We start from the raw sequence: 54282 nt of genomic DNA, 5'->3' as shown, positions 1-54282 counted from the left end.
GGTCAAGGCGATGGCCGTGGATCCGCGCATGGTGCGCACCTGGGACAACCAGCTGGCGGGCTACGTCAGCGCTGGTTTTCGGGTGACCAAGTTGGCCAACATCGGGCAGCAGGGCGTGCAACTGCTCCAGAAGCTGGTCAGCGTGGCCATCATGTTCTGGGGCGCTCAGATGGTGATCGACGGATCGATGTCGGTCGGTCAGCTGATTGCCTTCACCATGCTCTCTGGCCAGGTGTCCACGCCGATCGTGCGCCTCGCGCAGCTGTGGCAGGACTTCCAGCAGGTCGGTATCTCGATGGAGCGCATGGGCGACATCCTCAATACGCGGACCGAAGCGGGCGGGAGCCGCATGGCCCTGCCAACGATCCGCGGGCGGGTTACCTTCGAAAACCTCAGCTTTCGCTATCGCCCCGATACCGCCGAAGTACTTGCCGGAATCAACCTCGACATCCAGCCTGGCGAAGTGGTCGGCATCGTCGGTCGCTCCGGGTCCGGCAAGAGTACCCTGACCAAGCTGGTACAGCGGCTCTATGTGCCTGAACGTGGTCGAGTACTGGTGGACGGTACCGACTTGGCGTTGGCCGATCCCGCATGGCTACGGCGCCAGCTGGGTGTGGTGCTGCAAGAGAATTTCCTCTTCAACCGCAGTGTTCGCGAAAACATCGCGCTGATCGACCCAGGCATGCCGTTGGAGCGAGTGATCCGTGCAGCCGAGCTGGCAGGTGCCCACGAGTTCATCGTTGAGCTCCCGCAGGGTTACGACACCGTCGTCGGAGAACACGGCGCCAGCCTGTCCGGCGGACAGCGTCAGCGCATCGCGATCGCCCGCGCACTGGTGGCCGACCCGCGCATCCTGATTTTCGACGAGGCGACAAGCGCGCTCGACTATGAGTCGGAGCGTGCCGTGATGGCCAACATGCGCTCGATCTGCCAGGACCGCACGGTATTGATCATCGCCCATCGCCTGTCCACCGTGCGGCATGCCAATCGTATCGTCGTCGTCGACAAAGGGCGCATCGTGGAAACCGGGACGCCCGATGAATTGCTGAAGCGTCCCGACGGGCACTTCACGCACCTTTCCCGACTGCAGCAGGGCTGACGCCATGACCGGCAAATGGAGCGCCATCGGCGACATGCTTCGACGTTATGGACAGGTCTTTCGTGCGGCCTGGGCCGAACGTCGTGCACTGGAACCCATTCAGCGCACGCGCGAGGAATTGGCGTTCCTTCCGGCACATCTCGAGCTGGCCGAAACGCCACTGTCACCGGCGCCGCGCGTCAGCTTGTGGATCATCATGTCGCTGTTCTGTATCGCCTTGCTGTGGGCTTGCTTCGGCAAGCTGGATGTCGTCGCTGTTGCTCCTGGAAAGACGATAACCAGCAGCCGCACCAAGATCGTACAGCCGGCTGAAACCGCCGTTGTACGGCGCATCCTTGTGCATGATGGTCAAGAAGTGAAGCAGGGCGATCTGCTCATTGAACTGGATGCCACCTCCACCACAGCCGATAGCCGTAAGGCCGTGGAGGCATTGCTCAGCGCGCGGCTTGCGGCCGCCCGGTCCGCGGCGCTGGTCCAAGCCATCGACACCGCAACACCGCCAGTCATGTCCCCGGATAGGGACTTGCCTGCCGATCGTTTCGAGGCCACCCAACGTCTCGCGTTTAGTGAGTACGCCGCCTTCGCTGCCAAGAAGCAAAGTCTGCAAGCCATGGTGCAGCAGAAGCAGGCTGAACTTCGCACGGTCGAATCGGCCATCGCTCCGCTGGAGCAATACCTGGAGATATCGCGCACTCGCGTCATGGATTACGAAAAGTTGCTCGACAAGAACTACGTGCCGCGTCAGGAATACCTGCTACGTAAGCAGGAGCGCATCAACGCCGAGCGAGATCTGGCAGGGCAGAGTAGTCGTCGGGCCGAGTTGCAGTCGGCTATCGTCGGTGCGAGAGAGGAACTGACCGTCACCGTGACCGATACCCGCCGTCAGTTGCTGGACGAACTGCGCCAGGCGCGCGAGCAGATTCTGCAATTCGAACCGGAAGTAGTGCGCACCACCCAGCGTAATGCACTCATGGAGCTACGAGCTCCTGTATCTGGAACGGTGCAGCAGTTGGCCGTGCACACCGTGGGAGGTGTGGTTACGCCGGCACAGCCGTTGCTATCTGTTGTGCCCGAGAACGACCAGATGGAAGTGGAGGCCACCGTACTCAACCAGGACATCGGCTTTGTACGTCCTGGGCAGCGGGCCACGATCAAGATCGAAAGCTTTCCGTACACGCGCTACGGCTATGTCGAAGGTGTCGTAGTGAGTGTTTCACATGACGCCATCCAGGACGAGGAGCTCGGGCTGGTTTATCAGGCACATGTGCGGATGAAGGCTGCGACACTACAGATCGATGGCATTGAGGTGCACCTGACCTCGGGCATGGCATTGGCGGCGGAGATCAAGACGGGGAAGCGCCGGGTTATTGATTACATCATTGATCCACTGCGAAGGGCGACTGGGGAGGCGATGCGGGAGCGTTGATCTGGTGACTCGCGTGGAGCTGGAACTGGGACGCATAGTCATAATTTTTGCCGACAGTTATCACATGTAAGGAAGGGCTCAATGGCGAGCGACGTTTTTTATCGACTTTGTGTGGAAAGATTAGCTCACCATCGCAGGCGAGCCAGTCGTCTAGCGCACGCGACTTCATCACCGAGTTTTCCGAAGTCTACGACACTGTGGTCCGCGAGCATGGCGCCATCCCTTTCCGGTGGGCAGAGGCAGCGCGTTGCCGTCGCCCCGTCGCTGGTCGACGATCCGCACATTTTTATCTTCGACGAAGCTATCAGCGCGGTCAGGAACAGACTTTAGAGATCGGTCGTGGCCGAGCATTGGCACTCATGCCGATCTTGGCGCCTACCATTATTGCTGAATTGGAGAATGAGTATGCGGGACAAGTTAGTGCCAGTGGTGCTCATGGGATCGATGCTGTTTGGCTGCTCGCACGGAGAGTCCGTTCCTTTTCAACGAACCCTGTCCTCAACTGACGAGGTTCAAGGCACCTTCGAAGTCACCGAAGAGACGTTCTACTCCGTGTCGTTGGAAGCCAAGGTGATCGGTCTAACCGAACAGAACCACGCTAACCGGCAACGGGCGTGGAGCTATCTGTCAAACGATGCAGCCACTGAGGCATTGGTGGCTGAGGTAACACTCGCACCGGAGTTGGATCCAGATAGAAGGATAGTGAGCGTAAGAGTAGTTAATCCAAAGTTTTCGTCGTGGAGCGATGAAGTGCTGTACATGGAACTGGTACGTGCGCGCTTGGTTAAAGGGACTTACCTAGTCCGGGTTTCGTTCTCCGGAAGGTCACTTCACCAACCGAGCTTTGTGCCGGGCGTCGTTGTTCAACGGACCTTCTCAGGGAAATAGGGAGTCTCAGTATGCCGACCATCACGGTAAATATCTCCAACCGTGGAACCTCATTGCGGGAAGGAGGCACTTCTTCAGTTGGGCACATGTGGTATCAGCTTACCGACAGCGCAGGAAACACAAGCAGCTACGGCTTTGCCCCAATTGATCACGGCGACCCCTTCGGGCCCGGCAAGGTATACACAAACGATAGCGAGAACTACGAGAGCACGGCCTACTCGCGCGAGATAGAGATATCCGATGCCCAGTATGCAATGCTCAAGGCGTTCGGTGAAAATCCGAACGCGTTTGGTTTCGATACAGAGTACAACGGACTTAATAATAGCTGCATTGATTTTACTTGGAAGGCACTTTTTGTTGCTGGCCTCAATCCTAACAACTTCGAAGGCGACATCTGGCCAACGCACAACATCGACGACCTTCAGGACATCGTCGTTCCAGAACATCCTGGTTACTGGTGGGAGCCACTGATACAAAGATTGCGCGACTACTTAGACGGTCTCCCGGACGGCACATATCGAGTCATCCGCTATGACCCTCTAGCGCTGGACCTCAATGGTGACGGCTTGGTCAGCACAAATGCGGAGGAAAACTGGAACGGCACGCTGTTCGACCACGACGGGGATGGTATACGCACTGCGACTGGCTGGGTGGGAAGCGACGACGGCTTACTGGTACGAGACATTAACGGCGATGGGCTGATCAACAGCGGCGCGGAACTTTTTGGCGACCAGACTGCTTTGGCTGCAGGTGGACGGGCAAGTGATGGTTTTGCTGCTCTAGGGGATCTAGACGAAAATCACGATAATGTTGTGGATTACCGGGACACGGCCTTTACCTCACTGAGGGTTTGGCGTGACATTAATGGCAACGGCGTCAGTGAGGCATCCGAACTGTTGACGCTCGATCAACTAGGCATCGTCAGTTTGGGCACGGCCCACACGAACCAAAGTAGCTCGGTGGTTGGTGGCGATATCGTGGCGAGCGGCACCTTCACTCGAGTCGACGAGGATGGCGCGGTAACGACTGGCGTGATGAATGACTTCAATTTCGACAACGACAACATGGCTAGCGAGTACGTTGCCCCGGTCGAGATTCCTGACGAGTTGAAGAATCTTCCCACTCTGCAGGGTATCGGTTCCCTACGCAGCCTGCGGGAAGCGAGCGTGGGATCCCCCTCCCTGTCAGAGGCACTTTCGGTTTTTGCCGGTGCCAACTCACGTGACACTCAGCGCGCTGCGTTGGCGACAGTCTTATACGAGTGGGCACATACCAGTCCATCATTCGACGACCAGACCATATTTCTATATGCCGGCGGTGCTGTTGAAGATGCCAGTTCTGAAAATATCGTCCGTCTGCGCCCTGGAGAGGCTGCTGTCTGGCCGGCACCCACGGAGCTGGACTCGGCCAACACGCGTATGGTCCGCGTAGTCGAAGCCATTGCTGGTGCAGGCCACATTACTGACATCTGGTGGGGCAGCAGCTCAATAGCGCAATATCAGAAAATTTATGACGCGTTCTTTGAGGCTGCTTACCGTGATCTGGCCATGCAGACGCGTCTCGCCAGCTACCTCGGCAAAGTGTCAATCGCTTGGTCCCCTACCCAGCAAGCAGTGGTATATGACTATTCGGAGCTTGTAGCCCAGTTGCAGGATGTTCGCGCGACTCGTCCGGTCGACGCCTTGCTGGATTTGGCCGAGTTGGTCAAGTTCAACGCACAAGATCTGGCCGACACTGGCTGGACCGATGGCTTCGATTTGTTACGCCAATGGGCAAGGGACGCGGCATCGGATCCGGACCTATATGGAAAGCTTCGCGGAATGGGGGTGACCCTCAGCACACTGGACGGCAGCACGCTCGTTTCCGCACCAAGTACCTCAAAGGATGACATCCTCCTTGGCCTTGATCAGACAACCGGTGTCGAATCGCTACGTGGCGGTGCGGGCAACGACGTTGTCGTTGCCGGAGCCGGCAATGACTCGGTGTATGGTGAAGACGATGATGACTTGCTGCTCGGCGGCGCCGGCGGTGATTATTTGGATGGTGGCAGCGGGCAAGATGCCCTATACGGGGGCGACGACGGCGACCAGCTTCGCGGCGGGGAAGGTAACGATACGTTGGGTGGTGGCGCGGGCGATGACTCGCTCAGCGGTGGTGCCGGTGACGACCGACTTAGCGGAGGGCGTGGAGATGATTATCTCTCTGGTGATGACGGCAGCGACACCTATATCTTCGGGCGTGGCCATGGTCATGACCGCATCAACAATTACGACATCAGCACTTTGCGCAAGGACGTACTTGAGTTGGCGCCGGGCGTGGCGCCGAATGACATCAAGATGTGGCGAAGCGGTAATTATCTATGTATATCGATCGTTGGCACCGATGATCGCGTCGATATTCAAGAGTATTTCCGTGACGACGCCACTAGTCCGTATCGCCTGGATGAATTGCATTTCGCAGACGGTACGGTTTGGACCATCGCAGATGTCAAACTACGCGTACTGAATGCGACTGAGGGCGACGATGACATCTATGGCTACGAAAGTGACGATGTCATCTCGGGTGGTGCGAGCAATGATTGGCTGTCCGGCCGCGGCGGCAACGACACGCTGTCGGGTGGTGATGGCGCCGATACGCTCAACGGCGACGACGGCAATGACATGTTAGTCGGAGACGATGGAAACGACGCGCTCTCTGGTGGTGCCGGCGATGACATATTGGAAGGCGGCGCGCAGGATGATCGCCTGGCCGGCGACAATGGCGACGATCTCCTTGTGGGCGGTACGGGCAACGACTACCTGGTGGGCGGCGCCGGCGACGACACCTACGTATTCGCGAGGGGCGACGGCCACGACACCATCTACAACAACGATTCCGATGCAGGCCGCATCGACAGCCTCGAGTTCGCGGCGGGGATCGGGACGGCAGACGTGGTCGCCACCCGCATCGGGGACGATCTGTCGCTCCAGATCAGTGGCAGCGACGATCGCGTCTACGTGCAGCAGTATTTCCGCGACGACGCGGCAGGCGCCTTCCGTCTGGATGAGATTCGCTTCGCCGATGGCACCGTGTGGGATGTCGACGCCGTGAAGGCCCTTGTCCAAGTGGGCACTGACGGTAACGACACCCTCGTGGGCTACGTCGGGAACGACACGCTTTCGGGTGGATTGGGTGACGACAGTATCGTCGGAGGCGATGGCGACGATGCACTCACCGGCGGTGCCGGCGCCGATTTCCTCGACGGTGGCAATGGCGTCGATACGCTTGCCGGCGACGACGGCAACGATACGTTGTCAGGCGGAGCGGGCGACGACCATCTGCTAGGCGGTGGCGGCCTCGACGCCTTGTACGGCGGCGACGGCAACGACGTAATCGATGGCGGCGCCGACCGTGACTGGCTTTCCGGCGAGGCCGGCGACGACCAGCTCTCCGGCGGCGATGGCGACGACGAGATCCGCGGCGGCGACGGCGCCGACACCCTGGCCGGCGGGACCGGCGACGATCTCCTGTATGGCGGTGCAGGCGAGGATCGCTACGTGTTCGCCCGTGGCGACGGAAAGGACCGGATCTCGGACCTGCAGGGGCTGAACACCCTGGCCCTGGATGGGTTGCCGGTCACCGATGTATGCATGCGTCGCGACGGCACCACTTTGGTCATTCGTTTCGCGAGCAGCTCCGGCGACGAGGTTCGCTTCGAGCAGTTCTTCGATGGAGCGACGGGGCTGGCGACGGCGTCGCTGGCCATCGATACGGGATCGCTGTGGTCGCTTTCCCCGCAGGACATCGACGCACAGGTAATGCTGGGCACGGCGGTCGACGACACCATTTTCGGCAACGTACTGGGCAATACCATCGATGGCCTGGGCGGACAGGACATCGTCCGCGCGGGTGAGGGCGACGATATCGTTGATGGCGGAGACGGCAGCGACCAGCTCTATGGCGAAGGCGGCAACGACCAGCTCTTTGGCGGCGCAGGCGATGACCTGCTCGACGGCGGCGATGGCGTGGACGCGCTTTCCGGCGGCATCGGCAACGACGACCTCGCCGGCGGCGCGGGAGCGGATACCCTGGACGGCGGCGACGGCGCCGATCACCTGTCGGGCGGCACGGACAACGACGTGCTGCGCGGCGGCGCCGACGGCGACGTGCTCGACGGCGGCACGGGCCAGGACCAGATGTACGGCGGCGGCGGTGACGACGTCTATCTCGTGGACGATGCCGGCGACACGGTGACCGAGGTGGCAGGCGAGGGCCAGGACACGATCCGCAGCACAGTGAGCTACACCCTGTCGGCCAACGTCGAGCGACTGGAGCTGGCGGGGGTGGCTTCGGTCGATGGCACCGGCAATACGCTCGACAACGAGCTGGTCGGCAATAGTGGCGCCAACCACCTCGAAGGCTTGGACGGCGACGACGTGCTGCAGGGCAACGACGGCGACGACACGCTGGTCGGCGGCGCCGGCAACGACCTGCTGGATGGCGGGCGCGGCATCGACCAGTCGATCGGCGGCGCCGGCGACGATACCTACGCGGTCGATGCGGAGGGCGACGTCATCGTCGAGCTGATCGGCGAGGGCTTCGACGTTGTCAACGCGTCCAGCAGCTACACGCTCTCGGAGAACATCGAAAAGCTCGTCCTGGTGGAAGGAAGCGGCGCTTGGCGTGGCACGGGCAACAGTGGCGACAACACCATTCTAGGCAACACCGCCTCCAATCGCCTGGACGGTGGAGCGGGAGCCGACGTGCTGGCCGGCGGCCTGGGCGACGACACCTACGTGGTCGACAACGTGGGCGACCAGGTCGTGGAAGCCGCCGGAGAAGGCGTGGACACGGTCGAGTCGAGCATCGACTACGTGCTGGGCGCCACGCTGGAAAATCTCACCCTGCTTGGCACGGCCAACCTCGACGGCACGGGTAACGACCAGGACAACGTGCTGGTCGGCAACGCCGGCAACAACCGCCTGGAGGGCGGGCAGGGGGCTGACTCGCTCTACGGCGGGCTGGGCGACGACTACTTCATCGAGGAGTCGAGCGGCGACTGGGTCTACGAGAACGCCGACGAGGGTCTGGATACGGTCGAACGCCGTTACGAGACCAACCTCGTGCTCAAGGACAACGTCGAGAACCTGATCCTGGCCGATGGCGTCGCGACCGGTAACGGCAACGACCTGGACAATCTGATCGCCGGCAACAGCGGCGACAACACGCTTGGAGGCTGGGACGGCGACGATACGCTACAGGGCCTGGACGGCAATGATGCGCTGTTCGGCGGCACCGGCAGCGACACGCTGATCGGCGGCGCCGGTGACGATTATCTCGATGGCGGAACCGGCGTGGATCATCTTGAAGGCGGCGCCGGCAACGACAACTACATCGTCGACGATGGAAGCGACGTCGTCATCGAGGGCGCAAACGGTGGCACCGACCAAGTGCAGGCGTCTGCCTCGTACGCGCTTTCGGCCAACGTCGAGAACCTGTTCCTGACCGGTAGCGCGGACATCGACGGCACCGGCAACGACTTGGACAACTACATCGCCGGGAACGGCGGAGCCAACAGGATCGATGGTGGTGGCGGCAACGACACGATAGTTGCCGGTGGTGGCGACGACCTGCTGATTGGCGGAACCGGCGATGACAAGTACGTCTTCGACGTCAGCTCGGGCAGCGATGTCATCGACAACTCCGATGGTGGCTTTGACGGTGTGTTTTTCACCGGCGGCATCACCCGCGAACGCCTCTCGTTCGACCGCGACGGCGACGATCTGTTGATCTTTGTGGATGCCGGGACGACGCCTGCGGTGCGCGTGACTAATCATTTCCTTGGTGGCGATGCTGCCATCGACTACGTGCAGCCGGATGGCGGTTACTACCTCACCACGGCCGAAATCAACCAGATCGTGGCCGGTGGCAGCACCGGCGGGCAGTACGACCAGGTAATTGAGGGCACCGCGGCCGGCGAGCAGTTGGTGGGCAGCGCCGGCAAGGACCTGATCAAGGGGCTTGCCGGTGATGATCAGTTGTTCGGTTTGGCTGGGGACGACACGCTGCAGGGCGGCGATGGTGACGACTATCTGGCTGGAGGAAACGGCAGCGGCACCGGCTCCGGTGCAGACCGCCTAGAGGGCGGCGCTGGCAAGGACACGCTCAGCGGCGAGGACGGTAACGACACCCTGATCGGCGGCACCGGCGATGACAGCTACGTCTACGGCGGCGGACAGGACACCATCGACAACACCGGCGGCGGCTACGACGGCATTTTCTTCAACGACGGCATTACCACGTCACAGCTGGGCTTCAGCCGCGACGGCGACGATCTGGTGATCACGGTGGATGGCGATGCCAACCGTACGGTGCGCGTCACCAACCACTTCGTGGGTGGGGATGCCGCCATCGACTTCGTGCAACCGGCGAGCGGCTCGATGCTCGACACCGCGGCGATCAACGCTCTGGTCGGGGGCGGTAGTGGCGATCCGGGCACGCCGACCGAGCCAGGGAACGATGGTGACTACACCAACATCGTCGACGGCACAGCTGCGGGAGAGCAATTGCTCGGTACCAACGGCCGCGATCTCATCCACGGCCTCGGCGGTGACGATACGATCTTCGGCTTCGGTGGTGACGACAAGTTCGACGGCGGAGATGGCAACGATTATCTGTCCGGTGGGAACGGCTCGTTCAGCGGCTCAGGCGATGACATCCTTATCGGAGGGGCTGGCAGCGACACCCTCGTCGGTGAGGACGGCGACGATCTCCTCCTCGGTGGCACCGGCGACGATCAGTACATCTGGCAGGCCGGATCAGGCAGCGATGTCATTGACAACACCGGTGGCGGCACGGATTGGCTGTTTTTCAATGGCGTCGACCGCAGCCGGTTGAGCTTCCACCAGAGTGGGGATGACCTGATCATCCTGGTGGATGGTGACTTGGCCCAGCAGGTGCGCGTCCAGAACCACTTCCTGGGCGGGGACCTGTCCATCAGTTACGTGCAGCCAAGCGGCGGCTACGCCATTCCGGCCTCGGACTTCGCCGGCCTATTGACCCCGCTTCCAACTGGATTTGCACCCAACAGCGTTTCCGCGATGTCTCTCATGGCGAACGAATCGATCACACCGATGGATACGTTGAGCGCCCAGGGCGGGGCCGATTCTCGATCTTCTCTGCTTTCTCGCTCTAGAGGGGGGCTCCAGCCACTATCTAGCCGAACGGCTCGGAGATTCGGTCCCGATATGGTCGACGAGCTGCTGGATCGAGGTTCGGTCCCTGGGGAGAGGGCCTTCGGGCATGCCTCCGGCATAGGGCGTGAGGCGCAGCAGTTGATCGAAGCGATGTCCCGCTTCCATCCCATTTCTGCGGAGACGGCAGCGCTCCATCAGGACGCAAACTGGCCTGATGAGATGCTGATCGCAAGCTCGGCCCATCACTTCAGGGAGCAACCAAAGGTTGCCATGCTCTAGGTGGCAGCCGCTGTAAAGGAACTAGTCTTGCCAGCAAAGGAAACCCCGCTATATGCGGGGTTTCCTTTGGTCCTGCCTGGGTGCTTTGTCTGCAGGGCAAAGCGAAATCGAGCAGGGAGCCTCGGGGCCTCCCTCGTCACCACGAACACTTCAAGGAAGCCTCATGATGAGGCAGGTACGAGGCCCGCCACCGGCGCTTTGGCTAGCGATTAGGGTTCGTTATCGGGGGTAGGTAGGGGCCGCTTTCGAAACAGACATCAGCTCTGTCAGAACGTGCCTCTCCTCAACTCGGCAGCTCGGACTTTCCCAGGCCTGGCACGCAAGGGAGTTAGGCGCCGCCACTGACCTGATATGACTGCGACTCAAACGTCGCGCGAAGCCAAGTCAGCGCCTCATCAAGATCCAAGTTGGAGCTCGCATAGCTTTGCCGCAGCAGGTGCGGTGAAAGCAATCCGTCCCATTTTTGGCGGACGAGATTGCCTGCTTTCGCGAGCAAATCGTCCACCGTTGCGGCGGGAGCCGAAGCGATGTCGCGCAGAAAGTTTTCGATCTCTTCGAGGCTACGGCCTGCACGCTGGATCTCGACCCCCAGCCGGCCTGTGGATGCCTGAACGCCGCGCGACATCAGTACGCAAGCGATGGCCTCGTTGGCCGCGTCGCCCAGCCAAGTTAATAGGATCGCTTGGCTTCCCTGATCTAGCAGCAAACGATCGGCCAACGCCAGCGTAGCGAACGCCTCGCGGCCGTCCCTCAAGAAGCGTTGTGCCGTTGAATCCAGGAAGGGCAGCGAGTCGTGTGCAACGTAAATATCACGTATGCGCTGCCGAACCCGGGTATGCACACGCCCTCCGCCTCCATTGAACAGCGGAGGAGCGCCGCCTTTGGCGGGCGCGACATGGATCGTCTTGTGCTCTTCGTCGATGGCTTCGATGAGCCAAGTGCGCCCTCCGAACAGAATGCGCTGGCCAGGTGTCATCATCTGCGAGACAGGTAGCGTTCCCAACGCCTTGCCGCTGGAGACTATGCGGAACTCCTCGTCGCTGGAGAATGCCGCGTAGAAGGAGTAGTGATTGACGATCTTGTCGCCGATACGGCCGTGGAGCAGCAGACCTGAGTGATCCTGAGTCAAGATTTCCGCCTGGCCCAGGGTGCGCAGCAGTTCGGCAAAGGCTTCTTTGGATACCCGCTCGAACGGACCGGGTGGGGCGCAAAGAAGGCGAAACGCCTGAGCCGCCTGCAGGCCGCCATATTGCGCGATGGAAGACAGAAGCTGCTGCACGAGCGTGGAGTAGTGTGCTCCGTTGACGGCAGGTGGCTCAAACCAGTTTTCCAGCAAAAGCGAGATGACGGCCGCAGTCTGCGCTGTATCCAGTCGAAGCCGCGCTTCCAGGCTAGCTGTCTCGTCCAAGGCGTCCTCGATGACATAGCCACGCAGGATGGCAGGCTCCCCCTCCCGTCGGCCGGAACGTCCTAGCCGCTGTCGGAGACTTGCAACGGACGGTGGTGTGCCGATTTGCACCACGCTTTTGACTGCACCAATGTCGATGCCCAGCTCTAAGGTGCTTGTGCAAACGGCAGTCGCCGCGTGCTCACGCTGTTTGAGTGCCGCCTCGGTTTCGTAGCGGATTTCCTTGGACAGATTGCCGTGATGTGGCCAGAACTCGTTAGCGACTTGGGCTTGCTCACACAATCCATTCAGAAGATGCGTGTATCGCTCAACCTCTCGACGGCTGTTCGGGAAAACGAGATTGTTGGAGCCGCGCAAGGTTCTGAACATGTGCTGGGCAATGGCCAGCGGTGCTCGCTCCGTTTCCGGATTGTTCTTGCGCCCCGCCCCGTCCGGGGCTGCGGGCTCTTCAAACCCTTTGACTAAGATGAGCAACTGCCCCTCGGTCGATGCCGCATCGACCATTGCCGTGAAGCCGTCGGGCCTGAGGAACTTGGACGCCAACCCCATGTCGCCCAGCGTGGCGGAGAGGCCAATGCGAGGCACCGTGCGTCCCAGTACGACCTCGATGCGGTGCATGAGCGCCTGCAGTTGCTTCCCCCGCTCAGTGCCGATGAACGCGTGAAGCTCATCAATGACGAAGAAGGTTATGTGCTTGAATAAACCAGCAATGCTGGTGCCTCGGTTGCACAGCGTGGCCTCGAGAGATTCCGGCGTGATCAAGAGCACGCCAGTCGGCTTTTGCACGAACTTTCGCTTGGAAGTCGAGGTGATATCGCCGTGCCATGGCCAGACGGGCACGTCCAAAGTCTCGCAGAGGCGATCCAAGCGTCCAAACTGGTCGTTGATCAGCGCTTTCAGCGGGCTGATGTAGACGATCAAGCCCTCGCCTTCCCGGCCAAGCAGATGGGTCAGGGCAGGGAGAAATGCGGCCTCAGTTTTTCCCGAAGCCGTGCTGGCAGCCACGATGACATCCTGATTGCCTGGCAGGATCAACGGAATGGCCTGTTCTTGCACGTCGCGCAGCGCACCCCAGCCCTCGGCCCACAAGTAGCGTTGTATCCGAGGGTCTAGTTGCAGGAAGGCCAGGGAGGCTGACATCAGAGTTTGAAGGATGCCAGCTCGTCTTCCGGATCCACGGCTACATCACTCCTGCCCCCTTCATCTGCTTCCACCCGGACCTCGCCGATCAGGTTCTTCCACTCGGTGCCGGGGTTTTGTTCCAAGATGGCCAATAGATTGATGAAGGACGTGATCGTGGTGCGCGGCGTGCGGAAGAAGCTGTCACCTATGCGGTTAGCGCAGTGCTCCATGAAGCTCGCGATAGCCGGATCAGGGAGCAGATACCGGGCGGCGTCCCCAGCGGCGTATACATGGCGGATTTTCCCCAGAAGCAGGTAGAAATCTTCTGCCGTCAAGCTCGAAAGACGCAGCACGGGACCCGAGAAGTCGACCAGCTCATTGGTCGCGAAAGCGTTCTGTGCAAGCCGACTTTGGAGTGCGGAGTAGCTATAAATTCCACGGCGCGGATCCATCAGGAACTCCGGCGTACCGCCCAACACGAATCCGAGGCCGACGGCGGTGCCCTGCAAGGAGTCGTTGAGCATGCGCAGGATCTGCTCGTAGTTGGAGCTGCGTGCTTGCGAATTGGCAAGCTTGTACAGATTGACCATTTCATCCAGACACACGAACAGTCCCGCGTATCCAGCTAAGCGCACGAACCTGGCCATGAGTTTCAGCTGATCGTAAATCGATGCGTCATCGACGATCGTACGCACGCCCAGTGCAGCACGTGCGTCGGTCCGGGTCGCAAACTCACCGCGCAACCAGCGGACGGCATCTGATTTCAGCTTTTCGTTTCCTTCCTCGACGCCACGGCAGTAGGCAGCGATGACATCAGCGAAGTCATAGCCGTTAACCAGCTCGGACAGCTGTTCCAGCCTCGATCGGATGACCTGCTCGGTGGGCAGGTTCTGTGCTTTGGCTTCGGACTTGGCCGTAGCGATGAACTTCTCGACTACGCCGGGTAAGGCGCCCCCGTCGGGTTTGGTTCGCGTGGCCAAGTTGCGCATGAGCTCGGCATAGAGCGATCTCGCCTGTCCACCGGACGCGTGGAGGCGTCGATCGGGGTTGAGATCGGCGTTGGCCACGACGAGCTTGCGCTCCATGGCAATGGCACGGATCAGATTGAGAAAGAAGGTCTTGCCTGCTCCATATTCGCCGATGACGAAGCGGAACGATGAGCCCCCGTCGGCAACGCGGTCGATGTCCGCGACCAGCGCCTCGATCTCCCGACCCCGGGCCACTTGGATCAGGTGTTGGCCCGCGCGGGGCACGACGCCGGCACGCAGGGACTGGATAACAGCGTCGCGGTCCTTGGGGCGAATGGCAGCATTCATGCTTCGATCTTCTCGAGTAGTTGGGTATTCACTGAAATCGGGTCGTCGCCTTCGAAAAGCGGCTCGTCGAACGCCTCAAAAGCCGCTTCGTTGATCTGTTCCATCGCACCGTCGAGCATCAGGTCCAAGTCGGCGGCAGCGTCCTCCAGCTCGGTACGTGTCCATTCCGGCCGCGACAGCAGCAGGCGCAGCAGGGCGGAATGATCCTCATCCAGCCCCAGCGGCGAATTGGCCTCGTCTTCGAGCTCCGGTTCCAGAGCGGGTGCCGCCGGCGCCGGCGTACTGTCGTCTTCCTCGGCGAAGATCGTCGACAGCAGCGCCGAGACTCGTACCGTGTCTTCTTGCAACGCCGCGATACGCTCGACATCCAGGCGGAAGCCCTGCTTCTCGGCCTGGGTCGTAGACGCAGGCGCGCCGCCGGAACCCGCCGCGTGGATGTCGCTGAAGACCCGTTTGGATTCGACGCCGAGAGCCTTATAGACCTTTTCCAAGAACTTCACTTCATCGGGCGAGACAACGCCGTCGGCGTGAACCAGCGCAACCAAGAAGCCAGCGAGCGTCTCACGCGCAGTCGTCGGCAACGGCTCCAACTTTCTTTTGAGCGCCGACAAATTCATTGGCGAGGCCGTTAACCATTGGAGATGTGCATGCAGCCTGCGCCGCTCGGCGAGAGTGAGGTGCACCCATCCTTCGATTTCACCCCGAAGATGGGTGACTTCCAATTCATCAAACTGTCCATCGGACTGTGCCACTGCCGAGGCCAACTGCAGCGTCAAGGCCGCCATCTGGTACTCGGCACGCGACCCCACATCCGCGTCACAGAGCGGCTGAGCGAACAACACGACGGTGTCTTGTTCGGTCGGCGCTTTGGCGCCGCCGAGGACATGCGGCTCCATTCCAATCTCGATGCCTTCAAGCGCCCGCGCCAAAGCTCGCACGCGATCGCGATTTAGCACTTGGGTGGTGCTTCCCAACGCGGTGATGAGTTCCTTTAGCGGAAGCGACAGTTGGCCTTCGCTCATTCGTGCTGTCAATGCGTGCAATTTCGCTTGGACGGGCGCGGGCCACAGAGTGGCGGGTAACAGTAAAAGCCCTTCCAATGCCCCAGCTGCTCCCGGATCCTTTCCGACAAGGCGGCTGTAAGAGCTAAGTTCATCCGTGCATTGATTCGCAACTTCCATCAGTTTTTTGATGGGTGCAGTCAACGCAGTGACATCCGGAACATCACCGAACGTCATCGAGATCTTGGCATCGCTCAGCGCCGTTGAAGCGGCTCGGTAGACAAATTTTAGCTTCGTGCGATTTTTCGGAAGGAGCAGTCCGGGGCCGAAGATTTCGCCATAGCGTTGAGTGAACAGCCCTCCGAACTCGTCGGGGCAACGCGTGGCTGCGGTACGCAGATAGCACTCGGGATTCAAACGGATCCACGCCAGCGCAAGGTGCGCAGGAAGCGGTGCGCGATCAAAAGCTGCTTGGCCCAGGGCCAGTCGAAGATATGGCGGCAGCTCATAGGACTTCGGGAAGTCTGGGACGGGGTGCTTGTAGAGATCTCCAGGCCTCCCATCCAACTCGATCCAATTCAAAAGCTCGCTGGCGTAGCGATTGAACGATCCCGATTTCTGGCCATAGATCGCAAGTAGCCGTCGGAGCTCCGCGATCATGGCTGGCCAGTCATTTCGCGCGGCGGGATCGTCGCGTGAGTCCAAGATGAAGCGACGTTCGAGTCCGTAGAAGAACAAGAATACGTACCCGATGTCGCAGTCGGGGTCCGAGCGACCGTCCGACAACCAGTTCAGGTAGGCGCGCCGTTCTTCCGGGGAAGCATCGGCGTAGCTGGGCCAATAGCCCATCTGCCGTGAGCGGTAGTTGCCTACGTGCGCCACGGTGTGCTGGCCGCTGATCAGACATGGATCAGTGCGGCCGTTGGGCGTTTTCAGCTTCCCACCCACATAAAGCATGCCTCCGGGCAAGCTCACGCCCGCGACTACCACCCTCTCGCCGGGCGGAACCCAGCGTCCCTCGCCGAAACCGGCGGGTGCCGCGGGTAGAGCATGAGTCAAAGGGTGACTCGTATTCGCTGCTACCGAATACATGCGTTCAGGCTCAGATGAACCTTGGGCCGCACGCATGACGTCCATTGGGGCAGGCTCAGAGTGGGGCTCGGGGACGTCTGCAATACTCGAGGGGGACGCAGAGACCGGGGGCGGTGTGGGCACTGTTCCCCGTTCGCTCACTCCGAGCGGCGGCGAGGGATCCAAAGCGACCGTAGAGGCTCCCGATTCAACCGGCGGGCCCATCGGCTCACTCTTTCGCTGCCGCTCCAGGGGGAACTTGTCGCGCAGTGCTTGCGCGTGCTCGCGGATTGCATCGATCGCAGCTTGGCGCCTTGCGTTCCACTCCGCCGATTGATGGAGAGCCCCGCTCGTTTGCGGACCGGCGGGGGCGTCTGCCGGAGGCATGCTGTCACATGACGGGAGTATCGGAGGCGATGCCGGAGGAGCGGGTTGGGCTGGTGCGTCGATCTGCGTATCTGTCTCCGGCGAAGTTGGAGGGAAACGGTCGCGTAAAGCCTGGGCGCGGATGCGGTTCGCATCAATCGCAGCTTGGCGCCTTGCGTTCCATTCCGCCGATTGATGGGGAACTCCGCTCGTTGGCGAACTGGAGGGAGCATCTGCAGGAGGAATGCGGTTCGGTGACGAGCGTAAAGGGGGCGACGCTGGACGGGCGAGTTGGCCAGGCGCGTTGATCTGCTTATCTTTTGCCGGCGAAGTTGGAGGAAAGCGCCCCCGGTCCGCATTGATCGGGGTGCTGCGAGTGGCCTTCCACTGGGAAGATTGACCAGAGTTCCTTGCCAGTAGTAGTGGGCGCTCAGGGGTTGTGCGGGGCGTACCGACTGGCGGGCGCTCAGGCTGACGTCGAGGTCGTTGAAGTTCGCCCTTGGCGATCAACTCGGCCAAGGTGGGCTCGTTCCGGTATGCGGCCCGCTTTTTTTCTTGGGCCAGATGCTTGATGGCCGCGTAAGCGACAAGAGCGATGCCGCCGATCACCACGAGGCCAAACCATGCCTCCTTGGGCAGCACAGCGAGTAGCACCAGCGCCCCAATGACTAGCCACACACCGACCCCTACCAAACGCTTCCCCATCAGAACGTGCTCCTATTACCTCTAGGTCCGGTCCCTAGCCCCTACCGAAAGCATACGCCTATGCGCAACAACCTTGATCTGCAGCCGTAGCCTTCAACGTTCGGGGATGGCCGATCAGGGCGTTTGGGGTAGGGTGATTAGCCCGTGCTATCGGGGGTAGGGCGCGCGTCTGGTCCCGACTCGAAGCGGGCGCGTTTCAGATCAGCGAGGCTTACTGGCGTCACTCACAGCCAAAAGAGCGCAAGGACACTTTTTAGGTGGTTGGTAACTGGAGGTCGCCTAGCTCACAAGGCCGTACGCCCTCGCCATCGTGTTGGGCGCCCCACCCAAGAACATTGGCCGACCTAGGGCTATTGGTGCCAAGTTCTTCGTGGCAATTGACCGTCGCGCAGCAGACTGGTCCACTGAACCGATGGATATTCGACGACAAGAGACCAACTCGGACGCAGTCGCGCACCCGATCTACCAGACTTGGCTTGGGGAGCAGCGCTGCCGTTATAAGGGGAACTACGGGCGTCGCCTCCCCTTGCGGCGTATACGTGAGGCGGGCATATATGACCAATGGCGCTTGGCTCAAGGTGTTGCAGAATGGCTGACTCGGCACTGCAAGGATAGGCGGATCTCGGTCTGTGTTACCGACGCATCCTGCGTCAACGCTTGGGCTTTCGCGCAAGGCCCTCACACGGACGAGTCCGTTATCGTCGTCACGCGTCGCGGTCTGCTGGCACTCCAGCGCTTGAATATTCTCGTTGCCGCAGCCGTGCGTGGATTGCGCGACTCGCCTGAGGTCCTGCCCGTGTTGTTGCGGAGCCTAGGCTCCAGGCAGCTCGACGACCGCACGGCCGTTGCGATTGCGCAACTTGTTATGAGCTCGGCCATGCTGTTTCTTCTGTTTCACGAAGCCGCTCACTTGCTCCGGGGCCATCTGGCGGGCGCTGCAGCCGAAGATGAGGGCGAGGGGCCGCCTTTGGCAATTTCTAGCGCCTCTTCAGTACCGTATGCTGCGCCAATAGGCAGGAGGGACCTGAGCCACCCGAACGTGTATTCCCGCACTATCGAGTTCGACGCGGATATTCAGGCGTTTTATTGGGCTCGGTTGTACCTTGACCATATTGACACAGCGCTGCTTAGCGATGAGCTGGGTTCGGAGTCGCAGGAGGTCTTTCGTATACTGCTATCCACCCCAGACGGTCGTCGATGGGTGGCGCTGGCCGCGGGGCTTTGTTTCCATTTGGCTTTTAGTGCCAACGCGTCGCGATTGGTGAAACTGAAAGACGCAACACATCCCTCTCGGCATGAACGCATCGACCTTGCCATCCTCAGCGACGCCGCCATCGCGAACCACAACGGTGAAGATCCCCCAGTCCTTTGGGAGTGTGTGGACTTTGTGTGCCACATGATTTGCGAAGACGCGTCAAACGGGGCGCTGGTGTTCGAGGAAGCCGCGCGGCAGCTGGCAAGACGCCCAGATCAGCCGATTTCGGCGTACTTCGAAGAGACGAGGGTCTGGCTAGGACTGTCACTGGATGAGACATCGGCAGAACAAGTACATCAGCAGCGCCTCGCCCTAATGGAGTCAATGCGCCATTGGGGGCCCATCTTTGCACGCCGCCAGGTAGCCTCGACGTTGCCCATCTTGCCATGGTGGCCAGTGGCGTAAGTGCCGCTTGTCACGTTGGTGATAACGGAGAGGTCCGGGACATCTCGCTCAAGCGGGCCGAATTCCGGTTCGGACCTTAAGCGGACCTCGGGTACTGCCATTCAGCATCCAACAAGCCCAATCGTCGGGCTTGGGGATGCGCGACGGTCGGCGTCGCTCCCTAGATGCTTCAAGGCCAGCAGAGAGTTCCGTATAGACACCATCCGCGATGGTGTCCGGCACTCGGGCGCCCGCTGCCGCGAGCCAAGGGGCAAGGGGCAAGGGTATGCGCATCCACCCCTTCAAGGATATTTTGCGCCGCACACCTGCGGCCTACTGGATTGATGCTCCTTCGTCCATTAGGCCGCTTGCCCGTTATCGCCGGTAGCAAGCTTTCCTTTCGCAAGGCGTTACATGGCCGCGCATTTAGTTCATTCGCTCACGGATCGCGCGAAATAGCTCAGCCTGATAGAGCGCATCATGTAACGCGTCATGATCACCTTTTAAGGCAGGATGCAGGGCTTCGGCCATGCGGCTGGAGCGTGTCTCGCGCCAATCGGTCTTCATCGCACCCATGTAGAGTGACTTGATGTCGAGAGCGGCAAATCCGAAAGGATTTTCGCCCAGGTAGTGATGGAAGTAGTAGTTAATGAAGGACCAGTCGAACGCCGCATTGAGGCCGACAAAGACCGGATCCCCGCCGCCTCCGCTCACGCGGGCGATCCATTCACCAAATGCGCGCATGCCTTCGTGCGGGGGCAGCCCGTGCGCCTCCAGTTCATCCAATGACAGTCCCGATACTTTCAGTGCCGCGGGATCAGCCCGACGCGTCGTGGGCTTCAGGGCGCAGGCGAACGTCTGTGTGGGGTCATCCACGGCGCAGGCGCCGATGGTAAGCAGCGCGTAGTCACTAGGGACGGGGCCTGCGGTCTCGACATCCACTGAAATGAATACCTCGCGTCGTGCATTCATGGGATCAAAGGCTCCATGGGAACGAGGGGAGGGCGGTTGCGGATAGCATGCCAGTGTTCGCGGAACGCTCGGCGACGCTCATCCACCGTGCCCGTGGTCTTCCAGTGATGGCCCGAGAACGTGGCGATATCGAACGGATGATCCGTGCCGGCCTTGGCCAGAAGCAGCGTGGGCAGGCCACGCCCAAGCGCGTAACCAAGCTCCAGAAAGCAGTTGGGGCGTGAGCCGGTGATATCGGCCACCACCATGCTGCTGCGATGCAGCTTGGCGAAAATCTCTTGATCGATCCGGGCATGATCGAAGGCTTGGCGTCCATCCACCACCGTCAGCGCATAGCGCAGCTCGTCCTCCACCACCGGCTGGACGACTGTATCAAAGTAATTCTGCACATCATCGAAGTCGGGGTGCTCGGGATTGAGCAGCCGGACGACGAAGGCCTTGGGTGGCACCAGGGCATGGAGCAACGCGAGCACGTCCTCGACGCAGTCCGGCACGGGCTTGGCAGGAGGCATTTCGATGCGGTTGAGCCAGCCGTGCGACGGTGTGTTTCCCTGGACCTGGAACAGTCGCGACGCATGATTGCCGGCCATGCCAAATTCAAACAGGCGAAGCGCACCCGTGTGGGCCGCGCCCAACTTCAAGTTGAGCGGGATTACCGGCTTTCCCGCGTCGTGATAGAGGTTCGCCAGGAACAGCACACCTTCGCCACCCCCGAGCGTAATGAGGACATCGCCGTGGCGTGCTTGGGCTTCCATCCGCTTGGCGTTCATGTCCCAGTGCGCCGCGCTTTCAATCTGCACCAAATGCGTATTGCGAAGCGAGCGCCACAGCGACGCTTGCGGCTCCGCAATTTGCTCCTCGTTCTTATGATGCTTAACGGCGACCACCAATGGATTGATCGCACCATCGGGCCGCTGTGCCTGCTGTTGTTGGACAGTCTCCCAGATCAGCCAGTCGAAGCAGATCGGCAAGTCATCACCGCGACGGTATTTCTCGGCGTCCACCGGAATGACAAACGTGGCGCCCTGTCGAAGGAGTTCCTTCACCAAGGACGCGACGATCGCGCGGGCGCGCCGGACCTCATCGGCGGACGCGAGCGTCGGGTCCGCGGCGATGCTGCCGGCAAGGTGAATGCGCCGTCCAAATAACGAGAGCCGCACCATTACTTGTCCTCCATGACCGGTGACGGGCGCAAGGTCGAGGCCACTTCATACAGGTGCTCAAAGGCCAGCGGACGATCGGGAAACGCCTTTGCCATGGCGGCGGGGTATAGCCGCGTGCGGATATCGGAGAAGGTCCAGGATGGCCGCCCGGCGCTAGCGCCCGTGACCGTGACCAGCTGCGCGATCTGCGAGGCGGTTAAGCTGAGGCCATCGAGGTCCATGGTAAACAGGTCGCGCCGTTCGGCGTCGCTTGGACGACGAAACTCCTCCACCACCGCCGCCCGGCGGATCAGCGCCGCATCCAATGCCGACAGGCGATTGGTGCAAAGAAACACCACCACGCGGCCGTTAAAGCGACGCACATCATCGATGCATTGAATCAGCGTATTGACCGCGACCTTGTCTTCGTGATGGCTGTGCTCTTGCGTGCGGGCCGCCGCTAACGAGTCGCCCTCATCGATCACCAAGATCGCTCGGCGCGTCCTGCCTGCCGACTGCGTCACTTCCTGAAACGCCTGCGTCAGCAGGGTCCCCATTTCGCCGACCTTGCCGCTGCCGCGTACGCGGTTGCTCAAGCGAAAGAGCAGGGAGTCTTCGGTGCGCGATTCCTTGGCCAAACGGTTGGCGATGCACTCGGCGGTCGCGGTCTTGCCAGTGCCTACGTCGCCATGGAAGATCACTAGCGGATACTGGTCGGCCACCAGGTCACACAGCGCCAACTTCTTCTGATGGTGGCGGTTGCTCCAGTTCGCCAGCTCGCCCAGGTTCAGCAGCAATCGCAGCTGATCATGCACCCGCGCATAGCGTGTGTCGAAACCCAGCAGCGTCTTTTCCCGAGCCGCCAAGGCGGCGTCGGGCAACGGGGTCTTGGCATCAAAAATGGAGAGGGGCGTCACTTATAGTCCTTTCGCTGCATACCAAAGCCGTTGCTCGCATAGTCGCGCCCGGCGCTGGAGGTCAAGGTCGCATGGCTCGTATCGACCGTGCTGGGAACCCACGAGATGCGCAACTTGCTGCGGGTGCGATCCTGCGCCGCCTGGTCGTAGGCGTCGGTGTGCGACACGACAATGCGCAGCGTGGCACCCGTGAGACGCGGCCACAGGACGCCGCCAGGCCGGCTCGAGGTGAGTTCACCCGACTCGGTGTTGACGACATAGCGGGTTGCCTGGGCCTCCTCGCCGTTGGCAAGCAGAGTCAGGTCGACCCAGTGCAAGTATCCCTGCTTGGCCAGCAGCTCGATGTCGTGCGCCCAATCCTTCGCGGTGGCTTCGGTGATGGCCTGGGTGCTGCTGGCGATCATCAGCAGATCAGCTGACACGCGTCGCATGACGATCTCGACATCAGCTACGGAATAGGTTTGGGTCGCAGCGTAGGTGGCGCTCATGCGGACTCTCCCACGGCAAAACGCGGCCCAAAGATTTCCTTCCAGACGTCGAGGTCGTCTTCGGTAGACGCAAACATGGCCGTCTCCCACGCCTCCGTGGCTGCCGCGACGATTTCTCCGCGTTCGGCCTCGGAAATCCGGCTGGCGACGTTGTTAGTGGCGCACACGGGGTCAATAATCACCACGGGGTCGGTGAAGGCTGTCGTTACCGGCCCGCTTTCCGGGAAGGAGATAACCTCCTTGAGGCCCGATTGGGCGATGTACAGCAGGAAGTCGCGGAATCGTTTTTCGATCGACCCCGTGGTGCCGTTCTTGGCGAGCACGTGCGCCATGATTAACTCGATGGCAAACGACTTGAGAGGTTTGAGCTCGATCCGGTTGCGCCACTTCTTGGCCAGCCGGATCAGTGTGCGGAAGTCGCTGTCCTGTTCCTTGCGGTCACGGACGAACTTGATCTGGCACGGCGCGCAAGTCTGCATGCGCGTGCCATCGTGGATGTCGAATTGCCAGCCGTACCCGGGGCGGCCGGCGTCCTCGATCACGGGCACGAGATCGACACTCAGCCCGCTGCCGGCAAAGGTGACCGTGGCGGCCTTGCGCTGGATCTCGAAGTCCTCGACGGACTTGTTCGGGTACAGCTTAATGAGCGCGTCGTAGATGGTCTGGCTCAGGCTCGCCAGGGTCTCCTGGGTCACGTTGCGGCCGGAGATGTAGAAGACCACGTCGACGTCGACGGGGTCCTCGGAGGTCTTGCGTAGGATGGTAAACTTGGCGAAGGAGCCGGCCTTCACGACCTTGGTTACGGTGATGTCGGTCTGGTCGCGAAGACGTTTTCCCAATGCCGCGACCAGGCGGTCCACTTGCTCGTGGTATTCCTTGCGCTTGTCGGCGGGCAAGCGCAACACGTTGCTGTCGTAATACCGAATCTCAGTGTTGCTCAGTGGCATCGCGTTTCCTTTCGTGGCCGGTTCGTACCGACCGTGGCGCGAACTGCGGCTGTTGCCTTGAGTGGAGCTTCAGTTTGCTGTCACGACTTGTCGCGCAGCGGTCAGGCCTGGCTGTGTGATCTCGCTTGAGCTACGGGCAGCACGCTGCTGAGCGGCCCGGTACGGCTTAATGTGGTGCTGCGCATGGGATCCCCTGTTGTCGACGTCTATGCTTGAAGTTTCGAGCCCCTGGGTCTCATGCGGTGAGACAGTCTCGACTCGCAAGCACATACAGCCTCGGACATTTGGGTGAGACTTCACGGTTTCAAGATGCCATGACTTACCGCGAGGCAGCCCGGCGAAGCGCCGACGCGCCGACGCGCCGGCCCCGCCAATCCCGCCAACCCTAGAGGCGCCGTACGATCACGGCGACGGTCACCGGAAAGCTCCTCCCGTGGAAAGCCGGAAGATCCCCGGCTTAGCCGCCTGAGGTGAGGCAAGCGCGTTCACGGCATCGCCGAAGGTTGACCAACAAAGCATGTCGATGGTCGCCGGACCGGCTTGGGAAGGAATATTATGGGCCGACTGACAGGGGAGCGCTCGATCACCGTCACGGCAAGGAGCTGAGGAGCCATTTAGAGGCCTGCAGCCATTAGAGTGCCGGTGGATACCGTGACCGAAGTGCTCCGAACGCAGCAGATAATCAAGCGATCGGATCCGCCTGCCACAGCATTTCAATGTCGATGTCGCCGCTGTCCGGCTGCTTCCGTGGGTCAAGTTTCTCGACCTGCACGACCATGGGCAGGTCGAAAGCGGTTCCGGTCACAACACAACAGCCCTGGGTGAGGTTAGGGATCAGGGCGCGCGATATCGGGTCGAGCGTCGATATCGTGTTGTCGATTAGGAATAGATCCCGGTCGTTGACAAGGCGATGGATGAGGAAGTTGTGGATCTGGGAGACGATCGTGGGCGAGATATCAGCCGGGCGCTGGCTAGCGACAGTGAGAAACACGCCAAACTTTCGGCCCTCTTTAATGATCTCTTCGAACAACTCTAGTCGATAGTCCTTCCATGCCTCGGCCTCCCGCGCCGACAGCTCGGAAAGGATATTATGGGCTTCGTCGATGATGAGGTGCAGGGTTTTGTCGGGAGGCGAGGCGACCGATCCGCGATGCTGCTGATAGCAGTGACGTGCGACGAGAATGGGAATGATCTTCTTAGCGTCTGTGCTGCAGCGTTTGAGCGAAATGACTGTAACTAAATGCTGGGGGTTCCCCTCGTCGTGCGCGACCCTAACGACCTTGCGCAGCATCGCAATGGCGCTTTCCATACGCTTCATCAGCGGAAGGATATGGTCGAGTTGCACCTGCCCGGAGCCAATGTCGTTCATGAGCCCAAGCTGACAACGAATGGACAGCTCTTCAAAACTATCTAGCTCTCCTAGAGCCTGTGCATCCACAATTGGTCCGAGCGTGGCGGCATACCCCACGCCATCGGCGTTAAACCAAACCCCTGCCCGGGTGTCTTGGAATGCGCCGCTGCCATGCCACTGAATATCCTCCAGTGCCGCCGACAATTCATCGAGCTGCAACTGGCGCGAGAGAAAGCGGGAGCGATCAAGCAGCTCCGGCCGCGGTCGTGCCGACGTAAAAGTCTTTTTAAAGACCGCCCGAAAATATCTTGCCAAGGAATCGGCAATGTCCGCGAAGCGCTTCCGTCCTTCAACGACGCGATTGAGAAATGGCCTTTGAGTATGCTGCGTAGCCTGGAAGAGCAGGGCGAGGGTCTCCACATCCCAGAATTCATCAATCGACACGGTGATCTGATCACCCTCCGCACGCCCCGTCGACAAGTCCAGAACGCGCTTCCTTGGCGGGTCAATCAACTGACCTTGGGTGTACTCACCGTTGAAGTCGATGATCACGAACCGGCTCCGATCGGCCAAGCCTGGCGGATTGCGTTCGAATAGCGCCGTATAGAGCTTCGCTAAAGTGTTGGACTTGCCGCTGCCGGTATTACCGAAGATACCGATATGGCTATTGAAGATCCGCGCCAGGGGAAGCGCGACTAGGAGGCCCTCCTTTTGCAAGACGCCTATGCGAAGCCCGGGCATTCGCCTAGAGCGATCGAAAATCTGCGCGATGCGATCATCCGACAAAAGATGAGCCTCATCTAGGATCATGGGTAGAAACTTGATCCCGTGATGGAACTGATCATCCTCGAAATAACCTATGGGCCGAGCCTCAACACGACGCACGTACTCGGTCCGTAATCCATCGGTTTCGCTTCGACGCTCGTCCAGAAACTCGCCCTCGACTACGCAGATGATGTCGCGAAATCCGCGTGAGATGGACAAGTATTCCCGGATTGAGATGCCCTTGAGTCGCTGCCCTCGATAGAACAAAACATCCTTACTGGAGGCTTCGTCGATCCGCAGCGTCACTTTCGTCCCAGCCACCGCGATGACCTCGCCGACGCGAATCATGCATCTGCCCCTACTAGAGGGCCGGCCGGCGGCGGCGAAGAATCGGTCGTAAGCATGGCGTTGAAGGCTCCGAAGTCCAGATTTCCGTTCACCGCCGTCACGCACATTACATTGCTATAGCCAGCAAACACTCCGGATAGGCGTGCACGCTCAGGTTCGTTGAAGCAGGCGACGAAGACCATCAGTTGAGGGTTGGACAGGGAGCGCTTAACGAGGTTGAGGATGTGCTCATCGGCGAACGAAAAACCAAACGTGATCAGGACGGCGTTCGGCCGTTCCAATTCGAAGCTCAGCAGGCGAAGCATTTGGTAGTAATGCTCCTCGAACACCGTCTCGTGAAACTTGGCTATTTGTGCCCATCCCCCGATAGTATAAAATAGCTTGTACATCAATATCTTGACGATAATGTTTAGCCTATTCCGGGATCATTGAGGTATCTGTCGACTGGTTCCAGTTGACCAAGTCCACCAGGCGCGCGGCTAACGCATCGAGATCAACCCTCGTCTGGCCAGGACTGAACTCGAAGGTGCCGAACAAATTGATGTTCTGCCAAGCCACCGGCGACATGCCTCTGAGTATCTCGATGGCTGCCTCGTCTCCTGCAGCGAGCTTTTGGTCATAAATGCGAGACAGCAAGGCTGTGTTGTAGTAGATGATCGCGTTGGCTATCAGGCGCGAGCAGTCGTTCCAGATCTGCTGCTCTGCTTCGGTTTGCACGCGAAATTTCCCGCTGTTGACGTAGGCGATCGCGCGGCGGAAGCGATGGTAAGCCTCACCTCGATTGAGCGCCTTCTGCACGCTCTGACGCAAGCCGACATCGTCAATGAAATCGAGGATGTAGAGCGTCCGGTAGATGTTGTCCAGTTCCCACAAGGCTTTCTTGGTCTGATTCCGCCGGGCATAACTGCTCAGCTTGCGGATGATCGTGGCCTGGGTCACCTCCTTCTGTCCCAAGGAAGCCATGATCCGCTGGATATTGGGCCACTCAGCCACGATCAGCGCCTCATTGACCTTGCGTGCCGGCTTAATGAGAGCATTGCTGTACTGATTCGGTGATTTGAAGCTGACCAAGGAGTCGACTTTGCTACGCAGGTCGCGGTAGCGCGGCGCGAAACGGTAACCGTACGCATGCAGCACCCAGAAGTTGACCTGATTGGTGCCGTGAGTATCGGTCGAATGCTGTTCGGGCTTGATCTCGGAGGTGTTGTTGAACAACAAGTCGAACACGTAATGACTCTCGTGCTCGTGGGCACCGATGACCTGCCCGTTGATCGGTACATGGTTGGCCACCACCGTGCAGACGCTGACACCTTTTTTCATGCCGAAATACTTCGGTGAGTGCCGTGCGTTGATCGTGTCGATCTGGGTTTCGATCCGCTGACCGTCGCTGCTCGAATGCAAGTGGTTGCCGATGTTGAAAAGATGGAACGCCGACAACTGTGCCGTGGCATTGCTTATGGCGTCGTTGGCGCCGCGTATGGTTTCTTGCCGCAGGAAGCTGCGGGCTGTGGCCAACAAGGAGGCGTGGCTGAGACCGGAGACTTCGGCCATCTTCCACAATCCCATATTGGTACCCATGGCGACGATGCAGGCGAGAATTTCGCGGGGGTCCGGCGGCTGTTTCACGTAGCGCTCCAGCACATGCGTGAACGCTCCAAGAAACCCCGTGTTCCCAGCTACAAACCACAACAGATCGGCAATGCCAATGCCCGGAATGTGCGCGTAGAACGGGCTGTTGAGGGACTCGTCAAGAGCAGGATAGATCAGGTTCCAGCGTCGTTTGTCGCCCTTACCGCGCACCGTGATATGTGCATTGTCGCCATCGGCGATGTGGGCGTTCACCGTTTGAAACTTCGCGTCCAGCTGAGTGCGTAGCGCGGCCAAAGTGTCCTCAATAGGGGCCTGCAGAATCGGGGCATCGAGGTCGCGCAGTACCGCCTCTTTGTCGATCCAGCGCTCATCACTGATCAGATCATCCTCGAAGCGCCGGTATTCGTTGCTGTCCTTGACGAATACATCACCCGCCTCCATCGCGTCGCACAACAATCGATAGACCAGAAATTCGTACCGATCGACGTCGAGCCGCTTGGCTCGTCCTTTTCCTTCGGCAGTGGTGAACAGATAGGCACGCAACCGCTTTGGGATGAGGTCGACCGGAAACGTGGTCGGATCGATCTGTCGTGGGGTATGCCCCAGTCGCAGATGGCCTTGCAGGAAGTCGACGGCAGACATGAGTGGTGCATGTTCAACCCGGCCAGCGAAATCCAGATCGGTGAATAGGTGACGCAGGTTTCGCTTGAAGGTCGAAGAGAGCGTGGTGTAGTACGCCCACTGGAAACCTACCTTGTCAAAGGCAATGTTGCGCATGTAGTCGGCCACCAGCGGAATGCGCTCGGGGCCAAGGTAGGTAAACGCTTTGGCTTTCACCGTCGCGAACGCGGCATCATCAGGGATCGTGTCGTCGACAAACAGATGAAGCACTTCACCGGCAGCCTGCAGATGCTCGCTCGCATCGGTCAGCGCTTGCCGCATGGCCTCTTCACTGGCCAGCTTGGCTTGCTTGCCGTAACCCTCCACGCGAACCATGAACGCTTCGATCAAATGGTCGTTGATCTGCCGATAGCGATGGTAGGCGAAACACAGCAGGTATAGCCGTGTGGTTGCCGGCCCCATGCGCTGCAACTTGTAGACGGTGTAGTACATCACCAGGGAAGCAAAATATTTGCCACTCTCCTGCGAGATACCTGCCGCTGCCAAAAATTGCTGCGCGAACGCATGCAGCGGTTGGAAGAGCTGACGTCGTTCGACTTCTTGCTTCAGCGCCTTGTAACTGAAATCGTTCGGTTCATGTTTGAGTGCGCTGATTCGATACATGGATTCATCGGCTTGCAGTAAGGCGTCGAGCTGGCTGCGCATGTCGGGCGTCAGCGCCTGTTCCAGCAAACCCGCCAACCGCGTGCGCTCGTTGGTGACCACCAAACCGATGATGTCTTGAAACGTGCTGTACGCCGGTGTGACGAGACGCTCTCGCTCCACGTAATGGAGCGCTTCGCGCAGCAGGTAGCGCGGTTGAGTCGAGCGCATGGCGATATGCTGGATGCGCTCAACCAGTGCTTCCCGTGCCGAACGATTCCACGGGCGAACATCGAGTAGCTGCAGAACGAGCTTCTGCAGGGCGGCACGCGTCGGTTGCGTGGGGGACCGAATGGCCTTCCAGGTAATATTCGGGAAATGTCGCGCGAGGATGTGATTCACATCCTCGCGCACGGCTTCCGGTTCGACGTCGAAGAACTGCCGCTTGGCTTTGAAATAACCCAGCTGCAGCACCAGATACACACCAGTCGTACCCCGACGCGCCGCTACCGCCGCGTGCTCGGCCGCACTCAGGTCGAAGTACAGCAACCGTTCGTCTTCTGTGAAACGTGGCAAGCCGTACAGGTCATCGATTTCTTCGCCGGTGAGGATCGCCAAGCGGTGCGGGTTAGCCGTCATCGTGCCCCACGTGCAACGTGATCTTGTCGGCTAGCCCGCGTTCGATCCGAGCTTGCGCGAAGGGGTCGGTTCCATCGATATAGCGCATGGCCGAATGCACGTCCTTCCAGCCAACGTATTCCATCAATGCCTTCACATCCCAACCATTCGCGTTGGCCCATCCCGCGAAGCCTCGGCGCAGCGAATGACCACTATATGTCTCTGGCGAAGCCAGTCCTGTCCGCGTAAACAACCTGCGCAGCAACGGCACTACGCTGTTGCTGTGCAAGGCGCCCGTCCCGAGCGCGCCCAAACGCGCAACACTTCGAAAAAGGGGACCGGTGGTGAGGCCCGCATGGCTGATCCAGTCGAGCGTGGCCGTCACGGGACACCAGCGACTGAGCGCCGGAACCCGATAGGTCGTACCGGCGAGCTGTCGATCGGTCTTGCTGCGCCCGAGGAAACACGTCATCCCTTGCCCAGGCACCACAACAATGTGCTCGGTCTGGAGACCCACCAGTTCGTCGACACGAAACCCACGCCAGAACCCCAAGAGGAGCATTGCCCGATCGCGACGGCACCGAAGTGCTTCGGCGCTATCTCCGCGCAGGTCAGCGGCCGCGATGGCGATATCGAGCCAATCGGCGATCCGGGCAACCGCCGTGAGCTGCAAGGGTTCGGCGCGTTTCTCGCGCGCTGGATGGAGCGCTTGTATGCCCTTCAGCGTCTTTTTCACGATCGATACGGCTGTGGGATCGGAAAATCCGTGCGCTTGATGCCAGTGTGAGAGCGCCGCGAGTCGTTGCCGAAGTGTGTTGGTCGACAAGGAGGTTGCATGTGCCACCAAATACTGGGCAACCGTGTCCGCCGTCGCTGGAAGTAATCCGCCCCAAGTCACTTCAAAATGGCGCACGGCAGATGCGTAGCTGCGCTGGGTATTTTCACGCTGCGCCGCTTGCAGATAGGTTTCAAGTGAGTGAGAAGGCATCATCAGGTTCATTAGTTATGAGCTGCCACACCGACACGAGCATCGAGCAATGCATGAACTCACTAATCGCGAGTTACGCGCAGAGCAAAGCACCACAGAAACCCATCGACGCAACTGAGAAAAATTCCTGTGACCAATCCAAACGATGGCGGATTCAGTAGATTGGAAAGCGCTTTTCAGTGCTGCCAGGAAAGTCATGGGATAAATAGCAGCAAGCCTTCATGCACTGCGCCGTGGGTGGATAGCGCGATGTGATCAGCCGTTTTCCTCGATCCGGATCCAATCCTCGATAAGGCACTCGATGAATGCATTGCGAGCTTTGGTGTAACTCGCGCTGGCAGGGCCCTGTCGAATCGCGACCCGATGCAGGAGTCGATGGATCCGATCCAACCGAGTGCCCTTTGCAGCCGATGCATGGAGATAGGCATCGACCCGACAAGGCGTGCGGACAAGGGTTTCGATCATTGCCGTATCGTCCATAAACATCCTCAGCCGATCTTCCCACAACAGGAACACTGATAACGCGCCCAAGGCCGTACGCGGCGCCATGGGATCGCACGTGAAACGTGAGCTTACACACCAGTCTGCTACGTGAGCACCAGACATCGGGCGCGCCAGCGCAATACCCTGTCCCAGATCAGCACCAAGAATTGTCGCTGCTTCGATCAGACCCGCTGTCTCCAGTCCTTCGACCACCACTTTGACACCGAGGTCGTGGCCGAGCCGGGTCAGCTGGTATATGAAGTACAGCGTCCGCAGCGGTTGCCGCGCTACCTGGGCCACCAGCGTCTGGTCGATCTTGATGCGATCAAAGGAGAGGTGGCGCAAACGGCTCAGCGAACTGTAGGCTGAGCCAAGATCGTCTTCCGCCAATTGGACCCCTAACGCCTTAAGCGCCAGCAGGCCACTCTCAGCATCGATACTTTCCTCCATCCATTCCGATTCGAGGAGTTCGAGGACCAACGTCCCGGATGGACAGGGATATCGTTCAAGAGCCTCGCGGGTAATGTCCACATAGCGCCGATCAAGTAGCGCGCTCGAAGGGAGATTGACAGCGATGCCCAGCGCAAGCCCATCCGTGGCCCACTGTTGGTGCGCGGCAAGTGCCTGGGTTAGCCCCTGTTGATACAGGAACAATAGGTCGTCCGAGCCGAGCGCCGGCAGGAACCATGCGGGCAGTATCAGGTGGTCATCGTCGCGGATGCGTGCTAAGGCCTCGACCTCAACCACCTTGCCCAGGCGAAGATCGATCACGGGCTGGTAGTGCATCACCAGATCGTCGGTTGCTAGTTTGGCGCGCCAATGGTCACGTAGAAGTAACGGAGCTGCCTCGATGCCCTCAGTTTTCGGCAGCAACCGTGTCAAAGCGAGACCCAGCAGGCTTTGCAAGTGCAACAGGAACATATGCTGACTCGCGGTGGAAAAGCCGCCCGTGGCTGATGAGTAAAGGGTCAATACACTCTCGGTGGTGCCCTTGGGCAGACGCACGGGAATGGCCGCATTGGATCGAATGCCCAAACCCAACGCCACCCCACGCCACACGGTCATCTCCGGATCGGTAGCGTAGTTGAACGTGCGCTGGATTCCTCCGCTTTGCCAGGCACGACCCATCGCCATGCTGCCCCCGATACGCTGAGCCTCGGCGCGAATATCTGGATGCTCGCCACGCTCAACCGCACGCAAACAGCCCATAAAGGCTTCACTGCCGGCCACCGCTTTAAAATGAAACCGGCCATATGCGTCTGGTCGACCGATTGCGCACCCGACGATTTCGTCGAGGGTGAGCAGCGTATCGGCCACCCGTTGGATAAAATCGAGGTAACAATCGGCTGACCAAGCGATCGCACTGATGCGCAGCAAAACATCGTTGCGGGCTAGCTGAACCGCACGCGATCCATCCCGTGCCGATCGCACGGTGGCCTTGCCATCTCCATTTTTCAAGCAGGCAGACCGGTTTCTGGTTCAGCCGCGCCCATAATGGGGTGGCGCCATGCGGTATCGACTTCGTGTTCGCGCAGCATCTGAATTAGGTCCCTGATGGACGGACGCGCGTAAGCCTCTTTCCAAGCCCGCTCGGCCAGCTCCGTGAGTCGCTTGGAAGCGGCAAGCGAGGCATTGTCAAATTGCAGCAAGCTATCGCCCGCCGTATCCGGCGTGCCTTCGATCCGAAGGTAGCGATCATCGAGAATGTGTCGAAGGATATTGTCCGTCAGCTCGCGCTGGGCGGATGACATCGTCGTGTACAAGCGCCCGTTCTTGAGCCAGCCCAGTGCGCCCAAACTGCGCCGTTCGTGTGCCAAGCTGCGAGGGCTGGCGACATTGGTGCCCAGACTCAGCACGTAAATATCCGACGCGGGCACTTGGCAATAATGGGTGGCCTCGTGCAAGCCGAACATGCCGGGCGAGTTGGCGAAAATTCCCGCATCCACATAGAGCTGGCCGCGCAGATCGGCCAGCGGAAAATAGGTCGGCGCGGCCGTCGCCGCCATGGCGACTTCTGACATCAGCATGTCCGCATAATACCAATTGCGCGCACTATGCGACGTCTTCATTACCTCCAATCGGCCGGTAGACGCATTGATGACAGGTATGACCAGGCGCGTCCTTGCCATGCCTAGGGTGCATTTCTCGCCAATGATCGCGTTCACTGTCTCCGCTATGGCTTCTCCGCGATAGCGAGAGCGAAACATGTAGCGAATGCTGGCCACGTAGGCGAGCGGGCGGATGGCGCGCCACCGAGAACCAGGAAAGATTCGTGCGCCGTATTCGAGAAACCCCGCTTCGATATCGCGTGCCGGCGTGCCGGCAGCAATCGCCATGGCTGCCACGGCCCCGATCGACGATCCGCAGATCAGGTCGAAGGCTTCACCAATCGGCTTGTGCAGGGCACGCTCCAGTTCCCTCAGCAACACGGCCTCGTGCAGGCCGAGATAGCCGCCACCCGACAAGGCAAGAATGGTGAATGGCATAGATGCGTTCCTGTGTTATCGATACAGTGTTAAAGATCAAAGCCGAAACCTGCCAGGCCCATGGTTTCGCCGCGATTGGGTTCATGTAGGCCGCTGTTGGAGATGTGGCGAATCTGCAGACTGAAATGCTTCCATTGCCATCCGAGCGTGCTTACAAACTGATAGCCACTGCTCAGAGCCTCAGTCCGTCCATGCGTACCCGCTACTTGAAAACTGAAGAACAGTGGGCGGTACCAGTCGCCCTCGCCGCCGTAGTGCAGACGGGCACCCGCGGCGCCTATCCACACATCATTGGTGACGCCGGGGCTCATGGTGCGATAGCGCCCAATGTCGCGGCCTCTGAGGTATCCGATCGAAATATCGGGCGACCAAGTGAAGCGGCTTTTACCCAACGGATAGGGACGGAAGACCGACTCAACAAAGAACACGTCGGTTCCGTGATTGTCCATGTAGCTGCGGCCACCCTGGACTTCCAGATGGGTCTGCGCGAAGACGGCGCCAGAAAACAACAGACAAGAAAGCGCAGCGGTAGAGCAGAGTGGGATACGGGGCGAGAGCATAAAGTAACTCCTTCGATGAGCGCACCATGGGTTGGATGCATGGTTCTGCATACCATCGAGGTTGGGTGAGACGATGCACGGAACAGTCTTATCAGGCGTTGCTCGATAGAGCAGACGGATAGGCTTCAAGCGGTTGCCTGGGCAGGCATGACAGCTGCGACTCATCGCGGGAGATCTCTTGCTCAAAGATCGCACTGAATCCCTGGTGTCACGGCTATGGAACCGTTCACATGCCTCATGGCACGACAGTCACTGGTATGCGCGTGTTGGCGAATAGATCGGTCGACACGGAACCGAGCAGCCACCGAGCAAGAGCGCCTCGCTCGGTGTGACCGATCACGATGTGATCAATCGCGTACTGCTTGACCTGCCTCAGCAGCACATCACCGGGATTTCCGGGGATCATTTCAAGATCGATCAGTTTGTCGGCGTCTGGCGCGAGTTGCTTCAATTCCGCCATCAGGTCGCCCAGGCGTTGCGCCCCCACATCGGCCATCATCAGCGCTGCGGTGTCCGCGCCACCGTCCGTGATCTGCAGCACCGACACCACCCTGACGTGACCGCCCGAGCAGCGGGCCAGCTCAAGCGCGAATAGAAAAGCGCGTTGTGCCGTTAATGAGCCATCATACCCAACAAGAATGTTCTTCATGGATTTTCCTCCGTAATTGCAAGCAGTCGATTGAGCGCATGGAAGTCCTTCATAACCTCACAAACCTACAAAGCAGCCGAAGCTTCCTGACTCAATGGCCGCCGGATGGCGCATTTGCTTTTGGTGAAAAAGGCGGCTTTGTCAGCCAGATCACCGGCATCAGACCCAGAAAAATCCAGCCGAGGGAATGGAACAGTTCGTTGAAACCGATCTGGTAAGACTGCTGGGTAATCATGCCGTTGATGGCCTCGGCGCCTGCCTGCGCATTGCCATGTCCCAGTTGAGCGATCGCCGACAGGGCCAATGGGTTATAGGGATTAATGCTTTCCGCCAGTTGGGCGTGATGCAGGACGGCGCGCCGATCCCACAGGAAGGTGGTGAGCGAGGCCGAGAAGCTGCCACCCAGCGTGCGCAGGAAGGTCGCCAGCCCCGAGCCTGCGGCAATCTCGTTCTGGTCAAGATCCGATAAAAGGATCACGGTGACCGGCATGAAGAACAACGCCACGCCAAACCCCATCAGGAACTGCATCATGGCGACGTGCGTGAAGTCGACCTCCAGATAGAAACGGGAACGCAGGAAACAGGTCGTTCCCATCACCACGAAGGCCACAGTGGCCAACAGGCGCAGATCGAACCGCATGGCATAGCGACCCACGAGGAACGTCAGCAGCAGTGGAGCTATACCGAGCGGTGATGCCGCCAAACCGGCCCATGTCGCGGTATAGCCCAGGTTGCGCTGTAACCACTGCGGCAGCAGCAGGTTGATGGAGAAGTAGGCCGAAAAGGAAAGCACCAGCGCCAGCGTGCCGAACTTGAAGTTATGGTGACGAAACAGCCGCAAGTCGACGATGGGGTCGCCGTCGGTCAGTTCCCAGATCAAAAAGATCGCCAGACTGATCACGGCAACAAGGCAGGTGACGATGACGAACGGCGAGTTGAACCAGTCCTCGTCGTTGCCCTTGTCCAGCATGATCTGCAGGGCGCCCACGCCGATGACCAGCGTGATGAGACCGACATAGTCCATCTTCGGCCGCTCGTTCGGTGCGGGGTAACCTTTCATTTGATTGGCTACCACCATGCTGGCCAGCATGCCGATCGGCACGTTGATGAAGAAGATCCAGGGCCACGAATAATTCTCGGTGATCCAGCCGCCGAGGATGGGACCGGCGATCGGTGCCACCACAGCCACCATCGAAAGCAGCGCCAGCGCCATGCCGCGCTTTTGCGGTGGATAGATGCCGATCATCAGGCTCTGCGTGATGGGATACATCGGTCCGGCCACCGCGCCCTGGATGGTTCGGAAAAGGATCAGCATGCCCATGCTGCGAGAGACGCCGCACATGAAGGACGCCAATACGAACAGCAACGTGCACCAGACAAACAGCCTCACCTGACCGAAGCGACGGGTGAGGAATCCCGTCAATGGCAGTGAGATCGCCTGACTGACGGCAAAGGAAGTGATCACCCATGTGCTCTGGCTCGAACTGACGCCCAGGTTGCCGGCGATGGTGGGCAACGACACGTTGGCGATGGTGGTATCCAGCACCTGCATGAAGGTGGCCAGCGAAAGCCCCAGCGTGGCGACCACCAGGCTGGTCGGGCGAAACTGGCCGTTCGTCATGGCACGTCAGGAATCCAAGGGGTCAGCGAGGAGTGATGATCCCATTGCACAGAGGTCACCCTGCGCCGATCCCGGCGAGGCCCGCGGTCACGGCCGCGCTGCCCCAAAGCAAGTACCCATAATTGCTTGAGCCATTCATTGGACGTACCCGGATGCGGCTGGAGTCGCTCCGATTTTTACTGCCTAGTATATAGCTGTCAAGGCAAGCATTGACTTTGCACGAGTCATACCCGGCCGTTACCATCTGGGCGGACGAAGGCCAACCGGGATTTAGTGATCCATGCCCCTTAAGCGTGCACCAGGACGCGATACACGTACTCGCCGAACCGATGGGGTACTAAGTATCCGCATCCGCGCGCCAGTATTGGCGTCAATAAGTTCTTGAGCTAACTCCTTGGGTTGAAGCCGTTTTTTAGCCGGAGTGTCCTATTTTTACGCGTATCTCGGCCGTACCCCTTGATGGTCGCCGGTCGCGCGTGTGGCGTCAACCCGCGGACCCCTTGTACTGCTCGCGCAGCCTGGACTTGAGCAGCTTGCCGGTGGCGGTGTGTGGCAAGGATTCAACGAACACCACTTCGTCGGGCAGCCACCACTTGGGTACGCGCTGCTCCATGTAGGCGAGCAGCTCCTGCGCGCTCAGCGCCGCGCCGTTGGCATTGCGCACGGCCAGCAGCAGCGGGCGTTCCTGCCACTTGGGATGGACCACCCCGATGACCGCCGCCTCGCCCACGCCGGGATGCGACACCGCCACGTTCTCCAGCGCGATCGAGGAGATCCACTCGCCGCCGGACTTTATCACGTCCTTGGCGCGGTCCACCAGTTGCACGTAACCGTCCGGATCCACATTGGCGATGTCGCCGGTGGGGAAATAGCCCTCGTCATCCAGCAGGCCCTGTTCGGACTTGTAGTAGCGCGCCGCGATCCACGGCCCGCGCACCATGAGATGCCCGGCGCGCTGGCCGTCCCAGGGCAGCGCCTGGCCCTCGTCGTCGACGATCTTCAGTTGCACGCCCCACAGGCCGCGGCCCTGCTTGAGCCGGTACGGCATTTGCTGCTCAGGCGGCAGGTGTTCCTGCGCCGGCAACAGGTGCAGGTTGGACACGCCCAGCGGGCTGGTTTCGGTCATTCCCCACAGCTGCACCGCTTGCGCACCTAGCTCGCGCTCGAAGCGATCGATCACCACCCGCGGCAACGCCGACCCGCCCACCGCAACGCCTTGGAGCGCCAGGCCCTTGCGATCCAGCTCCGGGTGCTGGTCCAGGTACTGCAGCAGCATCAGCCACACCGTGGGCACCCCCAGGGCGAAGGTGACGCGCTCCTCGCCAAGCAGGCCGTACAGGTTCTCGCCATCCATGCGCGGCCCGGGCAGCACCAGCTTGGCACCGGCCATCGCGCTGGAATACGGCGCGCCCCAGCCGTTGACATGGAACATCGGCACCACCAGCAGCAGGCTTGTCTGCGCGCCGAGCGCCATGCCGTCCATCGCGCAGGTGGCCATTGCGTGCAGCACCGTCGAACGGTGCGAATACAGCACGCCCTTGGGGTTGCCGGTGGTGCCCGAGGTGTAGCACAGCGAGGAGGCGGTGTTCTCGTCGAAGCTCGGCCAGGCGTAATCATCGTCCTGCGCCTGGATCAGCTCCTCGTAGCAAGCCAGGCCCGGCAGGTCGAGCTGCGGCATGTGCGCCCGGTCGGTCATGGCCACGTAATGCCGCACCGTGGTCAGTGCCGGCGCCAGCTGCATGACCAGATCGGCGAAGCTGATATCGAAGAACAGCACCTGGTCTTCGGCGTGGTTGATGATGTAGGTCAGCTGCTCCAGCGACAGGCGCGGATTGACAGTGTGCAGCACCTTGCCCGAGCCGGACACGCCGTAGTAGGCCTCCAGGTGGCGCCACGTGTTCCACGCCAGGGTCGCCACGCTCGCTGCCTCTGGCAGCTCCAGCGCCGCCAGCGCGTTGGCCAGCTGGCGCGAGCGACGCGCCACGCTGCGCCAGTCGGTGCGATGCACCGGACCTTCGACGCTGCGGCTGACGATCTCCACGCCGCCGTGGAAGGTCTCGGCGTGTTCGATCAGCGAGGAGATCAACAACGGACGATTCTGCATCAATCCGAGCATGGTGGCTTTCCTCCGGTAGGCGACAAGGGGGCCATCGACGCCGCACTCATTCGTCGATCACGGTGTTTTCGATCGCGCCGATGCCGTCGATCTCGCATCGCACGACGTCGCCGGCGCGCAAGGTCATCGCCTTGCTCAAATGGGCGAGCTGGTCCCACACGCTGAAAACCAGATGCCGCGTGCTGTAGGATTGCCGTAGCTCGCCATTGACCAGAACAGCGGATATAAAGCCGGTGAGGATCGTCCAGCTCGTCAGCGGTGACGATCCACGGCCCCAGCGGCGCGTGTCCATCGAAGGATTTGCCAAGTACCCATTGCGAGGTGCGCATCTGCCAGTCGCGTACCGAGACGTCGTTGCCCACGCAGTAACCGAACACCCGCGAAGGCGCGTGGTCGGCCTCGATGTGGCGACCCCCCTGACCGATCACTGCGACCAGTTCGACTTCATAGTCCAGCTTCGACGATGCACGCGGCACCTGCACCGGATCGTGCGGACCATTGACGGTGTTGGCCATCTTCGCAAACCACAGTTGCTCGCCAGGTTTTTCCATGCCGCTCTCGGCGATGTGGTCGGCGTAGTTGAGCCCGATCGCCATGATCTTGGAGGGCCGTGCGACCGGTGCGAGCAGGCAGACCCGCGCCAGTGGCACGGCGTTGCCCTCGCGCGCCTGCTCGCGCAACCGCGCGTGTTCGTGCTGCCAGCGCTCGATCAGCGCAGTCATGTCATCGGCGCGGTCGATTCCGGTATAAAAGAACCTGATTCCCCACATGTAGCATCCTCACTTCCGCGGATCCGCATCAGATGGCCGTTTGCAGCTGCGGTCAGCCAAATTTGGCTTGATTCCCACCCCTCGTGAATGGCCATTTCAAGCCATCATCTAAACGAGGATGCAGCAGATGGGTAATCAGGTAAAAGAAAGATGTTCCCCGGTGTCTCAAAGTCATTGACACATTCCGGGGACACACCAATTGTTCACCCTCAGGTAGGTGGGGTCAGCGGCTCGAAATTAACGCGGGTCGTAACAACTGGTGTTCAGAATTGCTTGCGCAGCGCCAGAAAGGTCACCACCGGATCGAGTGTGATGTTGGCGTTTACCGGAGCACCGCCCAGGGCGGCCGCATTGCCATGGGCCGTGGTGTCCAGAAGCAACTTCTGCACCGAAGCTCCGATACTGAAGCCGTTGGAAAGAGGCCAGTCGGCACCAACTGTCAGCGCCGCTCCGAAATTGCTGTCAATCTTTAAGTTCTGCACAGCGCCATCGGAGGTGCTGAACACCTTCAGATAGGTCATGCCGCCGCCGAAATAGGGCCGGATTGGCCCAAGCATTCCGGGCGACCAAGTCAACGTGAGAATGGCCGGGCCGCCTTTCACCCCACCCAGTTTGCCCAATGCAGCAATGGGGCCGGATCCTATCACCGACGTTTTCACGGGCGAGCCGATGTCCAGGCGAGCTGCCCAGTGATCCGTGAGAGCGTAGGCAATCTCAACTCCCAACACGTCGTCATGGTCGACCCTAATCTCCGCGCCTGGCACTTGCATCCCCCCGGCGTACAGTGTGGCGGAGGGATGAAACTGCAGGTCCACCACACCCACGCCGACCGACCATGGCGATTTCGATAAGCTCGACTCCTGCGCTTGCACACCACCAGCCATTGCCATCCCGCAAACGAGTACCAGCACCTCTATTTCATTTTTCATAGCGCCCCCAGTAATGTAAAAATTTAAATGTATGGATTTACCTCAACGCTCTACGGTGTTACCCGGCGGTTACAACTTTTGAAACTATGTCACCCTTTTTTCACGGGCAAAAAAAACACGCCCGCCACCAGATCCGACGGCGGCCGGCAAATGGCTCATTCATGCTTGAGAAAATCGATCAAAAGTCGATTGAATTCATTTGCATGCTCCCACTGTGCCCAGTGGCCACATTTGGAGAACACATGCAGATGGGCATCGGGAATGTTCCAGATCAGCTTCAGGCCGTGATCAAGGGGAACGAAGCGATCGTCGCGCCCCCACGTCACGAGCGTCTTGGCCTTGATCTCCCCGAGCCGGGCCGAAACGTCCCAAGACGATAGCGGCGCCTTCTGCGCACTGATGAGGAAGTTCTTCATATGCTCCGGCGTGCGCTGAATCGCCTCCCAGCGTCCCTGCAGCAGTTCTTCGGTAATCAGCGACTGGTCGTACAGAAACACCTGGACCATCTGTTTGAGGTTTTCGTACGACGGTTCGGAGCAGAGCTTGAACAGCAGTTTGATGCCCTCCATCGGCATCGGCGCGAACATGCTTGCACCCAGTCCGCCCGGCCCCATCAGGATCATCTTGCCGATGCGCTCGGGATACTCGATCGCGAAGTTCAGTGCGGTGGCACCGCCCATCGAGTTGCCGACCATATGCGCCTTGTCGATGCCCAGCGCGTCCATCAGCCCCTTCACAGCGCGGGCGTTGACCAGTCCGCGCTGCTCGTCCATCACGATGGCATCGGACTTGTTGAAGCCGGGTGAGTCCTTGAGGATCACCCGATAGCCCGCGTCGACGAGCGCATCGATGTTGCGATAGTAGTTGCTCCACCCACCGGCGCCCGGGCCGCCGCCGTGAAGCATGATAACGGTCTCGCCGTGGCCCGCTTCGTTGTAGTGGATGCGGAAGTCCGACAGGCCCTTCTCATTGATTTTCGCGAACTTGCTGGTGGAGCTTTCGGTAAGTGCCGTCATTGCAATTCCTTGGATGGGTGACAGTAAAAGAGTGGTGGATTTCTTCAGGCGACCTTGGCTGAAGCCTGTCCGCGCGCTTTGGCCAGCGTCATGGCGGTGTCTTCAATCATGTCCTCCTGGCCGCCCACCATGCCGCGGCGGCCGAGCTCGACCAGGATCTCGCGAGCTGGAACGCCGTATTTCTTCTCCGCCCGCTTGGCGAACAAAAGGAACGATCCATACACGCCGGCGTAGCCCAAGGTGAGGGCATCGCGGTCGATGCGGATCGGGAAATCCATGATCGGCACCACCAGATCTTCCGCCACGTCCTGAATCTTCCAGACGTCCACGCCAGTTTCTATTGCCATGCGGTCGCACACCGCGATGAACACTTCCATCGGCGTGTTACCCGCGCCCGCACCGAGGCCGGCGCAGGCAGCGTCGATGCGATTGGCGCCGCACTCCAGCGCGACCAACGGGTTGGCCACACCCAGGGCGAGGTTGTGATGGCAGTGGAAGCCTAGTTCGGTCTCGGGCTTGAGGGCTTCGCGCACTGCCGTCACCCGTGCGCGCACATCGTCGGGCAACATGTAGCCGGCCGAGTCGGTGATGTAGACGCAATTGGCGCCGTAGCCTTCCATCAGCCTAGCCTGCTTGACCAGACCTTCGGGACTGTTCATGTGGCTCATCATCAGGAAGCCGACGGTGTCCATGTCGAGCTTGCGCCCCAGGGTGATGTGCTGTTCGGCGGTGTCAGCCTCGGTGCAATGCGTGGCCACGCGGATGGTGGTCACGCCAAGGCCGTGCGCCATCTTGAGGTGATCGACGGTGCCGATGCCCGGCAGTAGCAGCGCCGAGACCTTGGCGTGCTTGAGCACGGGGATGACGGCGCCCAGGTACTCCTCGTCGGTGTGGGCGGGGAAGCCGTAGGTGACCGAGGCGCCGCCCAGACCATCGCCATGGGTGACTTCGATCAGCGGCACGCCGGCGTCGTCCAGTCCCCTGGCGATGCTCCGCATTTGGTCCAAGGTTATCTGGTGACGCTTGGGGTGCATGCCGTCGCGCAAGGTCATGTCGTGCACGGTGATCTTCTTGCCCTTGAGATTCATGGCGAATTCCTTTGTGGTGAGGGTTGTAGGCAAGCCATATGGGCGGACAGCTCAGGCGGCCCTGGGCTCGACAGGCTCGAGCTTGAGTGTGCCGGCCAGGATTTCCTCGGCGAACAGCTCGGCGGTGCGGGCCGCTGCCGCAGTCATGATGTCGAGGTTGCCGGCATACTTGGGCAGGTAGTCGCCCAGGCCTTCGACTTCGAGGTAAACCGACACGCGGTTGCCGTCGAACACCGGGCCGTTGACGATGCGGTAGCCTGGAACGTATTTCTGCACCTCTTTGACCATGGCCTGGATGGATGCGGTGATCTTGACCTCGTCGGGCTCGGCTGCGGTGAGGCAGTGCACGGTGTCGCGCATGATCAGCGGTGGCTCGGCCGGATTGATGATGATGATCGCCTTGCCCTGCTTGGCCCCGCCGACCTTGGCCACGGCGGCCGAGGTGGTGCGGGTGAATTCGTCAATGTTCTTGCGCGTGCCCGGGCCAGCGGACTTGGACGACACGGTGGCGACGATCTCGGCGTAATCCACAGGCTGCACGCGGCTGACGGCAGCCACCATGGGAATAGTGGCCTGCCCGCCGCAGGTGACCATGTTCACGTTCATCTCGCGCTTGCCGATGTGCTCCTTGAGATTCACCGGTGGCACGCAGTACGGGCCGACGGCTGCGGGCGTCAAGTCGATCATCATCACGCCCAGCGCGGTGAGTTTGTCGGAGTTGGTCTTGTGCACGTAGGCGCTGGTGGCGTCGAAGGCGATCTGCACGCCATCGGCTTTCACATGCGGCAGCAGGCCGTCCACACCTTCGGCGGTGGTCTTGATGCCCAGCTCGCGGGCGCGCTTTAGTCCGTCTGATTCCGGATCGATGCCGACCATCCACACCGGTTCCAGCACCGGGCTGCGCATGAGCTTGGCCAGCAGATCGGTGCCGATGTTGCCGGGGCCGATGAGGGCGCATTTGATTTTCTTGGTCATGAGGAATGTCCTGGGATGAAAAGGGATTGAGGAGACAGCGAGATAGGCCTGTGATTTGCCGACGGCATCGCATCAGGGCAGCGGCAGCGGTTCCTCGGCCCTCGCCTCGGCCAGGAAGCTGCCCACCAGTTGGGCAAACCGGCCCGCATGTTCAATCTGGGTCCAATGCCCGCATTGGCCGAATACATGGAGCTGCGCACGGACGAGCCACTTGGCCAAGGTGATCGAGCACTCCAGAGGCAGCACCTGATCCTCGCGGCCATGAACCACCAACGTCTGGTGCGGCAAGCGGCGTAAATCATCTTCCTTGCTGGACAACGCCTCCACCCAACGCTGCCGCGGCGCCGGGAACATCGCAGCAAACGACTCCTGGAAACCCGGACGAATGCTAGCCTCATAGCGCAGCTTGGCAAGTTCGTCGGTAACAATGGTTCGGTCGTAGGCGAAGATGTCGAGCATCCTGCGCATGTTCTCCGGTGAGGGCGTATAGCCCCACACCGCATCCAGTCCCGGCGTGATCGGAAACGACAGGCCCGCGCTGCCCATCAGCACCAGTCGTCGTACCCGCTGCGGATGGCGAATGGCCAGCGCCAGCGATAGCGCGCCGCCGAATGAGTTGCCGATCAGGTCGGTTTGTTCAATGCCTAGCGCATCCAGCAATCCCAGCGCCTGCGCCACCCAGTTGTCCATCGTGTAGGGGGGGGGCGATGGCCGTTCGGTGTAGCCGAAACCCACCATGTCCGGAGCGATGACCCGCGCCTGCTTGGCCAGCTCGGGCATGATCAGCCGCCAGTTCGCCCACGCGGTCACCCCCGGACCCGAACCGTGAATGAGCAATACGGGAAAACCGCTGCCCAGGTCGTGGTAGTTGGTACGGATACCCGCCGCGACAATGGACTGGGCAACTTCGGGATTATCTGGCTTGGACATGGTCTTCTACAAAAGGAGCGAAATGTGTCGATGGCGGGGGGCGAATGAAGGCGGCACTGGACAATAGAAAGCGTGGTAATTGGAGATTGCCGATCGAAATCAATGGAAACCCACCGAGCAGCTGCCGATACCGCCAAGGGTGACGCGGAAGCGGTCGCCGGCTTGGGCGGGGAACATCGCCGCCAATGCGCCGGAAAGAATCACCTCGCCGGCCTTCAGGCCGATGCCCAGCCGGCCGAGCGTGTTCGCCAGCCAAGCCACCGAATTGATTGGCGAACCCAGGGCGGCGGCGCCGGCGCCGGTGGCGATGACCCGGCCGTTCTTCTCCAGCACCATGCCGCAGGTGGTCAGATCGAGCTTGCGTGGGTTGGTCGCCGTGCTGCCCAGTACGAACATGCCGCACGAGGCGTTGTCAGCGACCGTGTCCTGGATCTGGATCTTCCAGTCGCGGATCCGCGAATCGACGATCTCGAAGCACGGCATAACAAAGTCAGTAGCCCTCAGTACATCGGCATTGGTCACCCCGGGCCCCATCAGGTCGCGCTTGAGCACGAAGGCGATCTCACCCTCGGCTTTGGGCTGGATCAGCGAGGACATGGCAATTGAATCGCCGTCGCTGACGATCATGCCGTCCAGCATGTAGCCGAAATCCGGCTGATATACCCCAAGCATGTCCATCACTGCCTGGCTGGTCACGCCGATCTTCTTGCCGACCACCCGTTCACCGTTCTGCAGGCGGCGCGAAATCATCCGCTGCTGGATGCCATACGCATCCTCAATGCTGAGGTCCGGGTGACGGTTGGTCAGCGGCTCCACCACCGAGCGATTGCGCAGCGCAGTGTATAGCTCGTCGCCGAGAACTTGGATGATTTCGGGTGTCATTAAGTGTCTTTTATGGATTGATGCGTCCCAAGGGACAATTTCTCCGACGGAGTCACGCCGCAGTTCAATCTGGCCGTGCTGGATCCGGAGGATTGGATAAAGTCATGGTGGGAGACGATGGTGCGCGGTACGTCTCCAGCATCACCCTGACCACGAGTGCGGTGGAGTGCGATCTGGCCACAGTCTCTTCACTCCGTGACAAGGCCTTCGGCACGCAATGCGGCCTGGGTCGCTTCACGGCTGCCGACGCGCCCCATGAACTGCTGCAGGGACGGCCATGGGGAAAGATCCACGCCGACGTAACCACTCCAGCTGAGCACGACGAACAGGTAAATATCGGCTAAACCAAACTGCTGACCCAGCAGATATATCGTCTGCTCGAGTTGCCTGGCCGGCACCGCGAAGCGGGTAGTGATCATTTGCAGCGCGGCCTGTTTGGCATCGTCGCTGGTGGTGGGCATGAACAGCGGGCTGAAGTTCTTGTGCAGTTCGGTACCGATGAAGTTCAACCACTGCTGCAGGCGGTAGCGCTCAAAGCTGCCGTTGGCCGGTGCCAGATGCTTGTCTGGCGCTTGGTCGGCGACGTATTGCAGGATGGCTGGGCCTTCGCCAAGCGTACGGCCATCGTCAAGCTGCAGGCACGGGACGTAACCTGCCGGGTTGATGGCCATGTAGTCCTGGCCGTCGGCGGTTTTCTTGGTTTTCAGATCGACTCGAACCAGCTCGAAGTCCAGCCCGCTCTCTCGCAGCGCAATGTGGGGCGAAAGCGAGCAGGCGCCGGGGCTGTAGTAGAGCTTCATGCGGTCTCTCCTGTAGGAACGACCTGACCGGGGACGAGGGCTCCGTGACGCACAGGTTTGTGGCCCCACACGCTGATGGCGTCGTGCCGGACCACCGTCCACGACGCATCCACGGTGCGCGCCCCCCAGCCGAACTCCACGTCGAATCCGGAAGGTGTGACTGCATAAAACGAGACCATGTGGTCGTTGCTATGCCGTCCCAGCGTCGAGGTGATCATGTCGTCGGCTGCAATGCGGTCGTAGGCTAGGCCCACGTCGTCGAGCGAATTGGCCTCGATCATGAAATGATGGATGCGCCGCGGCAGTGGAAACGCAGCCAGTGCGATGGTGTGGTGACGGCCGTTGCAATGCAGGAAGTAGGCAGGCACCACGAAATTGGGGCCGGCCTTGATATCGATGACGTCGGATAGCTGGAAACCCAGCACATCGGTATAGAACGCCAGCGCTTTCTGCGGATCGGGAACGCAGCGGACGAAATGCCCAAGGCCCTGCTCGCCGGTCAGGAAACCCGACACACCAGTCGGGGAGGCAAAAGGTTGGTCAAACACCTCACTGGGGCCGTAATAGATTTCCAGTGGCAGACCGAACGGGTCGCTGAAGGAGATCAATCCCAGTACCCCGCGGCGCTTGGCCAGCGCGGCATCATTCGTGACAGCAACGCCGGCCTGCTTGAGCTTCTCCTCCATCTGCGCCAGATCGCGCGCATCGGTCACCTCGTACCCAGCATAAGCCAGGTCATCGGCATCGCCTTTGTCCACTGCGATGCGCCAGGCACGCGAGTCCAGGCGGTAGAGTGCATGCGTGTCGTCGCCAATGGCCTCATGCAATCCCAATTTGTGGGTCATAAAGGATCGCCAAGCGGGTACATCCTTGACTGAAAAACCCATGTAACCCAAGTTCTTGACGCTCATTTCAATGCTCCCAGATCAATGTTGAGTTTTTCTGCCAGATCCGCGCCGCCTGCTCCGGAGAAGAATCCACGCACACCAAGTCCGCCGTCATAGTTCAGCAACGCGCCAGTGGCAGGCACGACATCTCCGCGAGTTGCAAAGAAGACGTAGGCGCCGGTGTACTCGACGGCCGTCGGCATTCGGCCGACAGGCAACACCGACTGCAGCATTTCGGCCAGTGGCACATTGGAAATCCTTTCCTCGGACATTCCCAGCGAGGCAGGTCCGCGCAGGTCCGAATTGATGCCCCCCGGCCCGACGCCATTGACGCGGACATACGGTGCCAATTCGAAGGCCAACTGGCGTACCAAGCCCACCACGGCATGCTTGGCGGCGGTATACAAGGGGCCACCGCCATTGCTGTAGAAGCCGGCGTTGGAAATGGTGAAAATCACACTGCCGCGGCTGGCCACCAGCGCCGGCAGGCAGGCCTTGACGGCGAGAAGATAGCCCTTGACGTTGATCTGGAACACTTCGTCGAAAGCCGCGTCGATGCGGTCGTCAGGAATGTCCACCAGCGGCATGGAATAGTCCCAGATGCCTGCATTCGGGATCACAGTGTCGATCTTGCCGAATTTCTCCACGCAGCGGTTGGCGGCGCGGGTCTGATCGTCCAGCGAACGCACATCTCCGGCAATGCCGACCACGTGGTCGCCAAGGTCGGCCTCCATCTGTCGAAGCCGATCGGCCGACTTGTCCAGCACCGCCACCCTGGCGCCTTCGGCCAGAAAGCGATCGACGATTGCGCGTCCAAGTCCGGATGCACCTCCGGTAATAAGCGCCACTTCACCTTTCAGTCTCATTCGAGCGCTCCTTTGTATGTGGGTCGTTCCCGTCCGCCGCAATGAATCCAGCGGTGTTCGAGGTGGTGTCTGAGGTCTGGGTCTTCATCAAGTCGCGCAGGTTGACCGAGGGATCCTGCAGTCGCGCGACCGTGACGGGAATCTGCGCAGTCACCAACCGCGTGGCCACGGAGAAGTCCTTCGACGCGTCGATCGCTATCGCCCCCTCGACGCGGCCTTCGAATACCCTGAACACCATCAGCGGGGCGCCGCTCGCCGAATCGCCACGAACCACGATTTCACCCGGCCCTTCGGGGTCACCAATCATTTGGAGGTGGTGGCCCGCGATTTCGGTCCAGCCGATGGGCACTTGGGGGCTCGGTAGCAGCTTGCCGAGTATCGCGGCAGCCACGATCCCAGCTTGGGCCTGGCTGTTCAGGTAGGTTTCCAGCGAACGCTGGCCGCCGCCGCGCAGCGGCCAGGCGGCGACATCGCCTACGGCATAGACATCGGAGCACGATGTAGCGCCGGTGCCATCGACCAGGATACCGCGCGCGCAGTCAATGCCAGCCCGGCGGGCCAACTCGTCGGCGGGGTCGGCACCAATACTGATCAGCACCGCGTCGGCAGGCAGCCGCCGGCCGTCTGCCAGGACTACCGAAGTGACGTGGCCTCCTTCGCCATCGAAACTCGCCACCTGCGTGCCGAGTTCGATATGAACCCCCAACGCCTCCAGTTCGCTTCTGCACCAGAGCCCGATCCTGCGCCCCAGCACCCGCTGCAGCAATTCGTCGGCGGTCTCGAGCAACGTGACATCGACGCCTGACTTGCACGCGGTGGTGGCGACTTCACAGCCGATTAGGCCTCCCCCGACCACTACCAATGAGCGGCCCGACGTAAGCGTTTGGCGCAAGGTGACGCTATCGGCGTGATGGCGCAGCCGGTGTATGCCGGAAAGCTGCGCGCCGGGAACGGTCATCCAACGGGCGTGCGCACCGGTGGCCAGCACCAGCCGGTCATAGGCCAGTGACGTGCCATCTTCGAAAACGATCCGGCGGTTGCCCGCATCGATGCCGGTCACCCGCCTGCCGAGCTGTACCTCGATACTGTTGGTGACATACCAGTCCTGATCGAGCAGCGCGGGCGCCTCCGGTACCTCGCCAGTCAGAACAGCCTTGGACAGCGACGGGCGGTCATAGGCCGGAATCGGCTCGTCTCCGATCAGGCATATGCGGCCGTCATAGCCATTGGCGCGCAATGCATGCGCGGTCATGGTTCCGGCGAGGCCGGCGCCGACAATGGCGATGGTCGCGATCATGGCGTCAGGTACCCGGCCTCGAAGTCCACCAGCACGTCACCGCTTTGCTCGACACGGACCGGATAGACCTTCAGCGGCTGGCACGGCGGCGGCGACTTGACCTTGCCGGTTCGAACACAGAATTTTCCCATGTGCAGGGAACATTCCACGACATCACCGTCCAAGTACCCGCCCTCTGACAATGACCACGCGCCATGGGTGCACTGGTCTGCGGTTGCAAACAGTTCCCCATTCACATCGAAAAGTGCCACCTGCTCGCCGCCATGTTCGACCCTCAGGCCCTCACCCTGCGGAACCTGGTCGCGGCGGCAAACTTTTACAAAGCCCATGTCATCTTTCTCGTAAAGGGTTAATAAGGAGAATCAAACAAATTGTGCTTGCGGCCACGCCACCGGCGGCAGTCACGGAAAGCCAACCGCTGCCCGCGCAGGCTGCTTGCATCGCACACAGGTTGGGACGGTTAGCCGGATTACGGGCGAGACGACACGCGCCATACCTGCAACCCCCAGACGATCCACACCACGTGGATCGCGAGCGTCAGGAGCCCGAACCACATCGCTTCATGGCTCCACATGATGCTGTAGAAGTCCCAGATGCCGTCGAGCGCTTCCGTCACGATGACCACTGGGACAACCGCCATGAATCGCGAGGGCTGACGTGCCCCCCACAACGCGACCAGCCCGATGGCACCCAACTGCAGCCCGACTGCGGCCCAGGCATCCTGCAGCAGGGTGAATACCGGAGCGCCGACCTGCAAATCCACACCCGAATACATCATGCCAAACAGGCTGCTGGAATGCAATGTCCCAAGGAGATTGGCCAAGTAAAAGATACCGATCGCGATCAGGAAAGGGCGGCCGCGATGAGTCTGAGTATTCATTCCTACGATCCCTACGATCAGAAAAACATGCTCATGTTGTTGGACAGGATCGTGCTCTGGTCGATCAGGATCGTGCGCCTGGCGATCCTGAAACCCAGGTCGTTGTCGGCCCGGCGCAGCACGTCACGGCGCTCGCCGGCGAAGATGTCCATCTGCCGTTCCAGGCGATTGCGGTATAGGATGAAGGCCGAGCTCACATCGTAGACATCCGGCTCGGAGGTCTCGTGGACGATGATATTGGACACCAGATGGCGGGTGCGCGAGGGCGGGTTCTCTGCCCAGCCAACTTCTGCGGTGACCTTGCGGATGCGTCCGTACATGGTTTCCCAGGTCTCGTCGAAATGGGCGAAATCGTGGTCACCCGAGTACTCCAGCTCCGCATCACGCAGCATGCGGTTGGTGCGCAGCGGCATGAAGTAACGCATGTCCTTTTCGAACAGCGCGAACCACGCCTCATAGGCACGATGATCGAGCAGCTGCGCTTCGCCATACAGGAACTGCTCGATGGCGTGCTGGAGTTGGAGGTCATTGGTTTTGGAGGATGCGGGGATGGGTTGGATCAACTGCAATGCTGCATTCATGTCGTAAATCCTGAGTGAGATGCCTAGCCGGGTTCCAGCGCACGATCAGACGTGCGCCAGGACCAAAGTGGCCGAAGCAGGGTTGCGGGGTTCCGGCGGGCGGATTTCCCGGGCCGGATCGTCAACGTCGATTTACTTGGCCAGAGTGTCCCAGCTGGGCTCGGACATCATGCGCGACCAGTGGTAGTACATCCCGCGCGCAGCCTCCTCGCTGTAGACATAGCCGGTCTTACCTGGGTAATCGGAGTTACCCCGCTCTGAGCTCCCCAGACCCATCTGTGCACACAGCGGACGGCTCTTGGCCATGTGCCCGCGCAACACCTTCTGGATCTCCACCCAGTTCTCGCCGTCATCCTGCTCAAACACGCCACCGGCCGAGAACGTGCGTATGTTGTGGCGGCGGTATTCTTCTTTGATGTCTTCCGGCATGTCGACGTCGACCACCGTGAACGCCCATACCTCGATCTCGTTGGGGCCACGCGGATGCCAGCTACGGATGGTGTTGATGCCCGGCAAGAACGAGCAGGTGGGGAAGACCGTCATGTGCTGACCAGACATGCGCAAGAAGCGGGGTAACCTGTCGGCAAGCCGCTCCGCAGTGCGTTTGCTGGCTTCACTGCCATACCAATAGGCCGCTGCCTTGGGACCCACGACCGTGGCCAGGAACCCAGCCTCGTCTTCGAACCAGCCGGTTCCATGACCACCCCACGCGGCACGGAACTGGTAACCGGCTGTCGGCATCGGTGCCTGCGACAGGTCCATGTCCGGCGGCATGCCGGCAAGGATTCCGGACAGATGCGACATCGTGCCCGCGTGGTACATGTCGCTGCAGAACTGTTCGGCCGCGAACTTCCAGTTGCAGGGGATCACCCACTTCTGCATGCCGCCAATGACCTCGGTGCCAGCAGCAGTGCGGTCGAACATAGTGTCGATATAGGGACCTGCGTCACTCAGGTAGGTTTCCAGATCCGGCGCTTTCGCGTCCCAGTTGGCGAACACCAGCCCCTTGTAGGTCTCCACTCGCGCCTGGAGGGGACCCCAATCGGCCTTCTCGAACCCACAATCGCCTTCCTTCTTGCTGCAGAACGCCTCCTTTTCGAAGGGTACACTCACCAAGTTGCCGCCGGTATCGTAGCCCCAGCCATGGTAACTACAGACGAACGACTTGGCATTGCCACCGTCGGAGCGGACGATGCGCATGCCACGGTGGCGGCACTGATTGAGGAACACCTTGATGCCGCCATCCTTCTGCCGGACCATGACCACCGGATCTTCACCCATGTAGGTGGTAAGGAAGTCGCCGGGCTTGCGGATGTGGGTTTCATGGCCGAGAAGCAGCCAGGAACGGGCGAAGATGCGTTCCAATTCCAGTTCGTACAGGCCCTGGTCCGAATAGATGCGCGGGTCGAGCAATCCTTGCTCCTGGTCGACCAGGGCCCTGATGGAATCGGATGTCCAGTCGCCGGTCCGTTTGGCCGGTGCCTTCTGCACCGTAGGTTGCTGTACCGCTTTCTCTACTGCATTCATGATGTTTTTGCCTCCACTGAGTTGCCCTTCAAGGCATTGGTGTAATGGAATGCCTTCAAGGGCCAGAAAAAACAATTCACTTCCTGCATGCCTGGATAAGGCACCGGAACATGGGATTCACCGCAATAGCCCTATCTGGGCGGCCACTGAGATAGACGATTCGATATGCACGCGCATCAAATCGGCACAGCGGTCCGACTCGCGCGCAAGCGCACTGTCCAGTAGCGCCCGATGTTCGTCAGACACGTTCCGGTCGGGGGGATTGTGTGTCGAAGTCAACCGGCGATATCGCTCCATCTGCATATACAAGATGGAGACAAACCGCAGCGTCCAGGTGGAGGGGCAGGCCGAGAGTAGCGCCTCATGGAAGGCACGATTGTCCTGCTCCCATTGGTCGAAATGATTGACCGGATCACGCATGGTGCGCTCCTCGACCAATGAAAGACGATGGAACGCAGCGACCAGACGCATTTCCCACTCCACGTCGCCGTGTTTCACACTCTGGCGAACAGCCTCGCATTCCAGCAGGATCCTCGTCCTGGCGAGATCTTGCATGTCTTCCAATGACATGGGCGCCACATAGAAACCGCGTTGGGCGCGGACTTTGATCAGCCCATCGGACACCAACAGGCTCAGAGCCTCGCGCAAGGTTCCACCGCTAACACGGTAGCGTGTCCTGATTTCATCTATGGCCAGCTTGGAACCTGCCGGCAGCCGTCCACGCAAGATCTCCTCGCGCAGGCGGTTCACCGCCTGCTCAATCAGACTGCGCGGCATGGGACTTGAGGTCCCGCCGTCCTGGGATGACGGAAATATCCCGTCCATGGACTCAGGCTTCAACTTCACTGGTGACATCGGCTCCGCACCTCAGAACTGGCTGCGTCAGTGGCAAGGCGATTTGAACCCCGCACTTGGCAACGAACAGCGATGAGAAAAAAGGCGCCTGACCAACTGATCCGGCGTCATAAGACCAAGTCTTGAATATCGATAATTTCATCGATATTCATTTTTCCCCGTGCGGCCGCCCGAGTCACGCCGCAACGCACCACGCCCGCCCTTCCATCCTGGCTACAGAGTGAGCCGCCGCCCCTTCGGTGCCGGGACTGGGGCGAACGGCCTCAAACCACCCCGTCGATACCTCTGCCGCAGGTGTGCTTGCGCGGGGTTCTGATGCGCTTTTTTGCTTCAATGCAGCACCGCCGATGAACGTGGAAGTTGGCCTGCCCCGTGTTCACCGCCGGTTTTCAGCAGAGGGCGGCAACTTCCGCCGCCCTCATCAAACATCCCCCTCCACCCCTCACGGCTCCACGATCCGGCCCGCAGGGCATGGGCTTCGTAACTCATTACCGAAACGGCGCGCTTCTGGGAAGTGGACCCGGAGGTGTGGCAGATGGCGCTCGACCCCAACGTCAACGGCCCGTTCCTGATGGCGCGCGCGGCGACGCCTGCGATGCTGCGGGCCGGCCGGGGCCGCATCGTGAATATCTCGATGAACCACGAGACCATGCGTCGGCGAGGCTTCTCGCTCTACGGCCCGCCCAAGGCATGATCCCTGCCTCGGTGCCCGAACAGGTTCGCGCACAGATGCTCGTCATCGTGCCGCCACTGCTATGGCTCATCTCCGACGCGTCGGACTGCGTCAGCGGACAACGACTGGATGCCCTCGCGCTGGCGCACGGACCTCCCCGCGACCGATGCGGCCAAGGCCGCCATGCAGGGCGCCGGGAGGTCGGCGCCGCGTGACATCTGCGCGGCGGTGACATCGATGCGGGGTGTCAAATGCCTACAGCACGAGTGTGCAAGAGGTCACGCTTGATTATTTGATCAGATTTGGTCAAGGGGTGTCACGTTGCAAACGGGTCGCTACCGCTATCCGGATCGGCACCAATGGGGGTAGTACTCGCGCAACCGTCAGTCGCTCGTCGACGGCTGCAGTACACGTCAGCGGAGCCAAGATACCGCTGGCGCTTCGCTCACGCGGGATAATCTAACATTACCCCATGTCACTATGGCGCCCAAGCTAGCTGAACTTTAGTTATTGTTTGTTACGTAATT

The 54282-nt window shown here is 60.4% G+C and carries 39 protein-coding genes and 2 pseudogenes; 7 read left to right on the top strand and 34 right to left on the bottom strand.

Translation table 11 applies throughout. The features are described from left to right. The 5 genes from C693_RS0116645 to C693_RS24395 all read left to right on the top strand — a co-directional run. The coding region (locus C693_RS0116645) for an ATP-binding cassette domain-containing protein (RefSeq protein ID WP_017463416.1) at positions 1 to 1099 on the top strand (1099 nt) is incomplete at its 5' end. A 4-nt stretch (positions 1100 to 1103) separates the two neighbouring features. Next, positions 1104 to 2525, top strand: a complete 1422-nt coding sequence (locus C693_RS0116640; protein ID WP_017463415.1) for an HlyD family type I secretion periplasmic adaptor subunit — start codon at positions 1104 to 1106, stop codon at positions 2523 to 2525. Positions 2526 to 2606: 81 nt separating this feature from the next. Continuing rightward, positions 2607 to 2855: an ATP-binding cassette domain-containing protein gene (locus C693_RS24450; protein WP_083868342.1), complete on the top strand. Its 249-nt coding sequence runs from the start codon at positions 2607 to 2609 to the stop codon at positions 2853 to 2855. A gap of 75 nt (positions 2856 to 2930) precedes the next feature. Then, positions 2931 to 3413: a hypothetical protein gene (locus C693_RS23840; RefSeq protein WP_157798651.1), complete on the top strand. Its 483-nt coding sequence runs from the start codon at positions 2931 to 2933 to the stop codon at positions 3411 to 3413. An 11-nt stretch (positions 3414 to 3424) separates the two neighbouring features. Continuing rightward, complete coding sequence (locus tag C693_RS24395) at positions 3425 to 10867, top strand: beta strand repeat-containing protein (RefSeq protein ID WP_277813091.1); 7443 nt, start codon at positions 3425 to 3427, stop codon at positions 10865 to 10867. 328 nt (positions 10868 to 11195) lie between these two features. Here C693_RS24395 and C693_RS0116620 read toward each other — a convergent pair whose 3' ends face one another. Genes C693_RS0116620 through C693_RS0116610 form a run of 3 tightly spaced genes read right to left on the bottom strand, consistent with a single transcriptional unit; the run spans position 11196 to position 16806 of the window. Continuing rightward, positions 11196 to 13415 (bottom strand): DEAD/DEAH box helicase, encoded by a 2220-nt coding sequence (locus tag C693_RS0116620; protein ID WP_017463411.1) that lies wholly within the window; start codon positions 13413 to 13415, stop codon positions 11196 to 11198. After that, positions 13415 to 14713, bottom strand: coding sequence for an ATP-binding protein (locus tag C693_RS0116615; protein ID WP_017463410.1), 1299 nt, complete (start codon positions 14711 to 14713; stop codon positions 13415 to 13417). Before C693_RS0116615 ends, C693_RS0116620 begins: the two co-directional genes overlap by 1 nt. After that, positions 14710 to 16806 (bottom strand): TerB N-terminal domain-containing protein, encoded by a 2097-nt coding sequence (locus tag C693_RS0116610; RefSeq protein WP_277813093.1) that lies wholly within the window; start codon positions 16804 to 16806, stop codon positions 14710 to 14712. The genes C693_RS0116615 and C693_RS0116610 overlap by 4 nt, the downstream gene beginning before the upstream one ends. A 1786-nt stretch (positions 16807 to 18592) precedes the next feature. Here C693_RS0116610 and C693_RS22020 point away from each other — a divergent pair. Continuing rightward, complete coding sequence (locus tag C693_RS22020) at positions 18593 to 19516, top strand: hypothetical protein (RefSeq protein WP_157798650.1); 924 nt, start codon at positions 18593 to 18595, stop codon at positions 19514 to 19516. 405 nt (positions 19517 to 19921) lie between these two features. Here the strand turns inward: C693_RS22020 and C693_RS0116600 are convergent, their stop codons facing one another. The 31 genes and pseudogenes from C693_RS0116600 to C693_RS0116450 form a co-directional block, all read right to left on the bottom strand. Further along, positions 19922 to 20467: a 3'-5' exonuclease gene (locus tag C693_RS0116600; RefSeq protein ID WP_017463406.1), complete on the bottom strand. Its 546-nt coding sequence runs from the start codon at positions 20465 to 20467 to the stop codon at positions 19922 to 19924. After that, positions 20464 to 21630 (bottom strand): hypothetical protein, encoded by a 1167-nt coding sequence (locus tag C693_RS0116595; protein WP_017463405.1) that lies wholly within the window; start codon positions 21628 to 21630, stop codon positions 20464 to 20466. The genes C693_RS0116600 and C693_RS0116595 overlap by 4 nt, the downstream gene beginning before the upstream one ends. Beyond that, complete coding sequence (locus tag C693_RS0116590; RefSeq protein ID WP_017463404.1) at positions 21630 to 22526, bottom strand: AAA family ATPase; 897 nt, start codon at positions 22524 to 22526, stop codon at positions 21630 to 21632. Before C693_RS0116590 ends, C693_RS0116595 begins: the two co-directional genes overlap by 1 nt. Next, positions 22523 to 23014, bottom strand: coding sequence for a hypothetical protein (locus C693_RS0116585; RefSeq protein ID WP_017463403.1), 492 nt, complete (start codon positions 23012 to 23014; stop codon positions 22523 to 22525). The genes C693_RS0116590 and C693_RS0116585 overlap by 4 nt, the downstream gene beginning before the upstream one ends. Then, positions 23011 to 23961, bottom strand: coding sequence for a CBASS oligonucleotide cyclase (locus tag C693_RS0116580; protein WP_017463402.1), 951 nt, complete (start codon positions 23959 to 23961; stop codon positions 23011 to 23013). The genes C693_RS0116585 and C693_RS0116580 overlap by 4 nt, the downstream gene beginning before the upstream one ends. A gap of 682 nt (positions 23962 to 24643) precedes the next feature. Next, the gene (locus C693_RS0116575; RefSeq protein ID WP_017463401.1) at positions 24644 to 26425 is read right to left on the bottom strand and encodes an ATP-binding protein; all 1782 of its coding nucleotides are present in this window, start codon (positions 26423 to 26425) and stop codon (positions 24644 to 24646) included. Further along, the gene (locus C693_RS24045; RefSeq protein ID WP_017463400.1) at positions 26422 to 26814 is read right to left on the bottom strand and encodes a hypothetical protein; all 393 of its coding nucleotides are present in this window, start codon (positions 26812 to 26814) and stop codon (positions 26422 to 26424) included. The genes C693_RS0116575 and C693_RS24045 overlap by 4 nt, the downstream gene beginning before the upstream one ends. 20 nt (positions 26815 to 26834) lie before the next feature. After that, positions 26835 to 29917, bottom strand: a pseudogene (locus C693_RS0116565) (Tn3 family transposase). Positions 29918 to 29948: 31 nt separating this feature from the next. Continuing rightward, a pseudogene (locus C693_RS0116560) lies at positions 29949 to 30884 on the bottom strand (site-specific integrase); the annotation flags it as partial. 255 nt (positions 30885 to 31139) lie between these two features. Further along, a complete protein-coding gene (locus C693_RS0116555) occupies positions 31140 to 32825 on the bottom strand; it encodes an EAL domain-containing protein (protein WP_026107493.1) in 1686 nt (561 codons plus the stop codon). Next, positions 32822 to 33853 (bottom strand): CBASS cGAMP-activated phospholipase, encoded by a 1032-nt coding sequence (locus C693_RS0116550; RefSeq protein WP_017463396.1) that lies wholly within the window; start codon positions 33851 to 33853, stop codon positions 32822 to 32824. Before C693_RS0116550 ends, C693_RS0116555 begins: the two co-directional genes overlap by 4 nt. Before the next feature lie 29 nt (positions 33854 to 33882). Next, positions 33883 to 34413 (bottom strand): acyloxyacyl hydrolase, encoded by a 531-nt coding sequence (locus C693_RS0116545; protein ID WP_017463395.1) that lies wholly within the window; start codon positions 34411 to 34413, stop codon positions 33883 to 33885. Between the two features lie 235 nt (positions 34414 to 34648). Continuing rightward, entirely contained in the window at positions 34649 to 35062 is a 414-nt protein-coding gene (locus C693_RS0116540) for a universal stress protein (protein WP_017463394.1), read from the bottom strand. Positions 35063 to 35153: 91 nt separating this feature from the next. Beyond that, complete coding sequence (locus C693_RS0116535) at positions 35154 to 36683, bottom strand: DHA2 family efflux MFS transporter permease subunit (protein WP_017463393.1); 1530 nt, start codon at positions 36681 to 36683, stop codon at positions 35154 to 35156. 484 nt (positions 36684 to 37167) lie between these two features. Further along, positions 37168 to 38799, bottom strand: coding sequence for a long-chain-fatty-acid--CoA ligase (locus C693_RS0116530; RefSeq protein WP_017463392.1), 1632 nt, complete (start codon positions 38797 to 38799; stop codon positions 37168 to 37170). After that, positions 38787 to 39569 (bottom strand): fumarylacetoacetate hydrolase family protein, encoded by a 783-nt coding sequence (locus tag C693_RS23150; RefSeq protein WP_198506891.1) that lies wholly within the window; start codon positions 39567 to 39569, stop codon positions 38787 to 38789. The genes C693_RS0116530 and C693_RS23150 overlap by 13 nt, the downstream gene beginning before the upstream one ends. A 263-nt stretch (positions 39570 to 39832) precedes the next feature. Further along, complete coding sequence (locus C693_RS23145) at positions 39833 to 40498, bottom strand: OmpW/AlkL family protein (protein ID WP_198506890.1); 666 nt, start codon at positions 40496 to 40498, stop codon at positions 39833 to 39835. Positions 40499 to 40653: 155 nt separating this feature from the next. Continuing rightward, positions 40654 to 41514: a 2-hydroxy-6-oxo-6-phenylhexa-2,4-dienoate hydrolase gene (bphD, locus tag C693_RS0116515; protein ID WP_017463389.1), complete on the bottom strand. Its 861-nt coding sequence runs from the start codon at positions 41512 to 41514 to the stop codon at positions 40654 to 40656. A 44-nt stretch (positions 41515 to 41558) separates the two neighbouring features. Beyond that, positions 41559 to 42602 (bottom strand): 4-hydroxy-2-oxovalerate aldolase, encoded by a 1044-nt coding sequence (gene dmpG, locus C693_RS0116510; protein WP_017463388.1) that lies wholly within the window; start codon positions 42600 to 42602, stop codon positions 41559 to 41561. Between the two features lie 51 nt (positions 42603 to 42653). Then, positions 42654 to 43577, bottom strand: coding sequence for an acetaldehyde dehydrogenase (acetylating) (locus C693_RS0116505; RefSeq protein ID WP_017463387.1), 924 nt, complete (start codon positions 43575 to 43577; stop codon positions 42654 to 42656). 72 nt (positions 43578 to 43649) lie between these two features. Then, positions 43650 to 44507, bottom strand: coding sequence for an alpha/beta fold hydrolase (locus C693_RS0116500; RefSeq protein ID WP_026107491.1), 858 nt, complete (start codon positions 44505 to 44507; stop codon positions 43650 to 43652). A gap of 99 nt (positions 44508 to 44606) precedes the next feature. Then, positions 44607 to 45389 carry a 2-oxopent-4-enoate hydratase gene (gene dmpE / locus C693_RS0116495; RefSeq protein ID WP_017463385.1) on the bottom strand — a complete coding sequence of 261 codons (783 nt, stop codon included), beginning with the start codon at positions 45387 to 45389 and terminating at the stop codon, positions 44607 to 44609. A 188-nt stretch (positions 45390 to 45577) separates the two neighbouring features. Beyond that, positions 45578 to 46189 (bottom strand): glutathione transferase GstA, encoded by a 612-nt coding sequence (gstA, locus tag C693_RS0116490; RefSeq protein WP_017463384.1) that lies wholly within the window; start codon positions 46187 to 46189, stop codon positions 45578 to 45580. Next, complete coding sequence (gene bphC, locus C693_RS22005) at positions 46186 to 47100, bottom strand: biphenyl-2,3-diol 1,2-dioxygenase (RefSeq protein WP_083868340.1); 915 nt, start codon at positions 47098 to 47100, stop codon at positions 46186 to 46188. The genes gstA and bphC overlap by 4 nt, the downstream gene beginning before the upstream one ends. Continuing rightward, positions 47097 to 47942 (bottom strand): cis-2,3-dihydrobiphenyl-2,3-diol dehydrogenase, encoded by an 846-nt coding sequence (bphB, locus tag C693_RS0116480; protein WP_026107490.1) that lies wholly within the window; start codon positions 47940 to 47942, stop codon positions 47097 to 47099. The genes bphC and bphB overlap by 4 nt, the downstream gene beginning before the upstream one ends. After that, positions 47926 to 49239 carry an FAD-dependent oxidoreductase gene (locus C693_RS0116475; protein WP_017463381.1) on the bottom strand — a complete coding sequence of 438 codons (1314 nt, stop codon included), beginning with the start codon at positions 49237 to 49239 and terminating at the stop codon, positions 47926 to 47928. Before C693_RS0116475 ends, bphB begins: the two co-directional genes overlap by 17 nt. Beyond that, entirely contained in the window at positions 49236 to 49568 is a 333-nt protein-coding gene (locus tag C693_RS0116470; protein WP_026107489.1) for a non-heme iron oxygenase ferredoxin subunit, read from the bottom strand. Before C693_RS0116470 ends, C693_RS0116475 begins: the two co-directional genes overlap by 4 nt. A 140-nt stretch (positions 49569 to 49708) precedes the next feature. After that, positions 49709 to 50119 carry a BphX family protein gene (locus C693_RS0116465; protein WP_017463378.1) on the bottom strand — a complete coding sequence of 137 codons (411 nt, stop codon included), beginning with the start codon at positions 50117 to 50119 and terminating at the stop codon, positions 49709 to 49711. A gap of 17 nt (positions 50120 to 50136) precedes the next feature. Then, positions 50137 to 50700 (bottom strand): aromatic-ring-hydroxylating dioxygenase subunit beta, encoded by a 564-nt coding sequence (locus C693_RS0116460; RefSeq protein WP_017463377.1) that lies wholly within the window; start codon positions 50698 to 50700, stop codon positions 50137 to 50139. A 132-nt stretch (positions 50701 to 50832) separates the two neighbouring features. Next, the gene (locus tag C693_RS0116455) at positions 50833 to 52302 is read right to left on the bottom strand and encodes an aromatic ring-hydroxylating dioxygenase subunit alpha (RefSeq protein ID WP_241762691.1); all 1470 of its coding nucleotides are present in this window, start codon (positions 52300 to 52302) and stop codon (positions 50833 to 50835) included. 42 nt (positions 52303 to 52344) lie between these two features. Continuing rightward, entirely contained in the window at positions 52345 to 53004 is a 660-nt protein-coding gene (locus tag C693_RS0116450) for a GntR family transcriptional regulator (RefSeq protein WP_241762690.1), read from the bottom strand. Positions 53005 to 53569: 565 nt separating this feature from the next. On the opposite strand from C693_RS0116450, the gene C693_RS24040 reads away from it, so the two are divergent. Then, positions 53570 to 53776 carry an SDR family NAD(P)-dependent oxidoreductase gene (locus tag C693_RS24040; RefSeq protein ID WP_277813092.1) on the top strand — a complete coding sequence of 69 codons (207 nt, stop codon included), beginning with the start codon at positions 53570 to 53572 and terminating at the stop codon, positions 53774 to 53776. The last annotated feature ends 506 nt before the right edge of the window (positions 53777 to 54282 follow it).

Origin of the sequence: Dyella ginsengisoli LA-4 (assembly GCF_000334915.1) — a bacterium.
GTDB lineage: Bacteria > Pseudomonadota > Gammaproteobacteria > Xanthomonadales > Rhodanobacteraceae > Dyella_A > Dyella_A ginsengisoli_A.
The sequence above is the reverse complement of the archived record's forward strand: the minus strand, read 5'-3'. Positions and strand labels throughout refer to the sequence as shown.

Excerpts from the sequence above, each read along its gene's own strand:
- C693_RS0116640 (WP_017463415.1), top strand. The coding sequence starts at position 1,104 with ATGACCGGCAAATGGAGCGCCATCGGCGACATGCTTCGACGTTATGGA.
- C693_RS24450 (WP_083868342.1), top strand. The coding sequence starts at position 2,607 with ATGGCGAGCGACGTTTTTTATCGACTTTGTGTGGAAAGATTAGCTCAC.
- C693_RS23840 (WP_157798651.1), top strand. The coding sequence starts at position 2,931 with ATGCGGGACAAGTTAGTGCCAGTGGTGCTCATGGGATCGATGCTGTTT.
- C693_RS24395 (WP_277813091.1), top strand. The coding sequence starts at position 3,425 with ATGCCGACCATCACGGTAAATATCTCCAACCGTGGAACCTCATTGCGG.
- C693_RS0116620 (WP_017463411.1), bottom strand. The coding sequence starts at position 13,415 with ATGTCAGCCTCCCTGGCCTTCCTGCAACTAGACCCTCGGATACAACGC.
- C693_RS0116615 (WP_017463410.1), bottom strand. The coding sequence starts at position 14,713 with ATGAATGCTGCCATTCGCCCCAAGGACCGCGACGCTGTTATCCAGTCC.
- C693_RS0116610 (WP_277813093.1), bottom strand. The coding sequence starts at position 16,806 with ATGTATTCGGTAGCAGCGAATACGAGTCACCCTTTGACTCATGCTCTA.
- C693_RS0116600 (WP_017463406.1), bottom strand. The coding sequence starts at position 20,467 with ATGAATGCACGACGCGAGGTATTCATTTCAGTGGATGTCGAGACCGCA.
- C693_RS0116595 (WP_017463405.1), bottom strand. The coding sequence starts at position 21,630 with ATGGTGCGGCTCTCGTTATTTGGACGGCGCATTCACCTTGCCGGCAGC.
- C693_RS0116585 (WP_017463403.1), bottom strand. The coding sequence starts at position 23,014 with ATGAGCGCCACCTACGCTGCGACCCAAACCTATTCCGTAGCTGATGTC.
- C693_RS0116580 (WP_017463402.1), bottom strand. The coding sequence starts at position 23,961 with ATGCCACTGAGCAACACTGAGATTCGGTATTACGACAGCAACGTGTTG.
- C693_RS0116575 (WP_017463401.1), bottom strand. The coding sequence starts at position 26,425 with ATGATTCGCGTCGGCGAGGTCATCGCGGTGGCTGGGACGAAAGTGACG.
- C693_RS24045 (WP_017463400.1), bottom strand. The coding sequence starts at position 26,814 with ATGTACAAGCTATTTTATACTATCGGGGGATGGGCACAAATAGCCAAG.
- C693_RS0116550 (WP_017463396.1), bottom strand. The coding sequence starts at position 33,853 with ATGCCATTCACCATTCTTGCCTTGTCGGGTGGCGGCTATCTCGGCCTG.
- C693_RS0116545 (WP_017463395.1), bottom strand. The coding sequence starts at position 34,413 with ATGCTCTCGCCCCGTATCCCACTCTGCTCTACCGCTGCGCTTTCTTGT.
- C693_RS0116540 (WP_017463394.1), bottom strand. The coding sequence starts at position 35,062 with ATGAAGAACATTCTTGTTGGGTATGATGGCTCATTAACGGCACAACGC.
- C693_RS0116535 (WP_017463393.1), bottom strand. The coding sequence starts at position 36,683 with ATGACGAACGGCCAGTTTCGCCCGACCAGCCTGGTGGTCGCCACGCTG.
- C693_RS0116530 (WP_017463392.1), bottom strand. The coding sequence starts at position 38,799 with ATGCTCGGATTGATGCAGAATCGTCCGTTGTTGATCTCCTCGCTGATC.
- C693_RS23150 (WP_198506891.1), bottom strand. The coding sequence starts at position 39,569 with ATGTGGGGAATCAGGTTCTTTTATACCGGAATCGACCGCGCCGATGAC.
- C693_RS23145 (WP_198506890.1), bottom strand. The coding sequence starts at position 40,498 with ATGAAAAATGAAATAGAGGTGCTGGTACTCGTTTGCGGGATGGCAATG.
- bphD (WP_017463389.1), bottom strand. The coding sequence starts at position 41,514 with ATGACGGCACTTACCGAAAGCTCCACCAGCAAGTTCGCGAAAATCAAT.
- dmpG (WP_017463388.1), bottom strand. The coding sequence starts at position 42,602 with ATGAATCTCAAGGGCAAGAAGATCACCGTGCACGACATGACCTTGCGC.
- C693_RS0116505 (WP_017463387.1), bottom strand. The coding sequence starts at position 43,577 with ATGACCAAGAAAATCAAATGCGCCCTCATCGGCCCCGGCAACATCGGC.
- C693_RS0116500 (WP_026107491.1), bottom strand. The coding sequence starts at position 44,507 with ATGTCCAAGCCAGATAATCCCGAAGTTGCCCAGTCCATTGTCGCGGCG.
- dmpE (WP_017463385.1), bottom strand. The coding sequence starts at position 45,389 with ATGACACCCGAAATCATCCAAGTTCTCGGCGACGAGCTATACACTGCG.
- gstA (WP_017463384.1), bottom strand. The coding sequence starts at position 46,189 with ATGAAGCTCTACTACAGCCCCGGCGCCTGCTCGCTTTCGCCCCACATT.
- bphC (WP_083868340.1), bottom strand. The coding sequence starts at position 47,100 with ATGAGCGTCAAGAACTTGGGTTACATGGGTTTTTCAGTCAAGGATGTA.
- bphB (WP_026107490.1), bottom strand. The coding sequence starts at position 47,942 with ATGAGACTGAAAGGTGAAGTGGCGCTTATTACCGGAGGTGCATCCGGA.
- C693_RS0116475 (WP_017463381.1), bottom strand. The coding sequence starts at position 49,239 with ATGATCGCGACCATCGCCATTGTCGGCGCCGGCCTCGCCGGAACCATG.
- C693_RS0116470 (WP_026107489.1), bottom strand. The coding sequence starts at position 49,568 with ATGGGCTTTGTAAAAGTTTGCCGCCGCGACCAGGTTCCGCAGGGTGAG.
- C693_RS0116465 (WP_017463378.1), bottom strand. The coding sequence starts at position 50,119 with ATGAATACTCAGACTCATCGCGGCCGCCCTTTCCTGATCGCGATCGGT.
- C693_RS0116460 (WP_017463377.1), bottom strand. The coding sequence starts at position 50,700 with ATGAATGCAGCATTGCAGTTGATCCAACCCATCCCCGCATCCTCCAAA.
- C693_RS0116450 (WP_241762690.1), bottom strand. The coding sequence starts at position 53,004 with ATGCCGCGCAGTCTGATTGAGCAGGCGGTGAACCGCCTGCGCGAGGAG.